Genomic DNA, 54,277 nt, shown 5'->3' with positions numbered 1-54,277 from the left:
ATGTAGTTCAGTCGGTTAGAATACCGGCCTGTCACGCCGGGGGTCGCGGGTTCGAGTCCCGTCCGCTGCGCCATATTCGGTAACCTGGAACACTGAACGCCAGGTCACCACAGAAAGCCCGCTCATTGAGCGGGCTTTTTGCTGTCCGGGGTTTGTAAAACCGAAAAAACGCCGCCGATCATTTCCGATGATCGGCGGCGTTTTTTATGGGGCGATCAGAAATCCCAACGGGTTGTCACCATCACGTTGCGCGGCTCGCCATACGCGGCGGAGTTATAGAAACCGATATTGGTGTAGTAGGACTTGTCGAAGATATTGTTGAGGTTCAGCGTCGCCGACAGGTTCTTGGTGACCTGGTAGCGGGTCATCAGGTCCACCAGCCAATAAGCGTCCTGGGAGAACTCTTCATAACCCTTGTGCGGGTTGTTGTAGATATCCTGCCAGCCCACGCTCTGCCAGCGCACGCCGCCGCCGACGGTGAGCTTGTCCAGGTTGCCCTTGAGTTTATAGGTGGTGTACAGCTTGACCTGGTCCTCGGGCTCGAAGGTGGAGATCTTCACGTCCTTGTCATCGCGCACGACCTTGTGGGTGTACCCTGCCTGCAACTGCCAGCCTGGCGCAATCTCGCCGGACACTTCCACTTCGTAGCCCTTGGTCACCGCCTTGCTGCCTTTATAAGCGTAGTTGGACGGTATCGGCGTCTGGTTGTTGTACTCGTCGTCGGAGAGCGCACGGTTGGATTCGTGGATTTCGAAGTAGGCGGCGCTGGCGTTCAGGCGGCCGTCGAGGAAGTCGGCTTTGAGGCCAAATTCCCAGTTCTGGCCCTCGTCCGGTTCAAGCAGCTTGTTCTCGCGGTCGCGGTTGTAGTTTTCCTGGGGCATGAAAATATCGGTGTAGCTGGCGTAGACCGAGTAGGTGTCGTTCAAGTCGTAAATGGCGCCCACATACGGCACGAACCGCCCGGACTCGCGGTAGCTCGGGTTATTGCCGGTGACCTGGTAGTTGACCACGCGCCCGCCCAGCAGCAGCTTGAGGTCGTCGGCGAGGTTCAAGCGCGTGGTGACATAGGCGCCGGTCTGGCGCACGGTGTCGTCGATCAGTGATTGCGCGCTGCCCCAATCCGGGATCGTGGCGTGGCCGCGCCAGTGGTTGAAGTCGACGGTATTGGTGGCCAGGTTCCAGTAACCCTTGCCTTTCCACTGCGATGCGCTGATGGAGCCGCCCAGTACCAACTCATGCTCGCGACCGCCGAGGCTGAACGGGCCGCTCACATACAGGTCGGCCGAGTCGCTGACGGTGTCACCGGTGTATTTGCCGGAGGTGAGGTTGGCGGTGCCGTCGGGCTGTGGCTGGTCGCCCTGGATCGAGCCCATCAGCGCGTGGTAGCCGTTGATCTTGTGATCGAGTTGCAGCTTGCCGACCCAGCCATTACCCAGGTCGTGTTCAAGCATGGCGAACACGGTGCGGGTGTATTGCTCCCAACTGCTCCAGTTGGCGGCGTTGTTGAACGAGCGCTTGACGCTGTTGCGTTCGCCCTGAGAGTTGATCAGCGGAAAGCTGCCGGACCACGACGAGGCGGTCGGCAACGTGTCCTGATAGTCGCCGCCCACGGTCAGCAAGGTGTCGGGTGACAGGTCGAACTCCATGATGCCGTAGTACGTCGGGCTCTTGCGCGAGTAGCGGTCCATGAACGAGCGCTTGTCTTGATAGGCCGCAACCGCTCGGCCGCGCACATTGCCGCTGTCGGTCATCGGGCCGCTCACGTCCAGTTCGCTGCGGTAGTTGTCCCACGAGCCGGCACCGAGGGTGGCATGGCCCTGGAAATCGGCGGTGGGCTTTTTGCGCACCAGGTTGATCGTCGCACCCAGTGAGCCGGCGCCGGTGAGCAGGCCGGTGGCGCCTTTGAGCACTTCTACGCGGTCGTAGATCGCCATGTCGCTGAGGGTGTTGCCCTCCGAGTAGGCGACGTTGCGCGCGGTCGAAGGAATGCCGTCGTACTGGAAGTTATTGATGGAAAAGCCGCGCGCGTAATAGTTGCTGCGCTCGGTGTCGAAGGCCGACACGGTGATGCCTGGAGTATGGCGCATCACGTCGTCGACGTTGTTCAGGCCGAAGTCATCCATGTGTTGGCGGGTGACCACGCTCACCGATTGCGGGGTCTGTTTGGGCGTCAGTATCAACCGCGTCGAGGTGGCGATCGTACCGGGCGTGTAGGAACCGGTGCCTTCGGTGACGTTACCCAGTTGGGTGGCAGTCACCTGGGTGGGGCCTAGCTCCATGGTGCCGCTGCTGGCCGTCGCAATGGCCTGCAGCGCGTACCCTTGGGAAACCTTAACGGCACGATAGCCACTGCCTTGCAGCAATCGGTCAAAGCCGTCCTGGGTGGCAAAGTTGCCCTTCAAGCCGGGGCTTTGCAGGCCTTCGAGTGCCTGGGGCTGGAACACAATCGCCACGGCGGCTTGCTGGGCAAAGCGGTTGAGCGAAGTGCCCAGCGGCCCGGCGGGAATGTCGTAGGCTTGGGCGGCGACGTTGACGGTGTCCGCCTGTGCCAGGTGAGTACTCAGGGTGGACGCGGCAAATATCGCCAGGGAAAGCGGCGCGCTTTTCAGCAGGCCAAAACGCCCGCGTGGGTCAGAAGGGGTGTGCATGGTCAGGGCAATCCTTTACGTGTCGAATTACCTTGCTTGACGGGCAACCGCGAAAAAACCGGAAGCAAATGCGAATAATTATTTATTGGGTGCTGTTTCAGGGCTTACGACCATCAGCCAGGGTGTGTAGTGGCGAACCTTGATCGGCAGGGTTTGCGCCAGCAATTGCAGGGCTTGATCGCTGTCATCCAGCGGAACGACCGCCGATACCCGCAGGTGTTGCAGGGCGGCGCGATCAAATTGCAGATAGCCGGCTCGATGGCGGGCGATTTCATTCAGTACTTCAGGCAACGGCCGGTTTTCCACCACCAACTGATGGCGACGCCAGGCTTCGTTGACGCTGGCCGGGTCGATACGGCCGCTCAGGCGCACTGCGTTCGAACTCATCAGCGCCTGCGAGCCGGCGTCCACTTCCACGGTCTCCTGGGCATTCGTGCTGTGCGCCGCCACGCGCGACTGCAACATACTCAGTACGGTCACGTCACCCTCACGCTTGACCACAAACCGCGTCCCCAGGGCACGCAAGGTGCCTTGCGGCGTCTGCACGATAAAGGGCCGTGCGCTGTCATGAGCCACTTCCACCAGGATCTCGCCTTGCAGCAGTTCAATCCGGCGCTGCTGCTGATCGAAATGCAGGTTCGCCGCGCTGATGCCGTTCAGGGTGAGTGTCGAGCCGTCCGCCAGTTGCAGGGTTTGCCACTGCCCGGGGCCGTTACGCACATCGGCCATCCACCGTTGTGGATAAGGGCTGACGAGCAGCGCCGCCGCAGGAATCGCCAGGCTGCACGCGAGCAGCAGGGCGCGTACCGCGTTTTTGCCGCGCCGCGGTTTTGGTTGAGCAAATGCTGCGTTGAGTGCCGCCCGCGCCGGTGATTTCTCCGCACGCAACGCCTGCATTCGGGTAATCACGGCCTCCATACGCGCAGCGGCTGCGGCGTATTGCGGGCCTTGTTGCTTCCAGCGCTCGAACGCCATGCGCTGGGCTTCGCTCAAGTCCCCTTCGTGCAGGCGCAGCAGCCATTGAGCGGCTTGTTCTTCGATCTGTTGGTGGGTGTCAGGCATGCGCGGGTCAGGTGTCCATGCTATGGCTGCAATGCACCAGTGCCTGGATCAGGTATTTGCGTACGGTGCGTTCCGACAGCTTGAGCTGGCGGGCGATTTGTTGTTGGGTCAGCTCTTCCAGGTAATACAGCACAAACGCCTGGCGCGAGTAGTCGTGCATGCCTTCCAGAATAAACGCGATGTGCTCAAGGGCTTCCAGGGTAGTGTGGATTTGCTCCGGCGACTGAAACCCTTCCAACGCGTCCACCGTGAGCGCCAACTCTTGCAGGTAAGCCTGCTCAATCTGCTTACGCCGCGCCTGATCGATCAGCAGGCGTCGAGCCGTTGTACTTAAATAAGCACGCGGTTCACGAATGCTTGCCACGGATTCGCGGGTATTGAGGATTCGCACAAACGTGTCCTGCGCCAGATCGGCTGCGTTCTGGCGGCAACCGAGTTTGCGCCGCAACCAACTGAGCAGCCAGCCGTGATGCTCACTGTAGAGCAGGGTTATTTCCCGTTGGAATGGCGGTTCACCCACAGACATTGGCGCGGCTCAGGGGTTATTGAGAATGGTTTTTAATTGTGCCGCCAAGCAGCGTATAAACGCAATAGACTCGCATTTGGGGGCTTGAGGCCCCGTTTTTCGGGGCGCGGAGGGCACCAAAGAAATTATTTTAAATAAATTGTATTTAAATCAAGACATTGCAGATTTTTGGTGTATTATGCCGCCCACACCGAAGCGAAGGGTGATTAGCTCAGCTGGGAGAGCGTCTGCCTTACAAGCAGAATGTCGGCGGTTCGATCCCGTCATCACCCACCATTCGTTTCAAGTGTTACGCGCAGCGGTAGTTCAGTCGGTTAGAATACCGGCCTGTCACGCCGGGGGTCGCGGGTTCGAGTCCCGTCCGCTGCGCCATATTTGGTCACCTGGAACACTGAATGCCAGGTCACCGCAAGAAGCCCGCTCATTGAGCGGGCTTTTTTTTGCCAAAAATTAAGTTAGCTCTCCAGCCTTCCTGATGGCTACGCTAGTGACACAGCATTATCTGCAGGTGTTCTACCGATTGTTATTTCTTTGTAATGATATCGCTCATTTGAACGCCATCCGCACGCACTTTGAAATCAGGCTCTGAAGGATCTGCGGGATTGTAGACGCTCCAGTACCTTACATAGGATGCTCCATCCGCTGCCTTTTGAATATCTAAGTGGGGGGTTCCGCCAGTAAATGTTCCATTGTAAAGTTTTTGGGAGAATTCACTGATATCTATTTTGTCCGTACCGCTTTTAAAGTGATGGAGGATATCGGTATCTCGGGGCGTAGAGTCCCATGAATTATTAAAAACAACCGTATTTTGGCCACTGCCCAAAATAATTGAATTGGTGACGGTGCTCGCAATAATCTTGTTGGTGCCCGAACCTGTTGCAACGTCTTCAATGTGCGTACCCCGGGTAATGGCGACGTTATTCGTGAACCCGCCAATGCTGGAGAAAGTGCCGTGATTCAAGTTGATGTGTTGATCGTGTGTATCTTTATCTGCCAGCAGCGTTTCGTGACCGTCCCCGCTGGCTATCGTAAATGTGACGGCCGTATCACTTTGAGTAATAAAGTTTGCATCGTATTCTGTATCCAGTGATTTGTCTCGGCTCTCACTATTAGCGCCGTACCTTAGTTGTAGTGCGGCCATATCATGCAGTTGGGCTCGCGTTACGTAATTGCCCTTAAAGTCGTGACCTGTTGCTGTTTCCGGCACAGAACTGAGAAGGCTGTAACCTTGAGAGTCTGTAGGGTTTGCAGGTTTATTGCTCTTATCGTCAGGATTAGGATGAGGCAAGCCCAGTGCATGCAGCAGAGCGTGAGCAAGCGCGTGGCCGCCGCGATTACGGCCGTTGGCCTTTAAATTGCGCGCATCGCCCCTGACATAGGCCTCAGCAGGTTCGTCCGGCCTATCTGGGTTATGTGGGGCGGAAGTGTTTTCCGGAAAGTTGACCTGAACCAGGTTTCTGCCGTTCGATGGGACCGGCGCGAAGTTACCAAAATTTATAGTGCCGTCAGGTTTTTCCAGTGTGCCTTTGTCATGGAATACCAAATTTGTTTCGAGGCTGATATCGATCATTTGATCAATAAGTTCCTGTTTCTGCTCGGCGCTCAGTTGTGAGTGGCCGGTGAGTCCCAGCTTTTTGAAGTAGCTGCCCGGGCCTGCAGAAAAGTCCACTTCGATATCTATTTTTCCGTTCCCGTCCTTGTCTATCCAGCGTGAAGATCGTGTGGCCAAATTATCGACACCGCTCCAGTAAGTATCAGCGGCAGGACGCGTGTCGGGGTCAATGTGCGGGCTTGGTAGATTTTCCGTCGGAGTAACGGTCGGGGGCATCATTGGAGCAGGAGGGGTAATGTTCATAATAATCACCTGGCAGCGAGCGGTATAGAATGGTTCGGTTGAACACAGCCAGTCTATGAAAAGGGTTTAGCGTTTTGGAAGATTCGAACCATTAGGAGATGTTTCTTTGCGGTAGCGCCTGTTAGTGCAGTAGGCCCTATAAGTGGGTTTGCTGATTTGGGAAAAATCCTATATCTAACGCGCGTGAGTTTAAGTTGGCCGGTCAAATAGAGCGTGTACTTTTGTCAGTGACTTTTAGTGATGCTTTGGATTGGGGCGGCGCTGAATATCCGTTCACTCCCATCAACCGATACCCCACCTGCAACTCGATAATAAAATGCTGCGGCTGCGCCGGGGCCGCCGCCAGTTTTTGCCTTAAGTGCGCCATGTGCACGCGCAAATAATGCGGGCGGTCGATGTAATCCAGCCCCCACACCTCCAGCAATAGCTGTGCGAATGAGGGCGTAGCCCAAGTAAGCGAACATCTCCCCGGCACAAATGACGGGAGATCCCCTGAAAGTCTGGGGTTCGGCTGATTTCGATGCTCAGCTTATTTGGCTTTCTTTTTCTTTTCGCTGCGGGTGGCGAGGTGTTCGAAACAAAACGCGGCGGTGCCGAAGAGCGCAATCATTGACAGGACGACCATGCCCAAAGTTGAACTTTCCACGATGACTTCCTACGGGTTTTGGAGGTAGGAAGTGACGGTAAGGTTTGAGGATTAGTTGTTCAATAGAGGCGACGTAATCGTTATGGGGAACTTCGAATTTATACGGATTTTTTATGGCCGGCTTGAAGTCGATCGTTCCCGCGCAGAGCGTGAGAACGATCATCACCTCACAAATTGCGGCTATGCCGATAATCGCTGACCGCCTCATACACCGCCTTGCGCAACCGGTTAATCCCGCCAATCGGCCGATGCGCCCCCAGCCCGAACCACGGGTTGAACGACTGATTATCACAGGCAAGATTCAACGCGGGCGTATCAAAATCCTGCGCAGGAATTCGTACTTTGGCCACGGTCTCATACGCCGCATCACTTTCTTTCCATTCGATACTGGTATCTTCGATCGGCATGAACTTCTGAGGGTTCTGCCGCTGAATCTGCAACACGAAACACGCGGGCACGCGGTCGGTGGACAGCTGCTGGTTCAGCGCACTGCGCAGAAAGTTCGGCAGGTCCTGATTCTGCTTGGGCAGCACATACTCAGGGCAACTCTGTGGGTCAGGCGCTACACGAAACTTGGCATTTGCCGCGCCAAATTTGTAGGGCGAAACTGAAAAATACGTCGTTTGCGTCGGGCTCGCCGGTGCGGGCGCCAGGGTGGCCAGGGCGATAAACAGGTGACGCACTTGCCAACTGCGCGGGTCGGCCTTGGGGAAGAACGCCAGCACCTTTTTGCCGTCAGCCTGAGCGCCGATGTTCTGCGCGTATTCGGCCACATCACTGACAAAAAAGTTCGGGTGGCTGAACATCACGAAGTCTTGTTCGGTGCGCGTTTGTTGGTCGGCCATCAACTGTTTGCCCGGCACATCCAGCAGTTTGATCGCCATGCCCCGCGCATCGCGGATGCTGTCGAACTGCGGGTAGGCGTTGCCGTTGGACAAGCGCATCTGCGCCTGCCAGGTCTTGCCAGGTTCAGCGAACACGCCTTGGCGCAGCGCCGGGTCGAGGTCCGCCAGCACACTGACTTCGGCCTTGACACAGCCGTGGGCCTTGGCATGCGCGTCACGCAGGTAGCGCGTGCCTTCGCGATGCTGATCGACGATGCGCACCGCGGTCTGGATGATGCCTTGGGTCATGGCTGCTTCACCGGGCGGGATCTGTTCATCCAGCGACACCGGGCCGCTGTGTTGCCAGGCGAACCAGGCCGTGGCGATCAGCCAGCCCAACAGCCCCAAACCCAGCAGCCACAGCAGGGTTTTACCGAGGAAGGCGCCCAGGCGCAGCCAGAGGCGTGCGAGCAGCGAACGTTGGTTGTATTGAGATCGGATAATCATGGCAGTGTTTGCTCCAGCGGGCCGCCCAGCACTTTTAGGTATTCCAGCAGCGCCCAGCGTTCCTGCGGCAGCAGGCCACGGCCGATCACGCCGTTGCCACGCTTGCCATCACGGAATTCGTGACCGCTGTTGTGGTTGCCGGTGATTTTTGTATCGAACAAAAATGCGTTGTTGAACGCAGCCGTTTCAAAGCCCAGATGACGCGGGTCGTAATTGAACGTGCCTTTGTAGAAGGTGGTGCTGCGTTCGTCCTGGGGCGAGAGCAATTGGTAGATCGTCGGCACCGAGCCGTTGTGCAGGAACGGTGGCGTTGCCCACACACCGGCCAGCGGCCGGGCCTTGTAGGCGCGTAATTCACGCACGCCGATGGGCAGGCCGAAACCGTCCAGGCCGGGGCGCTCGGCCGGGGTCACACCGGCGGCGCGGTAGGCGTGTGCTTCGACGAAGGCGGTGACGTAGGCCAGGCCCTGGGCCACGGAGAGGTTGTGCAGGTCCAGCGGTGCGGTGGGTGTTGGGTGCAGCTCGACATTGAGCCTGGCCAGTTCGGCCGGGTCCCACTGCAGGGCGCTGAGGTCATAGCGTTGCTCGGCGATGTTGTTGGCGGTGCCGGGGTCGGTGCCGATGTAATCCACGGGCAGCATTTTCAGTTGCTGCACCGGGCGGCCGTTTTCCTGGGTGACTGCAGGCACATGGCAGCCGGCGCAGTTCTCGGCGAACAGCGCACGGCCTTGGGCGGCGAGGGGCTTGTCGATGGCGCCGAACAAGTCTTGCGGCCAGGTCGGCGGCTTGAGGCGTTGCAGGGTTTCTTCGATCCGGTTGAGGTCGCGCACGCGCACGCTGGAAGGGTAGCGGGCATCGCCCTGAAGGGGTTGGCCGGCTGCGTCGAAAAAGTCCAGGGTCGCACCCACGCCCAAGGCCTCGCCGATGTTACGTGCCATGGGCTGCTGGGCCGAGCCGTTCCATTGCACCCAGTCGAAGGTCCAGATATCCCACAGATGCGGGTAGTCCACCGGCGCATTGGCGACCCGGTAGTTGGACGGCGAGATGGCGTCGCCAAAGCTGGCGTTGGCGATACGGCCAAACGCGTCAGTGCGGCCCGGACCTTCTTCGGTGGGGTAGAGGCCGCGGTGTGTGTCGTTCCAGGCGACTTTGAGGAACTGATTCAGCGACTGTTTGAAGTCCTGACGCAGTTGTTGCTTGCTGTGGTCGTCATAGTCGTGGCCGAGCACGTTGTGGGCGAAGCGATCGAACTTCCAGGGCAAGTAGTAGGTGGCGGCAAGGCTGGCCACCAAGGCCTGGCCAAAACTGCCACCGCGCAAGGTCGGTACGCTGGACGGCAGCACATGCTGGGCCGAGCCACCGTCGATGCGCAGCGCCTGGTTTTTGAAGTGCAGCTCGCCGGTGTGGCAGGCGGCGCAGGTGATGTCCAGGTATTGCACCTCGCTGTCTGCGTTCTGGTGCCGGGCGAAGCCTACGGGCAGGTTGCCGGGGTTTTGTGCGCTGGGCACTTGCTTGGGATCGACCAGAAAACCGAAGCGTGCGAGGTAGTCGGGCGTGGCAAAACGCTGGTCCGAAAACGGCAGTTCGAGGGCGGTGAACCAGTCGTAATGCAGGCCTTTTACTTGGGTGCCCTGGGGCGTGAAGTAGTAGGTCTGGCGATCGGCCTCGCTCCATTGTTCCTGATAGTGCACCTGCTCCACGGGCACGTAATCCGGCAGCTTGGGGTTGAGGGTGTAATAGAGCACCACGGCCAGCAGCAGGCCCAGGGCGAGCAGTATCAGGAGTAAAACACGGGAAAAAATGCGCAAGATGGCTATCCTTGTCTCGGCCTTGTCGAGTTGTAGGGTTCTTATGCCATTGCATCACGGGTGCGGCAAGTGGCCAGCAGCCTGGTTGCGAATGGTCCCGCGATCCTTCGCGGGCCCCTATAATGAATGAAAATGCTTTTAAACACGTGAACTTATCAGAAGTTTCCTGCTCAGATGCCGGTAGCCATTGGTCGTGGCCGCCTGATAAGCTCGCGACTTTACTCGAATGCCCTTTTGGCGCACGAACAAGGAAATAGCATGAAACAGCATCGGTTGGCGGCGGCGGTGGCCCTGGTTAGCCTGGTACTTGCGGGTTGTGATTCGCAGACCAGCGTAGAGCTGAAAACCCCGGCGCAGAAAGCTTCCTACGGCATCGGCCTGAACATGGGCAAAAGCCTTGCTCAAGAAGGCATGGATGACCTGGACTCCAAAGCGGTAGCCCAAGGCATCGAAGATGCCGTCGGCAAGAAAGAACAGAAGCTGAAGGACGACGAACTGGTTGAAGCGTTTGCCGCACTGCAAAAGCGTGCTGAAGAACGCATGACCAAAATGAGCGAAGAGTCGGCAGCCGCCGGCAAAAAATTCCTCGAAGACAACGCCAAGAAAGACGGCGTAGTCACCACCGCTTCCGGTCTGCAATACAAGATCGTGAAGAAGGCCGATGGCGCTCAGCCCAAGCCGACCGACGTAGTGACTGTTCACTACACCGGCAAGCTCACCAACGGCACCACCTTTGACAGCTCCGTTGATCGCGGCAGCCCGATTGACCTGCCGGTCAGCGGCGTGATCCCGGGTTGGGTCGAAGGCCTGCAACTGATGCACGTGGGCGAGAAGGTCGAGTTGTACATCCCGTCCGACCTGGCCTACGGCGCACAGAGCCCGAGCCCGGCGATTCCAGCCAACTCCGTGCTGGTTTTCGACCTGGAGCTGCTGGCGATCAAGGACCCAGCCAAGGCTGAAGCCCCTGACGCACCTGCGGCCCCAGCTGCCAAGAAGTAATCGGCACCTGAACACACAACGCCCCGTTTTTACGGGGCGTTGTTGTTTCTGGCGTTTGCTGATCTGCGCCTTTGCAAATCCAATCGAACATCCCCAACCTGTAACAGTCTGATATAAGACTCGAGCACGGGTAGCCGCACATCCATGCCAAGTCAATGAATTATTGGGTTTTTTTCATGTGCGCAAAAAACGCCCGATCTGACTGCAAGCCTTGTAGCCCGTGGCTTTCAGCCGATAAAACAGGCTCTGTTCACAAGGTTATCCACAATTTGTGTGGATAACCTTTTATGTCGCCTGGAACTGGAGTGACCGATGAAACCACCCTTCAACTTCACCCGCTTCCTGCCCATGGCCGCGCGCTTGCTCGGCCGTGGGCGCTTGCCGACCCTGCTGTTTGCCGTGGCCGCCAAAGGGTCAAGCCAGGGCAACCGGCTGGGTAAACTCAAGGATGATCTCAAATTGCTCCAGGCCCTGTGCCTGGCGTACTGGCGCGGTGAGTACCGAGCCATCAGCCCCAAGGCGCTGATCTCGGTAGTGGCGGGGCTGATGTACTTTCTCAGCCCGATTGACGCGATCCCGGACTTTATCCCGATGTTCGGCATGCTCGATGACATTGCCGTGTTGGCATGGGTCATGAAGACCCTGGACGGCGAACTGAGCGCGTTTCGCGCCTGGCGGGATGCCCAGCGCCCGGAAAAACTCGCCGTGGTTGAGCGGCTGCCTGCGACGCCTGCGCTGCTGGCCGAGGAAAGCCCGCAAAAAAACTGAACACGCTTATATCCCCCTGCGACCTTTGTGGCTGTTAGGATTACACTTCTAAGGAAAGTACTTACTTAGTAAGTGTTGTTATCCTACGGGGCAGTCATGGATATTCAGATAATTTCACGCGATGGCGCACCCGAGTATGCGGTGTTGCCATGGGACCAGTACCAGGCGCTACTAAAAGCTGCCGGTCAGCAACAGCCTGTAGCCACCCCTTCTTCTACTACTCAGGTCGCGCCCGATCAGGCTTTGCGCCCGCTCGCGGACCTGCGCGGCCTGCGTGAGGCCAAGGGTTTGGCCATTGAAAGCCTGGCCCGAACCGTGGGCATCAGCCCTTCGTACCTCGGATTGATTGAAAGTGGTGAACGCCAGCCGGATGCCGCCATACGCCGCAGCCTGGCCTGGGAATTGGGCGTTGCAGGTTGGAGGGATGAATCTTGAGTCTACGAATCAGTCGTCAACACTGGGATGGGTTACTCAACGAACTGGACCAGGCACGCCGGCAGCGCCATTTGCTCACCTACCGCGCGCTGCTGGAGCGCCTGCAATTTCCCACGCCGGCCATGCAAACCCTGGCCGCTGCCCTTGAGCACCTGGCGGCGCTGGACGCCAAGGCCGAGCAGCCTTTGCGCAGCTCGCTGGTGATCAGCCAGGGCGCCAGCCGCTTGCCGCGTACCGGTTTCTTTGAATGTGTGGAGCGCCTGGGGCGCTTCAGCGGGCCGTCCGACGGTGTGGCTGCTGCGTCCTGGCACGCTTCGGAAGTGGTGCGGGTGTTCGAGTACGAGTACCCGGAGTCCGCCGAGGCCTAAGCGTGCAGGCTGTCCATGCTGTCGATCACATGGATGCTGTAACCGGCAATGTCTTTTGCCTGGTGCTTGGCTTGCGAGGCCAGCTCCGCCAGCTGGCTGGCATCCAGGTGTGCACAAGCCTGTGGATATAAATGCACCACGCCGATCGACAACGACAGCAAGGCGAATTCCTGGCGCGCGCCCTGGCGGTTCAACGCCACGAAGCAACCAGCGTCCAAGTGCTCGGCGCGGTAGAAACGTCGGCATTGGGTGTGGAAGTCATCCAGTAACTGGTTGAGCCGCTTGCGCCAATCCTGCGGGCCCAGCACCAGCAAAAAATCATCGCCGCCAATATGCCCGACAAAGTCGCGGCTGGGGTCGACCCGATCGTTCAGGCACTGAGCCAGGCACAACAACACCTCATCCCCACGCCCGTAGCCGTAGATATCGTTGAACGGCTTGAAGCTGTCGATATCCACGTAGCAGATCACCGACTCGCGCTGTTGTTGCAGCAACCGCGTCAAGCACTGCTGAATCGGCACGTTGCCCGGCAGCAGCGTCAGCGGGTTGGCATACCGCGCCTGCTGGATCTTCAGCTCAGTGATCAACTTGAGCACATCGATCACCCGACCCAGGCCCAGGTAGTCACCGTTGAGGGTGATGATGAAGTCTTCCTCGATGCGTTGCCGCGCACGGCTGGTGAGCAGGCGGCTGACCTGTTGCAGGGATTGGCTCAACTCCACCGCCAGGAAGTCATCGCTCATCAAGCGACTGATGGGTTTGCGTGCGAACAGGTCGGTGGCGAACGGCTTGAGCAGCGCATCCGACAGCGAATGCCGGTGCACGATGCCGACCGGGTGACCGCGCCTATCCAGCACGGCCAGGGAGTTGAGGTTGGCCTGACGGCGGAAGGATTCGAGCACCTGGGCGGTGGCGGTGTCCTGATCCACCGCCGGTTGTTCGTTGAGCAAGGCGCTGAGGTCGCTGCCTTCTTCGCTGAGGGTGATATGGGTGTGGTCCTGCTTGGGCAGCATCAGGCGCGCTTCCTGGGGCGGTTGTTCCTGGGGGCGACAAAGCAGGTAGCCCTGGACCAGATCAACACCCATTTCGGTCAGCACCGCCAACTCCTCCGGCAACTCGATACCTTCGGCAATCACCTGGGCGCGGGATGCCTTGGCGATTTGCAGGATGGAGCCGACAAACTCGCGCTTGAGCGCATCCTGATGGATGCCGTCGATAAAGTGCCGGTCGATTTTCACGTAGTCCGGGCGCAGTTCCGACCACAAGCGCAGGCTCGAATACCCGGCGCCCAAGTCATCCAGGGCGATGGCAAACCCCATGTCGCGGTAATGGTGCAACGCGGTTTGCAACAGGTCGAAATCGTCGGTGGGTGTTTGCTCGGTGAGTTCGATCACCACCTGGCTTGGCGGGATGCCGAAGTCGCGCAACAACTGCAAGGTGCGGCCCGGTTGATGCGCCGTCTCCATCAAGGACTCCGGCGAGATATTCAGGAACAGCTTGCCCGGCAGCTTTTGCTCGCTGAAGCGTCGGCAGGCGCTTTCGCGGCAGGCCATTTCCAGCTCGCTGAGGCGCCCGGCATGGCTGGCCACGCTGAACAGGGCGACGGGGGAGTGCAAGGGGCTGTTTGACGGGCCACGGCTGAGCGCTTCGTAGCCGAGGATACGCCGTTCGGACAGGCAAATGATCGGTTGGAACAGGCTGTGTAAACTGCCTTGAGCCAGGATTGAGCCCAATGCATTCAGCTGTTCGGTCATGGTCATGGCGATCTCGATCGAAAAAAAAGGACCGCAGGCTTAACGCCTGCGGCCCCTTTATTTCACGACAGAATGATGTCTATATGATGACACTCTGGGGAGCGTTCACATTAAATCGCCATCATTTACTGCTTGGCCACTTGTTTGCTGATTTTCAGGTAGTCCAGCAGCACCCTGCCAGTCTCGGACAGGTAGGCGTCGTCTTCCGGCTTGGTTTTTTCCGGCTCGGCCGGCAGCGCATCTTCATCTTCTTTCTTCAGCTCTTTGAGCGGGTCTTCGCCTTTGGCCTTGCGGCGGGCGTTTTCCAGCACGAGCTGCTGATTTTCGATGCTGGTGTGCTGCGCACGGCGATCGACTTCGTTGAGGCTGACGGTTTTTTCTTCCATCAGCTTCTTGGCCAGGGCCAGCTTGTCGCGGATAAACACAAACTCGGCATCCTTGGCGGAGCGGGTCTCGTGGTCAGCCTTCAACTGCGTCAGGTACGGCTTGAACGGGTCCGAAGCCGGCTTGATCGCAGGGCGGATGGTGTCCCACTGCATTGCCTCAGGCAGCGCGCTTTCGCCGATTTCCTTGGTGTCGATGATCGACGGGAAATCCACATCCGGCAATACGCCCTGGTGCTGGGTGCTCTGCCCGGAAACCCGGTAAAACTTGGCAATGGTCAGCTTCAGTTCGCCATGGTTGAGCGGCTGAATGGTCTGCACGGTGCCTTTACCGAAGGTCTGGCCGCCGACGATCAACGCGCGGTGGTAGTCCTGCATGGCACCGGCGAAAATCTCCGAAGCCGAAGCCGAGAGGCGGTTGACCAGCAACGCCATCGGGCCTTTGTAGAACGCGCCCGGGTTCTCGTCTTCCAGCACGTCGACACGGCCGTCCGCGTTGCGAACCAGCACGGTCGGGCCTTTGTCGATAAACAGGCTGGTCAGCTCGGTGGCTTCCTGCAGGGAACCGCCGCCGTTGTTGCGCAGGTCGATGACCACGCCGTCGACTTTCTCTTTCTGCAGCTCAGTCAGGATTTTCTTCACGTCACGGGTGGTGGACTTGTAGTCCGGGTCACCGGCGCGGAACGCTTTGAAGTCCAGGTAGAACGCAGGAATCACCACGATGCCCAGTTTGTAGTCCTTGCCATCCTGCTTGAGGTTGAGGACTTGCTTCTGCACGGCCTGGTCTTCGAGCTTCACCGCTTCACGGGTGATGGACACGATCTTGCTGGTCTGGTCGTTCGGCGCATTGGTGTGCGGAATCACTTCCAGGCGCACCACGCTGCCTTTCGGCCCGCGGATCAGCTTGACCACTTCGTCCAGGCGCCAGCCGACCACGTCGACCATCTCTTTGTCGCCCTGGGCGACGCCGATGATCTTGTCGGCCGGAGCAACCTGCTTGGTCTTGTCGGCCGGACCTGCCGGCACCAGACGCACGATCTTGACCTGGTCATTGTCGCTTTGCAGGACGGCACCGATGCCTTCCAGCGACAGACTCATGTTGATATCAAAATTTTCGGCGTTATCTGGCGACAGATAATTGGTGTGCGGGTCGTAGGACATCGCGAAGGTGTTGATGTAGGCCTGGAAGATATCTTCGGCGCGGGTCTGATCCAGACGTGCCAGCTGATTCTTGTAGCGTTTGGTCAACAGCTCTTGAATGGCCTTGGGCTCTTTGCCGGCGATCTTCAGGCGCAGCACTTCGTCCTTGACGCGTTTGCGCCACAGGTCGTCGAGGGCGGCGGTGCTGGTCAGCCAGGGCGCGTCCTTGCGATCCACCAGAAGCGTTTCCTTCTGGGTGAAGTCGAGCTTGTCGACGCCTTTGTTCAGCTCACCCAAGGCGAAGTCCAGACGCGCTTTGACGCGATCCAGGTAGCGCTTGTAGAGGGTGAACGCAGGCTGCAGGTCGCCGCTCTTGAGGAAGTCGTCGAACTGGGTCTTCCACTTGTCGAACTCAGCGATATCGCTGGCCAGGAAGTAGCTGCGCGACGGGTCCAGCAGCTTGAGGTAGCTGTCGTAGATGATCACCGAGCGCGCGTCGTCCAGCGGCGGCTTGCTGTAGTGATGGCGCTTGAGCAACTCGACGACGTTAAGGCTGGCAATCACCTCATCGCGATCAGGCTGAAGTTTGTCCCAGCTGTTGGCTGCGAACGTATTGGTCGACATCGACGCAAAGCCGAGACCAATGAAAAAAGCGAGGGCGGTACTGGGGAACAAATGCTTCATGCTGATTCGACGCGGGGGCAATTGATAACGCATATTAGGCCGTCTTTGAGGGAGCCGGTTCCATATGATCCGGTCGCATAATGCAAAAAGCCCGGCGCTACAGCTACGGGCTCAGTCCAGACTCACTATGGAGGCACTGTGAAAGCATTGCAAGGCGTTGAAGGTCATGTGGAGTGGATGGAAGAACCCAGTCCTACCTGCGATGTAGGCCAAGTCCGCATTCGTGTGGCGGCTGCGGGCCTTAATCGCGCCGATTTATTACAACGTGCGGGGCTCTATCCGCCACCTCCTGGCGCCAGCCAAGTGTTGGGCCTGGAGTGTTCCGGGGTCATCAGCGAAGTGGGCGCGGGTTCTTCCTGGCACGTCGGCGACCGCGTTTGCGCGCTGCTGGCCGGGGGCGGCATGGCCGAAGAAGTGGTGGTGGATGCCCGTCATGTGCTGCCGGTGCCGGAAGGTTTGTCGTTGACCGAAGCGGCGGCGTTGCCCGAGGTGTACAGCACTGCGTGGCTGAATCTGTTCCAGTTGGCGGGCCTCAAGCCCGGTGAAAAAGTCTTGCTGCATGCCGGCGCCAGCGGCGTGGGCTCGGCGGCGATCCAGTTGTGCAAGGCGTTTGGCAGCCCGTGCTGGGTCAGCGTCGGCTCGGCAGAGCGCCTGGCTTACTGCGAAGCACTCGGTGCCCAGGGCGGCGTGGTGCGTACCGACGGCATTGAAGGGCTGCGCGATTTCGGACCGTTCGACGTGATCCTCGACCCGGTCGGCGGCAATTATGCGGCGATGGATCTGAAGCTGTTGGCCCTCGATGGGCGCTGGGTATTGATCGGCTTGATGGGCGGCCGTGATGCGCAACTGGACCTGGCACAGGTGCTGGGCAAGCGCATCCAGCTGCTGGGTTCGACCCTGCGCAGCCGCAGCGATCAGTTCAAGGCAGACCTGTTCAGCGACTTGAGCCAGCATGTGTGGCCGCTGTTTGTTGAGGGGCGCTTGAGCCCGCAACTGGCCAAAACCTTCCCGATCAAGGATGCCGAGGCGGCGTTTGCCGAGCTTGCGACCAACCGGATTTCCGGCAAGTTGGTGTTGGTGATAGACGAGACCCTGGCCTGATCTCAAGTAGAAATACAACCACTGTGGGAGCTGGCTTGCCTGCGATAGCGGTGTATCAATGAAGAATGTTTCATCTGATGCACCGCTATCGCAGGCAAGCCAGCTCCCACAGTGGATTGGGTTTTCAATTCAAACGGTCAAACCCAATGGTGAATCGGCCAGCCAGCCTTTTCAGCATGCTCGCGCAACACCGGATCCGGGTTCACCACCTGCGGATGATCGACCTTCAGCAACAACGGCAAGTCATTGCGCGAATCCGAGTAAAAATACGCGCCTTCAAGGCTTTCACCTTCCTGCTCGAGCCATGCCAGCAACCGTGTGATCTTGCCTTCACGGTAAGTCAGCACGCCCACGGTCTTGCCGCTGTAGACGCCATGGCTGACGTTCAGGTCAATGCCCAGCACTTCATCAATCCCGATACGTGCCGCAATCGGCGTGACCAGGTGCGTGCCCGAGGCCGAGATCACCAGGATCCGGTCACCCTTCGCGCGGTGGCGGGCGATGGTCTTGGTGGCGTCGCTGTAGATCAGCGGCTCGATAATGTCTTCCACCCACGGTTCGACCAGATGCTCGATCTCTTCCGGCGTGCGCCCGATCATGGGCTCCAGGCTGAAGTCCATGAAGTCTTCCATGGCCAGCTCGCCGCGGCTGTAGGCGGCCATCAGTTCGTCGTTGCGGCGCATGAACGACGGGGGGTCGACCCAGCCCAGGCGGCCCATCTGTTCGCTCCACAAGGTGGCGCAGTCGCCGTGGATCAAGGTGTCGTCCAGATCAAAAATTACCAATGCCATCGGTCACGCTCTCTCAAATCAATCGTTGCGTCAGGCTACTTCACACAAGGCACTGGGGTCGATGGAAAGTGCCAGGCGCTGGCCATCCGGGTGCAGGTCGTCGGCCGAGCGGTTGAGCACGTCCACCACCAATTCCACGCCACGCGCTTCGATGCGATAGCGGATCACGTTGCCCAACAAACTGTGGCTGCGTACCAGCGCGTCGAGCTCACCGCTGCGGCTCAGCTCGATGGCTTCCGGGCGAATCGCGATGCGCCCGCTGATAGGCCGTTGCAACAACTGGCTGGCCTTGTCGGCGTCGAGCAGGTTGTAGTTGCCGATAAAACCGGCGGCAAATACATCCACGGGCGCAGTGTAAAGGGTCTCGGCATCACCGCTTTGTACGATCTTGCCCTGGTTCATAAGGAAAATGCGGTCTGACATGGTCAGCGCTTCTTCCTGGTCATGGGTCACGAAAATCGTGGTCAGGCCCAGCTCACGCTGGATCTGGCGGATCTGCTCGCGCAGGTGCTTGCGAATCCGTGCATCCAGCGCCGACAGCGGTTCATCCAGCAGCAACAGGCGTGGGCGCGTCACCAACGAGCGGGCGAGTGCCACACGCTGGCACTGGCCGCCGGACATCTGGTGCGGGTAGCGGCCGGCGAGGTCTTTGAGTTCCACCAGTTGCAGCACTTCCTGCACGCGCTTGTGGCTGTCGTCGGCGTTGACCTTCTGCATGCGCAGGCCGAAGGCGACGTTCTGTTCCACGGTCATGTTGGGGAACAGCGCATAGCTCTGGAACACCATGCCGATGTGCCGTTTCTGCGGGCTGAAGGGCACGATGTCCTGGCCATCCAGCAGGATCTTGCCGCTGTCCACCGAGGTCAGCCCGGCGATGCAACGCAGCAGGGTCGACTTGCCGCAACCGGACGGGCCGAGCAGGGTGACGAATTCACCCTTGGCGATTTCGCAGTTGATATCACTGAATACCGGCGTGCCGGTGTAGGCTTTTTGCAGGTGTTGGACGCTGACGAAGCTCATTGGCTTTTGTCCTTGTTCAAGATATTGGCGGCCCAGGTCAGCACCAGCACAAAGAAGAAATAGGAGATGACGATGGCACTGGTGAAGTGGCCGCTCGTGTTGCGCATGTTGTTCAGGTACACCTGCAGGGTTTCGTAGCGGGTGCCCACCAGGATGTTGGCGAACACGAACTCACCGAACAGGAACGAGAACGACAGCAGCAGCGCCACCATCAGGCCTTTGCGCAGGTTTGGCAGCACGACAAAAATCGCCGCCTGCCAGGTGCTGGCACCCAGCAACTGCGAGGCGTCCATCAGGTCGCGCAGGTTGATCGCTTGCAGGTTGTTGGTGATCGCGCGGTACATGAACGGCAAGGCCACGGTGAAGTAGCAGCCGATCAGGATCCACGGCGTGCCCACCATCGCAAATGGCCCGGAGCCGTAGAGTTGCAACAAGCCCACCGATGACACCACCGGCGGCACCGCGAAGGGCAGCAGGATCAAGATGTTCATCAGCGCGTCGAGCTTGGGAAAGTGGTAATGCACCACGAACAGCAGCGGCAGAATCAGCACCACCGACAACACCAGCGCACCCACGCACACCAACAGCGACTGACCGAAGGCGGCCAGAAAGCGCGGGTCACTCCACAACTGCACGTACCACTTCAGGGTAAACCCGGCGGGCAGGATGGTGGCCGACCAACTGCTGGCAATGGAGTAGACAAAGGTGCCCACCAGCGGCAACACCAGGATCGCAAATAACAGGTACACCACTACCCGATGGTAGACGGAGGCCGAGCCGGCTTCAGCGCGAGACATGGTAGCTCCTCTTGAGCAGCAGTTGATGGACGACGGTGACCACCGTCATCAGTGCCACCAGCACCACGGCCAGGGCGCTGGCCATGTTCGGGTCCAGGGAGATGTCGCCGGAAACCATTGCCGCGATACGAATGGGCAGCACGTTGAAATTGCCGGTGGTCAATGCATACACCGTGGCATAGGCGCCGAGGGCGTTGGCCAGCAGGATTACGAACGTGCCCAGCAGGGCCGGAGTGAGCACCGGCAGGCCGATGTGCCGCCAGAACTGCCAACTGCTGGCACCGAGCAACGAGGCCGATTCGCGCCAGTCTTCGCGCAAGGCATCGAAGGCCGGGTAGAGCAGCAGCACGCCCAGTGGAATCTGGAAGTAGGTGTACAGAATGATCAGGCCTGTCTTGGAGTACAGGTTGAAGTCCTGAATGATCCCCGCCTGCTTGAGCATGATCGTAATGCTGCCGTTAAAGCCCAGCAAAATGATGAAGGCGAAGGCCAGGGGCACGCCGGCAAAGTTGCTGGTCATGTTGGCGAAGGCCGTCACGAAGTTACGCAGTGGGCCATCCACTCGGCGCAACGAGTAGCTGCCGAGCACCGAGATGATGATCCCGAACACGCTGGAGTAGAAACTGATCTCCAGGCTGTACTGGATGGCTTGCAGGTAGAACTTCGAACTGAAGATTTTGGTGAAGTTGGCCAGGCCCCAGCCGAACTCCTCCGACTGCAGGCTGTTGATCATCACCCACACCAGCGGGGCGATTTCAAACACGATAAAGAACAGCGCAAACGGCACCAGGCACAGGATCGCCAGCCATTTGCCACGGGTGATGGCGTTCACTTCAGCAGCTCCCGGCATACAGGTTTGTCGTGGGGCACGCCGAGCAGTTCGCAGACGGTGCCGCACAGGTCGGTTTGCTTCGGGATGGCGCCTGGGTCAAAGGTGAAGGCCGAGCCCAGTACGAACAACGGCACTTCGCGTTCTTCCGGCAGCACACCGTTATGGGAACGGTCGTTGTTCATGCCGTGGTCGGCGGTCACCAGCACCTGGTAGCCGGCGTTGAGCCAGCCTTGCAGGTAGTCGGCGAGGATGATGTCGGCCGAGCGCGCGCTGTTGCGGTATTGCGCGGTGTCCAGACCGTGCTTGTGGCCGGCGTCGTCGATGTTCATCGGGTGCACCACCAGCAAGTTCGGCGCGTGCTTGAGCCGCAGGCTTTCGGCGTCGGCGAACAGGTGGGAATCGGGGTAGTGGTCATTCCAGTAGAAATGCCCGTGCTGAATCGCCAGCGCTTTGTCGTCGGTGTGACGATCACGGGCGGCTTCAAAAGGCGTGCGGTTATACAACTCGCTGACCCAGTGGTAAGCCGCCGCCGCGGTGGTGAGACCCGCATCGGTGGCGTAATGGAAAACGCTGCGCTGGTTGGACAAGCGTGAGACTTGGTTGTGGACAATGCCGCTGTCGATCGGCGGCACGCCGGTGAGGATGCATTCATACAACGGCCGGGACAGGGCCGGCAGTTCACATTCCAGTTTGTAAAGCGCTGCGCGTCCTGCGCCGATATAGGCCTGGAGATGCCCCATGGCATGTCGGGCAACCTCGTAGTTCAGGCCGTCGAGCACCACAAGGATGACGTTGTGCTTCATAGGGGCTGGGGCTCCGCGACGAATTAGACTTGACTCGATTTTTCGGTTGGAAATGGATCAACTGTGGGAGCTGGCTTGTGTGGGAGCTGGCTTGCCTGCGATAGCATCACCTCGGTTCACAAGACAAACCGAGTCGTCTGCATCGCAGGCAAGCCAGCTCCCACACAAGCCCGCTCCCACATTGGATCTCCAGTGGACATCCAATGTGTCTAAAGCGTTACTGCATATTGATGATGACTTCTTCCTGCCACTTCTGCGGCAGTGCCTTGGAGGTTTTCTCCCACGCGTCGGCATCTTTGATCGGCGTGACTTTCTTGTACTGCTCGTTCGGCAGCAGCTTGGCCTGTACATCAGCCGGCAAGGTCAGGTGCTCGGCACGGATCGGACGTGCGTTGCCGCGTGCCAGGTTGGTCTGGCCGGCGTCACTGAAGATGTATTCGCGGGTCAGCTTGGCGGCGTTCGGGTGCTTGGCGTACTTGTTGATGATGGTGGTGTAGCCGGAAATCACCGAGCCGTCCGACGGGATCAGCACCACGTAGTCATCCGGGTTAGCCATCTTGGCTTTGTAGCTCAGGCCGTTGAAGTCCCAGACCACGCCCACTTCGACTTCGCCCTTTTCCATGGTGGCGATGGTCGGATTCGCCAGCGACAGGCGACCTTGCTTGGCGATCTCGGCAAACATCAGCAGCGCAGGCTGGATGTTTTTTTCGTCGCCACCGTTGGCCAGGGCGGCAGCCAGCACGCCATTGGCGGCTTGGGCGGCGGTGCTCACATCACCAATAGAGACTTTGTATTTACCGGTTTTCAGGTCAGCCCAGCTTTTTGGGGCTTCAGAGCCGTGCAGCAGTTTTTTGTTGACGATAAAGGCGATGGTGCCGGTGTAGGCCAGGGCCCAGTTGCCGTCTTTATCTTTGGCCCAATCCGGCACTTGTGCCCAAGTGGTGGGTTTGTACGGCTGTGCCACGCCCTGTTTCACCGCAATCGGGCCGAAGGCGGCGCCGACGTCACCGATATCGGCGCTGGCGTTGTCTTTTTCGGCGGCGAACTTGGCGATTTCCTGGGCCGAGCTCATGTCGGTGTCGATGTGCTTGAGGCCATAGGTCTTGGCCAGGTCGTCCCAGGTGCCTTTCCAGTTGGCCCAGTCATCGGGCATGCCGACGCTGTTGACGGCGCCTTCCGATTTCGCGGCGGCTTCGAGCGTTTTTAGATCGGTATCAGCAGCCATGGCGGCGGTGCACATGGCAATGGTCGAGCCTAACAGTGATGCCAGGAAAAGCTGTTTCATCCGAAGCTCCTTTGGGCGTTTTCAACGCTGCGTTTTTACGAACGATTGCGATGGTGTTGGTCTAGGTCAGCAATACCTGAGCCAATTTAGGCTCGGTGGATGACAGTTTCATGTCGATGTCGTTTTTAAAGCGTTTATGTCGCTGACTTCAGACTCAGCGTAGACCATGCCCAAGTGCCCGCAGCCCCTGGACTTGGCCGATGTATTGCAGGGTGTGGAGTAAAGCGGCAGCACGGACTGTCATCTGTCGGTCATCTGTAATGCCTAGGCTGGCGGGTAACGGCAGACGCCCGAATACAGCACGGTTTATGCACCTGAACGGTGCTGGTCTAGTCCAGATAGGTAACGTTGATGCGTGATGAGGCAATCAAGGCGGTGACATCCATCGGCCTGGCACTGCAAGAGCAGATCGTCCACGGGCTGTTGCCGCCTGCGAGTAAATTGCCTGCCGAGCGCAAACTCAGCGAGTTGTTTGGTACCACCCGCATTACGGTGCGGGAAGCCTTGTTACAACTCGAGGCCCAGGGCCAGATCTATCGCGAGGAGCGACGTGGCTGGTTCGTCTCGCCGCCGCGCCTGGCTTATAACCTGATGCAGCGCAGCCACTTTCACGCGATGGTCACTGAACAAGGGCGCGTAGCGTCGACCGAAGTGATTTCGGCGCGGCTGCAACCGGCGTCGGCGGCGGTATGTGCGTGGTTGCAGTTGCCGGCGTTGTCGAGCGTGATCCAGATATGCCGGGGCCGGCGGATCGATGGGCGCTTGGTGCTGTATGTGGAGCATTACCTGAACCCGCAGTATTTCCCGGGCATTCTGGCGTGCGACCTGAACCAGTCGATGACCGAGTTGTATGCCCGCAAGTACGACCTGCATTACGGCCGCGTGCGTTTCGAGATTGTGCCGACTTCACTGCCGGTGGAGGCCGCCGCCGCATTGCGTGTGTCGGTGGGCAGCCCCGGCTTGCGGATTGCCCGGGTCAACTATGACCAGCATGAGCGCCTGATCGACTGCGACCTGGAGTTCTGGCGTCATGATGCGATTCATGTGGGTGTGGATGTGGTTTGAGCGGCCGACATTCAACGGATGTACCACGAGCTAAATGAGGGAGCAGGCAAGCCAGCTCCCACACTTACGGCACCAGCGCCTTGATCACCTGATCCACATTGCCTTCCAGCTCCGCCACCGGGTCCGGCCCGTCGACATTCAACACCAACAGTTGCGCACCGCCTGCCGTCACCGCCGCTTTAACGGCCTCACTCGGTTGGCGGTGATGCAGCACCACGGCCACGTCGTTGCTCTTCAAGTCGGCAGTGAGTGTGTGCAAGGCCTCAGGCGTCCACTGCGCATCCGGCCGGGCATCGGTGCTGAGCACTTCCAGGTTCAGGCTGCTGACCAGATACGCAAAGTGATCACTCAAGCTGAGCACACTCAGGTTGTCCGCCTTGGCCAGTCTTGCTTCGCTGTCGGCGCTGAGTTTGAGCAGGCGTTGTTTGAGCGCCGCGAGGTTGGCGTCGATTTTGGGTTTGGCCGTGGGCGCCAGGCGGCTCAGGTCGGCCGCCATCACATCGGCCATGCGCCCCATGTTGTTGCTCGACTGCCATGGCTGGCTGTTCAGGCCGTCGGCGCTGCCCGGTTGCACGGCGATACCCGGCAAGCCGCCGTCCACCGGGCGCGCGGCGTCCACTTCGACGATTCGGATATTGCTGCGCCGCGCCACCGGGTAGAGCGGGTCATCCGCCCACAGCGAGCGCAGGCCGATAGCCGCGTCGGCGTCCTGGGCCAAACTGCCCAAGGCCGGCGCACCCCGGCCGGTGAAGTAGGACACCTGCCGCGAACCGGGCAGGTTGGCCGGTGCTGCGCGCTCAAGCTGTACATCGGTGCCTTTGAGCAGCACCTCGGCCAGGCCGTAGGTGATGGGCAGCGAGGCCAGCACTTTCACCGGTTTGGCGGCGTGCACCGGCGGTTTTGCAGCTTGAGCGGCCATCAACGGCGCAGTGAATAAACAGGCAATGGCCAAAGCCAGCGGATGAAAAACAGGGCGCATTATCCAAGATTCCCTTTGAGGCTGGGCACGGTGCCGCGCGCGATGGCGGCAAAGGCGAAGGCGATACCGGCCACCAGAATGATCGCGGCACCGGACGGGATGGGCAGGTCGAAGATGATCGGCAGCAGAATGCCGCACAGCGTGCTGAGCGTGGCGATCACCACCGAGACCCAGAAAAACCCCTTGAGCGACTGGCTCAACAGGCGCGCTGCCGCCGCCGGAATCACCAGCAGGGCGCCGACCAAAATAGCCCCGATCACCTTGACCGCCGCCACGGTGATCAAGGTCACCAGGATCACGAACAGGTAGTCCAGGGTTTTGACGGCCACGCCACGCACAGCGGCCAATTGCGGGTTGAAGCTGGCCAGCATGATGCGGTTGTACAGCGGCAGCGCCAGGGCCATCACCAGTGAGCCGACGACCGCCAACACCAGCAGGTCATTGCCGTTCACCGTCAGCACCGAGCCGAACAACACGTTTTCCAGAATGTGCACGTTGATCTTGCCCGCCAGAATCAACAGCAGGCTCGCGCCCAACGCCAGCGACACCGAGAGGAACACGCCGATCAGGGTGTCCGGCGCCAAACCGGTGCGGTTGCGCAGGTAATTGAGCAGGATGCCGAACAACAGGCAGTAGCCGAAGAGGCTGCCGTAAGGCCCGGTATAGGGTTCGCCGAGCAGGATGCCCACGGCCACGCCGGTCAACGCGGCATGCCCGACGGCTTCAGAGAAGAACGCAAAGCGCTTGACCACTACCAGCGTGCCCAGGCCGCCCAGCACCGGGCCGATCAGCAAGCCGGCGAGCAAGGCGTTGACCACAAACCCATAGGCCAGCGCTTCCGGCAGGTAGCCGGATGAAGCCCAGCCCTGGACCATCAAACGAAAGGCTTCATAACTCATCACGCCGGGCTCCGAGGGTGGGTGGAAAACAGGCTCAGCAGGCGGTCCGGGGTCAGCGCTTCTTTCGGCGTGGCGTCGAACAGCACGCGGCGGTTCAGGCCGGTAACGCGATCGGCCAGACGGCCCACGGCTTCCAGGTCATGCTCGATCCACAGCACGGTGATCCCGGCCAGGCGCCAGTCATTAAGCAGCCGCTCGAACACCTGGATACCGGCTTCATCGAGTGCCGACATCGGCTCATCCAGCACCAGCAGCTGTGGCGCCGGGATCAGGCCTTGGGCCAACAGCACGCGCTGACGCTCACCGCCGGACAACGCGCCCATGCGGCGCTTGCGTTTGTCCTGCATACCGACCCGTTCCAGCGCTTCGCCAATCGCGGCGGCGTAATGCCGGGACAGGCCCAGAAATGCCGGGCGCCGCTGGCACATGGCGGCCATGAAATCGTCGACGGTCATCGGCAGGCCCCGATCGAATTCCAGCGCCTGGGGCACATAGCCGACCGTGCCTGGCGTAGTCGGCCAGTGCAGGCGCAATTGGCCCTGGTGCGGGGTCTGCCCCAGCAAGGTCTTGATCAGCGAGCTTTTGCCGCCGCCGTTCGGGCCGACCAAGGCGTGGATGCTGCCCGGTTCGACCTGGAAGCTCACTGCGTCGAGAATCACCGTGCGGCCCAGCGTCAGCGAGACCTTGTCGAACTCAAGGGTCGGGCCAATGCTGGCCACCTTCAATGGCTGCGCTGCCGTCATGCCCCCGACTCCTGAATCGCCCGTACCACGGTGTTGAGGTTGCCGGTCATTTCCACTTCGTATTTCTCGGGCGTGTATTCGCCGTAGGAAATATGCGACAGCGGGTACAGCTTGACCCCGGATTCACGCTGGATGGTCTCGACGTAGGTGGACGGGAAATCCATCTCCGAGAAGATCACCTTCACATCCAGTGCGCGCAGTTCGTCGATGGTCTTTTTCAACTGGCTGGGGCTGGGCTCAATGCCATGGGCGGGCTCGACCACGGCGGTGACTTCCAGGCCGAATTCGCGCAGCAGGTAGTCGTAGGCCGCGTGTACGGTAGCGACGCGCAGGTCCGGGTTCGGCGCGCTGGTCAGCTTGGCGAGGGCATCGGCGCGCATCTGGCGCAGGCGCTTGCCGTAGGCGCGGGCGTTTTGGGTGTAGGTCTTGGCATTGTCCGGGTCGAGCTTGCCCAGTTCGCGGGCAATGTTGTTGACCTGGGCAATCGACGCACTGATCGACAGGAAGGTGTGCGGGTTGACCACCTTGCCCGCACCGCGCGCGGCGTTACCGGTGGCGGCCAGCAGCGGCACGTTGGCGTTGGCTTCGATCACCGGGATGTCCGGGCGCTCGCTGGTGGCGATCATGCGGTCGGCAAAATCATCATGGCCGACGCCGTTGAGCACGATGACGTCCAGGGTGCCGATGCGCTTGATGTCTTCGGCGCGCGGTTCGTAGGCGTGGGGGTTGAAACCGGCCGGAATCAGCGGCACCACCTCGGCCTTGTCGCCGACGATATTGGCCACGTAGCTGTAATACGGGTGCAGGGTGATGCCGATGCGCAGGCGCTTGGCCGCCTCGGCATTTGCGAGTGGGGTGAGCATCAGGCTGAACAGGCCAACCAGCAACAGGCGTAACAGGGGCGATGAAATAGACATGGGCACTCGGTCTTCTGGTTCAGTGACGGTGCTGGCGGGTCACGCCGGCATCGAATTGCGTGACCACCTGGCGCCAGCCGGCGGCGATCAGCGCTGCGTCGGTGAGGTCGGCCGGGGCGGCGAGGTCGGCCTGGCGGTTGAGCCACACATCCGGCTCGGCGCCTTGCACGCGCATCAGCACCGAGCCGCTGGTGCTCGGCGCCTGGCTCAAACCCAGGTAGGCCGCAGGCTCCAGCAGCTGCCAGCGATGGTCGCCACGGCTCACCGAACTGGCGTCCTGGGCGAACGGCGCGAAGCCTTCTTCGGCCAGTTGCTCGGGTGTCGGCAGGGCGCTTTGCTCCTGCTGCAACAGCTGGATTTCATCCAGGGTTACGCGCAGGTCGGCGTAGATGCCTTGCTCGGCAGCGCTCAGGTCGCGGCGCGCATCCAACTGGTGGCTGGGCACGGCGGCGACCTCCTGGGTTTCACCGTGCAGCGCCACCACGGTGCCAGCCACCGCGAGGATAATCAGGCACAGCAGCAACACGTAGAGGGTTTCATGGCCGGCCCCGGCGGGCCGTACAACCTGTGTGGTGCTCATTGGCGCTGGATATCCGCTTGGTCGATTTCCACCACGTGGCCGGGGCCTGCATCAAACAGCACATAGAACTCGGCCGAGGGCTTTTTGAAGGTCAGGGTCGAGTCCTGGCCAAGCTTGCCCGGCAGCAGGATGGTTTCGTCATAGCCGATCACGTCCAGGGTCACGCCCGGCGCGCCGCTGCCGTCGGAAAAACCGCCGGTGCACTGGATCTGCTCGCCGGGGATTTCCTTGCATTCGCACATCGGGTTATGGGCCAGGGCGACGCTGCTGACGCCGGCGCAGAGCAGTAAAACGGCGCGAGTCAGGCGTATTAAAGTCATGGTTTAACTCCTTGCTTGTTCAGCCAGGCAATGGTGGCAGGCGAGGCCTGGCTCAGCGGGATGGAACCCTGGTGCATGGAGCCGTCCCAGCCTTCCATGGTCACCCACACTTCGGCATCGACGGGTGTGCGTTCCGGCACTGGCAGCACCGCACCCATGCGGTACGGCGTGCCGAAGAAAATCACCCCGGCCGCGCGCAGGCTGCGCGGTTTGCCGATACGCAGGTAAGTGGCCTTGACCTGCTCGGCGCAGGTGCCGCACAGGGCGGCGTTGAAAAATTTCATCGGGCCGGCCGGGTCCGGGCGCGGGCCTTCGTTGCGAAACTCTGCCAGGGTCAGGCTCCACGGCCCCACCTGCACTTCGCCGGCCACCCGCTCGCCAATGCCGCTGTCACCGCGAAACAGTGCGGCGTCGGCAAAGTACTTGGGCATGAACCCCAGGGGCACCAGCAACAGCAGGACATTGATGTGGAAGCGCCACTTGAGCCAAAAGGCCCGCAGCGGCGAAGGCGGTGTGGTGGTCGCACGTTTGCTCATCAGTTGGCCTCCGAGGTTTCAGCCTGCCTGGCCGTGGCGACGGCCGGTGCGCGTTGGGTCTTGGCCTCGCGCTTGAAGGCGTTGAGCGTGGCCAGCGCGGTGCGTTTGGTCCAGATCAGCAGACCGCTCAACACCATCATGCTCATGATCAGGCCGAAGAACGCCCAGATCAGCTTGACCCACAGGCCGCCAAAGTCGCCGGTGTGCAGCGGGCGCATGGATTCGGTGACGAACTCCAGTGTCGAGCGGTCGGACAGCAGGTGCGACACGGCAATTTCACCGTCGTACGGGTTGAGCTGCGCCGTCTGGAACATCAACGGGTACCAGCCGCGCCCGCCGATCTGCAGGTGGCTGTAGGCGTTGCTGGGCAGGAACACAAAACTGGCCTCCAGCCCTGGGATGCGCTGCGTGGCGATTTCGATGGCCCGATCGATCGGGATCATCGGTGCCGGTACGCCCGGTGCCGATACAGGCACTTTCTCCCGGGCAATCACCGGCACGATGGGCTCACTGGAGATGGAGATCTGGTTGTCGCCCAGAATGGCCCGGATCAGGAACCAGATGCCGGTGATGGAAATCACCGCGATAAACCAGATCGACCAGATACCGCTCAAACGGTGGAAGTCGCCCCAGAAGATCCGCGCGCCATGGCGGATGCGCAGGGTCGGGCGCAGAAACCCCTTCCAGAACCGCTTGTACACCACCAGCCCGGTCACCAGTGATGCCAGCAGCGGTATGCCAAGTGCCGACACCAGGTACCAGCCCCAGCTGTAGCCATTGGTGAACGGCACCAGCCACCAGCCGTGCAACGCACGGGTAAATTGCTGGAAGTTGAACGCCGGGCTGATGCCCTGGATCACACCGGTATACGGGTTGACGTAGACCTCCACCGAGCGCCCGTCGGGGTAACTGAGGTCGACACTCAGCGCGAAGTGCGACTCGTCCGGGCGGGTGATCGACTGCACGATCGCCTGGGGCTCGTTGCGCTTGATGGCGCCGATGACCTGGTCGTAACTCAGCCGTTCGGCATCGTCCGACGGCTTGCTGGCGCGGATGTCCGGGTTGGCCAGCCAGACGATTTCCTGGCTGACCACCGCCAGGGTGCCGGTGACGCAGACGATCAGTACGAAAAACCAGATGGGCAACGCCAGCCAGCTATGAACCAGAAACCAGAGTTTTGAGCGTGACTTCTTCGACATGTGGATGCGGGTCTTGATCGGAGGAGGGCGAAGGAGGCCCGGAAAAGGCCGGTCGTAGCTTTTGCTGACGCGACGGGCTGTATCTAAGTTAAGACGGATGAGAATGAGAAATCCCTAAGCGGGATATGAAAGAAAATGTTTCAGCGTTGCCGGATTGAACACGAAACATGTTCCAAGCCATCACCCAGGTGCCATTGATGGGGCCGGGGGGCTGCGTAGGATGGGGGCATACCGTTGAGCGAGCGCTTATAACAGTGAGTCCACAAAAATGACTGCCAGAACCCTCTACGACAAACACATCGACTCCCACACGGTGTGCGCCCTGGATGACCAAGGCCATGTGCTGCTTTATATAGACCGCCAGGTGATCAACGAATACACCAGCCCCCAGGCGTTCAGCGGCCTGCGCGAGGCCAGGCGTGGCGTATGGCGCCCCGGCACCGCGCTGGCGGTGGTCGACCACGTAAACCCCACCACGCCCACGCGCACTGCCGCAATGCCCGACGCAGGCGGCGCGCGGCAAGTCTCGTACCTGGCAGAAAATTGCCAGGATTTCGGCATTGAGCTGCTGGACATCCTCGACAAACGCCAAGGCATCGAACATGTGATTGCCCCGGAGCAGGGCTTTATCCTGCCGGGCATGGTGATCGCCGCCGGCGATAGCCACACCACCACCTACGGTGCCCTCGGCGCCTTCGGCTTTGGCATCGGCACCTCGGAAATCGAGCACCTGCTGGCCTCGCAGACCCTGGTGTACAAACGTCTGAAAAGCATGCGCGTGACGGTAGACGGCACCTTGGGCAACGGCCTGACTTCCAAGGACGTGATCATGGCGCTGATCGGCAAGATCGGCGCGTCCGGCGCCACCGGTTACGCCATCGAGTTTCGCGGCGCCACCATCGATGCGCTGAGCGTCGAAGCGCGCATGACCATCTGCAACATGGCGGTGGAAGCCGGCGCACGTGGCGCGTTTATGGCGCCCGACGAAAAAGTCTTCGCCTACCTCAAAGGCAAGCCGCGTGCGCCCAAGGGCGAGTTGTGGGAACAAGCCCTGGTGCAATGGCGCACGTTGCACACCGACGCCGATGCGGTGTTCGACCAGGAAGTGCAGCTGGACGCCAGCAGCCTGGAACCCATGGTCACCTGGGGCACCAGCCCCGACCAGGCCGCGCCCATCGGCGCCCGCGTGCCGGACCCGCAAGACGTCAGCGACCTGATCCTGCGCCAGGACATGCGCCGCGCCCTCAACTACATGGGCCTGGAAGCCGGCATGCCGCTCAGTGAAATCGTGATCAGCCACGCGTTTATCGGCTCGTGCACCAACGCGCGCATCGAAGACCTGCGCGACGCCGCCAGTGTGGTGCGCGGCAAACACGTGGCCGAGCATGTGCGGGCGATGATCGTGCCGGGCTCCACCGAAGTGCGCGACCAGGCCGAAGCCGAAGGGCTGGCGGCGATCTTTATCGACGCCGGGTTCGAATGGCGCCAGTCGGGCTGCTCGATGTGCCTGGCGATGAACGATGACGTGCTGGCCCCCGGCGACCGCTGCGCGTCCAGCACCAACCGCAACTTTGAAGGCCGCCAGGGCGCCGGGGCGCGCACCCACTTGATGAGCCCGGCGATGGTCGCCGCTGCGGCCATCACCGGCCGTCTCACCGATATTCGTCATTTTGGAGACCGCCCATGAGCCTGCAACCGTTCACCCAGGTCACCGGCCAGGCCGCGCCGATGCTGGCGGCAAATATCGACACTGACGTGATCATGCCCAAGCAATTTCTTAAAGGCATCGACCGTGCCGGCCTCGACCGTGGGCTGTTCTTCGACCTGCGCTTTTTGCCCAATGGCGCGCCCAACCCCGAGTTCGTGCTGAACCAGCCGGCCTGGCAGGGCGCGAGTTTTATGGTGGTGGGGCCCAACTTCGGCTGTGGCTCGAGCCGTGAACACGCGGTGTGGGGCTTGAAGCAGATGGGCATTCGCGCGCTGATCGGCAGCAGCTTTGCCGGGATTTTCTATGACAACTGCCAGCGCAACGGGGTGTTGTTGATTACCTTGGACGAGGCGGTGTTGCACGCACTCGGGCAGACGGTCAGCCAGCCTGCGCAGGCGCAGATCAGCGTGGACCTTGAGGCGCAGCAGATTCGCTTGGCCAATGGCCAGGTGATCCCGTTCCAGATCGATACGTTGCGCAAGACCGCGCTGTTACTCGGCCTGGATGCAATTGGCAGCACGTTGCAACGCAGTGAGCAGATCAAAACGTTCGAGCGCCGGCATCTGGCGGCCAATCCCTGGCTGGGTTAAACGCCTCAATGGTTTAACTACGTAGTCATATAAGTAGAGAACAACGCCCTCGCGTTACTGGAGGGCGTTTTTCTTGGACTATTTACTTTTCAAATAACGCGCGTTACACCGCATAACCTCAGTGATTTCAAAGGCGTCGTTGAGGTGCCAGGTTAAACCCTGAAAAAATACATGGGCAGGTTGTTGACACCTTGTAGGCCATCGGCTTAAGTGAGTGCTGACTTGGAAAGTCGCACATTATAAGAAAAGGAAGTTGAAGCCATGACCGATGAATCAGTTAGCTTTCATACCTCTCTGGTGGCGGTAATCAAGTTTGTAACTTGATCGAGTTCTGCCACCTGTCAATCAGTTGTCATTGTTGCGGTTGCCACTGTTTTTTCCACTGTGAAAAGACGCGTAAGCCTATGCCTTAACATCCGTTCAGAACACAGAGAGTTCAAACTCATGTCGATTTTTGATCAAGCGATCCATCGTTCGGTACAGTGGCAGGATTGGCGTTGGCAGCAGAAGAATGCCATCCGCGACGAACCGGCACTGCGTGCCGCCTGCGGTGGCTGGAATGAGGAAACCAGCGCGCATATCGAGCACAACTTGCGAGACCGCAAGTTGCAGATAACGCCTTATTACATTGACCTGATCAAGCGTTCCCTCACCGAGGGCCAGGTGATGGACCATCCGCTGTGGCGCCAAGTGGTGCCCTACTGGAGCGAGCAGGTCGCTGGCGATTACGACGGCACCTCGGAGAACTGGGAACTCGGCCACGAGATGAAAACGCCGATCTGCCAGCACAAGTACGACAACCGCGTGATCCTGCGCATGACCAACACCTGCAACGCCTATTGCCAGTTCTGCTTCGAAGCGCTGCGCACCTTGCAAGTCGGCACCGAGAAGGCCAATGCCAGCGCCGACTCGTTCAAGGACTCGCTTGAGTACATCCGCAACAACCCGGCCATCGAAGAGGTGATTCTCAGCGGCGGTGACCCGTTGATGCTCGCCGACCGCAAGCTCGAAGAGAACCTCGCCGCCCTGCGTGGCATCCGCGATGACTTGCTGATTCGCCTGCACACACGGGCCTTGAGCTTTAACCCGTTTCGCGTGACCGATGAGTTACTGGCGATGCTGGAGAAGTACAAGGTTAATGCGTTTGGCGTGCATGTGTGCCACCCGCTGGAACTGAGTGAAGACTTTGCCGTGGCGGTTAAACGTATCCAAAGTGTGGTGCCGATTGTGTTCTCCAACATGCCGCTGTTGCGGGGCGTGAACGACAATGAGGCCACCTTGCATAAACTGTTTATTGATCTGTATCGGTTGGGCGTAAAGCCGTATTACCTGTATCACTTCATGCCGTTTTCACCGGGGGCGTCGGAATATAAAGCATCGATAAGCCACGCCATCGCTATTATGGATCGCCTCAAGCGACGCGTGTCCAATATAGCCATGCCGGAATATGTACTGCCCCACGCACAGGGCAAGTTTACCGTGCCGCTGCTGGACTTTGAAAAACCACAAGACTTGCCGCACTTTGAAGTGCGCGATGGGCAACGTCATTACCGTTTCCGTAATTGGGAAGGGCAGTGGTGCAGTTGGCAGGATGCCTGAAGTTATTGACGCATGAGGCGGTATGAATAATGAAACAAGATGCCATTCTTTTTATTGATGTCGATGACAGTGCTTCCATTCGCTATAGCTACCGAGAGCCGCACTTTGTTGCGGCCCGGGCCAAAGGCCTGGTGTGTTTGACTGCGGGTCTGGTGGGGCGCAAGCACCTGCAACGGCTGCAGGACGACAGTGATGAAGTGTTCCTGCTCGATACACTCAGCGAACCGGCCATTCTCGACTTGGTGGGCGAGTTGGATGGGCGCTATCAGATCCGCGCGATTTTCTGCCAGGCCGGCCATTCGTCTGCGCTGGGGCAAGTCGGTTGCATCGTAGCGCAGGCCAGTCAGCGCCTGGGCCTGGTGTACAGCTGCCCGCAAGCCATTGCCGCGTGTAACAACAAGTTCCTCATGCGCCGGGCGCTCAGCCGGCATGGCGTGCGCTCCGTGCCCTTCGCGCTGTGCAATGACGAACAACAACTGCAGCAAAGCGCCGAGCGCATGGGCTATCCGCTGATCGCCAAACCGCCGTTTGGTGGCGCCTCGGCGTTTATCAAGAAGTGCTTCAATTGGCCAGAGTTAAGCCGGCACTATGCGCAATTTCGCAGTGGTCACGCCAATGCGGCCTACGCCGATTTCTACGGTTGTGAGCACATCCTGGCTGACGAAGAAGGGCAGCAACGCCGTTACATTCCAGGGCACAGCCTATTGTTGGAGGGGTTTATCCAAGGCGTTGAAGGCAGCGTGGAGTGTGTAATCGTCGGTGGTCAGGTTCATGCGCTGTTGATCAACGAAAAACTGATGTTGACCGAGCGCAGTGGCACGGTGCTGGAGAACCTGCTGATTTCCCCGCCCACGTCTTTTACCGACACCCAGTGCGAGCAAATTCGTCAGTATGCCGGGGATTGCCTGCGTGCTGTGGGGCTGACCAACGCGCTGGTGCATTTCGAATTTCGTATGACGGAGGCGGGGCCGGTGGTGATTGAGATCAACCCGCGCGTCGGCGGGCTGTACGTCAATGCGGCGTTCCGTGACCTGGCCGGTATTGACCCGTACGACCTTTATCTGTCCCTGCTGTTGGGCGAGCCGGACCTGAATGCCCGGTTGCAAGCCTGTGCGCATAACATCGCGAGCGCCTCCCAGCATTACTCGATGCTGGCGCTCTACCCGGAGCACAGTGGTCGGTTCAAGGGCATTGAGGGGACGCAGTTCCTCGATGAGCACCCAGCGGTGCTGGAGTATTTCCAGCAGGAACCCGGCAACTGCATCGATGCAGATATCGAGGAGCACTATTTGCTCAAGTGCTGGGCCAAGGTCGACGATGCTGCCGACGCCCACGCCGTGCATGATGCAATCCGGCACAACCTGCGCGTGATCATCGACAGTAAGGTTTAGCGATATGGACATCCCACAGATTGGCGCGCATTTGCGCGAGCACCACTATTGTCACCGTCGGGACTTTGGCCAGTTGCTCAAGGTTGAGCCCGGCGAGGAGCAAAGCTTTCGCGCCTACTGGGCGAACCTGGTGCGCGACGAGGCGTTCAAGGCATACACCCATCGCGAACGGCGGATCCTGCGCTATCGTTTATCCCCGTCGCGGCAGTTGCAGATCGACCGCACGACCGCGTTCAAGTCGCCGGTCACCTATGCGGTCAACTATCGCCAGGGCGTGAACCACTTGAGCTACAGCGAGGAGGGCTTTATCGAGCACCCACTGATGCAGAAATTGCTCGCCACCGACCTGGCGGTGATCGAACCGCACCTGGGCCCGCATGCCTACACCATTGATATCCACCAGTTCCGCGTGCGTGCTGAGGGGCCATCGGCCAGCCCGACCACCTCGGGGATTCACCAGGACGGCCTGGATTGGGTGTTCATGCACTTCATTGGCCAGAGCAATACCGTGCCGGTGGTGTCCGAGGTGTTTACCGCTGAGGCCGAGCACAGCCGCGTGCTGAACCTGGCGATGGAGCAGTTTCTGGAAACCATTGTGATTAACGACCGTGGGCTGTATCACCGCGCCGGCGCTGTCCGGCCGCAGGCCGATTCGGCACCGGCCTGGCGTGATGTGCTGCTGGTCAGCCTGCGCGGCGTGGCTGCTGATGTTCAGCTGGAAGACGAGGTGCAACCTGCATGAGCGACGTTCAGCCATTGGGCTTGTCGACCCGCAACGCCCGCTTGATCATCTTTGCGCGGGGCGTGTCGGACTTCGGCGCATTCCTCAACATGGTGGCGCTCTCGACCTATGTTTACTGGCTCAGCCAAAGCGTGGTGTTTGTCAGTGTGTTCCTGGCGTGCCGGGTCACGGGCGGGATTGTCGCCAGCCTGTTCGGCATCCCGTTTTTCCGGCGCTTCCCGGGGCGCAGTACCCTGGCCGGGCTGGACCTGGCCCGCGCGTTGTTACTGGTGCCGCTGCTGGTGTTGATACCGGCGCATCAACTCAACGTGCTGCCGTTTATCGCGTTCGGCATCGGCCTGTGCAACTCGCTGTTTGCCATTGGCCTCAATAGCCAGTTGCCGACCTGGGTGGCGCTCGAGCAGCGGGTGAGCACCAATGCCTGGATCACCTCGGCGGCGGCTACCGGTGCGGTATTTGGCAGCTTGCTCTCCGGCTTGCTGATCGCCACGGGCGGATTCGAGGCGGTGTTTGCCGTCAACATCGGCACTTACGTGGCGGCGGCCTGCCTGATCCTGCCGTTGCGCGCCCTGTATTCAGTCGTCGTGGCCGCGCATCGCGGGCTTGCCGCCGAATGGCATGAGCTGACCAAAGGCCTGCGCGGTGCGCCGGTGTTGGCGGCGATGTTGTTGATCAGCATGCTCGACACCCTCGGCAGTGCTGCACATAACGTCGGCTGGCCGGTGTTGTCGCAATACATTTCGCCGGACACCGCGAAAACCGTCATGGGCTACCTGCTGGCGGTGTGGGCCTGCGGCAAGTTCATCGGCGCGCGCGTGGCCAGTGCGCTACTCAAGAGCCGTGGTACCCAAGGCATGGAACGCTGGTTCATGGCGGGTGTGGCGCTGATGTCCAGCGGCTTTATCCTGACCTTCCAGCAAACCGAACTGTGGCTGGCGCTGTTGCTGGTGGTGTGGGCCGGGCTGGGCGATGGTATCTCCGAAGTGGCGCTGGTTTCCCGCGCACAAAGTGAACCCGATAGCTTGCGCCTGCCGCTGTTCAGCCTGTTGACGCTGATCCAGATGGCCGGCTTTGGCGTGGGCATGCTGGTGGTGGGGCCGTTCTACCTGACGTGGACGCCGGCCCAGGTGATCGTGCTGTTCCACGGGCTGCCGTTGACGGCCCTGGTGATCATGACGGTATGGCTGGGTGTCAACGCCACGCGGGGCGTCAGATCGACAACCCCTTGAAGTGCTCCTGTAAAAACTCCACGCAGGCGCGCAATTTGCCGGAGTAGGCCAAACGTGTCGGGTACACCGCCCACACGTTGGCGCTTTGGGTGTAGGTGTGCAGCACCTGCACCAGCCTGCCCTGTTCCAGCAGCGGTTTTACGTCCCACATCGAGCGCAGTAACACGCCGCGCCCGTCCAAAGCCCACTGCAACACGATCTCGCCGTTGTTCGATGACAGCGGCCCGCGTACACGCACGCTTTCGGGCGCGCCGTCACGCTCCAGGTTCCAGATACCGAAGGCGTTGTCACGCTCCTTGAGCACCAGGCAGTCGTGCTGCTCCAGGTCGCTCAACTGTTGCGGCGTGCCTTTGCGTTGCAGGTACGCCGGCGCTGCGCACAGCACGCGGCGATTGCTCACCAGCCGCCTGCCGATGTGCTGGCCGGGGATGTCATCGCCGACGCGAATTTCCAGGTCGAACCCTTCACTGACGATATCCACCACGCGGTCGAACAGGTCCAGGCGGATTTCCAGGTCCGGGTACTGCTCGGCCAGCAGCGACAGGGCCGGCGCCACATGATTGCGGCCGAAGCCGAAGCTGCTGCACAGGTGCAGATGCCCGCGCGGGCTGTCGTGGGCATCGCTGAGTTCATCGGACAGTTGCTGGAAATCTTCGAGGATGCGCACGGCCCAGCGTTGCACCCGCTCGCCGTCTTCAGTCAGGGCGATGCGGCGGCTGGTGCGGTGCAGCAGGCGCGTGGCCAGGGTGGTTTCGAGGATCTGAATGCGCTTGCTCACATACGCAGGCGACAGCCCCAGTTCATCAGCGGCGGCAGCGAAGCCGGCCTTGCGGATCACGGTGAGGAACACCCGCAGGTCTTCGGGTAGGGGCACGGTATCTTTCTTATGAGTCATCAGAAACAGACGTGGCGGCATGAGCCGCCAGAATAGCACCGGATCGGCATGCCTTCCGGCCTGCCGATCCGTTACTGCTTACTCGGCGGCGACCTTCGCCTGCGCGGCAGCCCGCGCATGGCGGCCATGCTTGAGGGCGATAGGGGCCATTTTTTCGCGATCCAGCTCACCTTCCCAGGCGGCTACCACCAATGCCGCGACGGCATTGCCGATGATATTGGTCAGCGAGCGGCACTCGGCCATGAAGCGGTCGACACCCAGGATCAGCACCATCGCCGCCACCGGTACGGTGGGCACCACCGCCAGGCTCGCGGCCAGCGCCACAAAACCTGCACCCACCACCGCACCGGCGCCCTTGGAGGTGAGCATGGCCACCGCCAGCAAGGTCAATTGTTGCTCCAGCGGCAGGTGAATATTGGTGGCTTGCGCCAGGAACAACACCGCCAGGGTCATGTAGATGTTGGTGCCGTCGAGGTTGAAGGTGTAGCCGGTCGGCACCACGATGCCCACCACGCCTTTGGACGCGCCCAGGCTTTCGAGTTTCTGGATCAGTTGCGGCAGCGCCGACTCCGACGAGCTGGTGCCCAGCACAATCAACAGCTCCGACTTGATATAGCCCATCAACTTGAAAATGCTGAAGCCGGCGTAGCGCGCGATGCTGCCCAGCACCACGGCGACAAAGAAAAACGCGGTGAGGTAGAACGTACCCACCAGCTTCAGCAACGGCAGCAACGAGCCCACGCCGTATTTGCCGATGGTGAAGGCAATCGCCCCAAACGCACCGATAGGCGCGACGCGGCTGATGATGCCGACGATGCGGAAGAACACTTCGCTGGCCTGGTTGACCACGCCCACCAATGGCCGGCCTTTTTCCCCGACCATCACCAGGCCGACGCCGAACAGCACCGAGACAAACAGTACCGGCAGGATTTCACCTTTGGAGAAGGCATCAAAAAACGTGGTGGGGATCACGTGCAGCAGGAACCCGGTGATGCCTTCGCCGTGTTCGGCCTGGCCGACAAAACCGGCGATGGCCGAGCTGTCGAGGCTCTTCACATCAATGTTGAAACCCACGCCCGGTTGCAGCAGGTGCGCGGCGAGGAGGCCGATCAGCAGGGCGATGGTGGAGACGATCTCGAAGTACAGCAGCGCCTTGCCGCCGACGCGGCCCACCTGCTTCACGTCGTGCATGCTGGTGATGCCGGAGACCACGGTGCAGAAGATGATCGGGCCTATGATCATCTTGATAAGCTTGATAAACCCGTCGCCCAGGGGCTTGAGGTCGATACCGATTTGCGGCCGGACATGGCCGATCAACACACCCAGCGCGATGGCGATGAGCACCTGGACATACAGGGTTCCCAGCAGTTTTCGGATTGTCATTGTTATTATCTCGGGATGTTTTTTGGGCAAAGCGAATCCGTCGCAGGCCATTGGCAGCCTGCGAGGCGGGTGTTTCAGATCAGGGTGTCAGTGCATTCAGCGCAGGAAGGCCAGGACTTCGCCCAGCAACAACTCAGGCGCCTCTTCGGCAATGTAGTGCCCGGCCGGCAGGGCTTTGCCACGCACGTCTGTGGCGACGTTCTGCCATTCCTTGAGCGGCTCGAAGCAGCGCCCGACCGTACCTTCGGCGCCCCACATCACCAGCAACGGCTGGTTCAGGTGATTGCCGGCGTCGATGTCGGCCTGGTCGTGCTCAAGATCGATGCCGGCGGCAGCGCGGTAGTCCTCGCAGATGCCGCGAGCGGTGCCGGGCAGTTGCAGGCAGCGCAGGTATTCGGCGAAGGCTTCATCGGTGAACGGCTTGAGCCCGGCGCTGCGGCTGCCCATGACGCTGCGCAGGTACAGCTCGGGGTTGCTCTCGATCAGCGCTTCGGGCAACGGCGCCGGGCGGATCAGGAAGAACCAGTGCCAGTAGGCGCGGGCGAAGGCTTCGTCGGTCTGGGCGTACATCGACAAGGTGGGCGCGATGTCCAGCAGCACCATGCGCTGCACGGCGGCGGGGTGGTCCAGGGCCAGGCGATGGGCGACGCGGGCGCCACGGTCGTGGGCCAGTACCGAGAAATTGTCGAAGCCCAGGGCTTGCATCAGCTCGACGGCGTCGCGGGCCATTTCGCGTTTGGAATAATGGGTGTGCTGGTCGTTGGCCGGTGGCTTGCTGCTGTCGCCATAACCGCGCAGGTCGGCGGCAACCACGGTGAAGTGTTCGGCCAACTGTTCGGCGACTTTGTGCCAGATGACATGGGTTTGCGGGTGCCCGTGCAACAGGAGCAGACCGGGACCTGTACCGCCTTTGCGGTAGCTGATGTCCACGCCGTTGACGTGGCACTGGTCTTTTTGGAATCCGGCGAACATGGAATGACTCCTCTTTGTAAGTGCTTGCATCGTGGAATCACGCGGGGTTTGGGGCAAGGGGGAAAGCGTGGAGGGGTTGTTCATGAAGTGTGTTGCGGGGTGGGTTGCTGTGGCGGTTTTTTGGTGTACATATCCGTTGCTGCGGTAACGGCTACTTAGGGTTCCGCCCTTACGGCGGGTCACTTTTGGCAAACGCCCGGAATGCCGGCCCAGCCAAAAGTAACCAAAAGGTCTTCGCCCCACCACTCGGTGCCTCGCCTTCGTTCGGCCATCGTGGTTGACGGGGCGCCTCAGATCAAAAGCAGATCAAGATCAAAAGCAGAGCACGGCGGCCTGAAAGCCGACCTGAGTGGTTGAATCAAAAGCCAGATCAAGTGCAAGTCAAAAGCCTCTCTACCTGAAGCAATTCGGTCCAAATGTGGGAGCTGGCTTGCCTGCGATGCAGGCACCTCGGTGTGTCAGGTAAACCGAGTTGATGCCATCGCAGGCAAGCCTGCTCCCACATTGGATGTGCAGGGTTATTGAAATTTCAGCCTTGCTTGAACATTTCCATGGCCCGCTCGCGGATCTGCGCTTCAGTCAGATCCTCTTTGCGCGTAGCCAAAAACCACAGGTGACCGAAGGGGTCCTTCACGCTCGCCGAGCGGTCGCCGTAAAACTGGTCTTTGGGCTCGGACACCGAAGTAGCGCCCGCCACAATGGCCTGTTTGTACTGCGCATCCACATCGTTCACATACAGGTGCAAACCGACGCTGGTGTGCTCATCCGGATTGCGCAGGGCCATGTCGGCACAGGGCGAGCCGAGCATGATCGCCGAGTCACCGATGCGCAGCTCGGCGTGGCCGACCTTGCCATCGGGCATGTCCAGGCGCATGACCTGGGTAGCGCCAAAGGCTTTCTTGTAGAACTCGATGGCCTCGGCGGCGTTATCGATGCCCATATACGGCGTGACGCTGTGATAACCCTCGGGGATTGGCTTAACGCTCATATCGTTCTCCTTAGGTGGTGGTTGTGGAGGTCCGGTATTTTCACTATAGGCCACGCCCGCCGTAGCCTGCAGGTAACCGACGAGGTGTTGGCAAGCCAGCTCCCACATTGATCGCATGGCCAATTCAGGAGCATGCGGTGGGCTCCAGTAACTGGGCGCCTGGGCCATGCTCACCTAACTGATCATCCTGATTACGCAACGGACACGCCTCCAGCGATAAACACCCGCAACCAATACAACCACTGAGTTTGTCGCGCAGCAGCATCAGCTTGTTGATGCGCTGATCCAGATCCTCACGCCACAGTGCCGACAAGCGTTCCCAGTCCTGTGCAGTGGGCGTGCGCCCGTTCGGCAAGGTCTGTAACGCTTCGCCAATCGTCGCCAGTGGAATCCCCAGGCGTTGTGCGATCTTGATCACCACCACGCGCCGCAACACATCCCGTGGGTAGCGCCGCTGGTTACCGGCGTTGCGGTTGCTCTTGATCAACCCCTTGGACTCATAAAAGTGCAGCGCCGTAACCGCCACGCCGCTTCGTGCGGCGAGTTGGCCGACGGTGAGTTCCTTGGTAAGCATAAAAACTCCAGATAAGCGCTTGACCTTGACTTAACTAGAGGTTTTACCCTGCGTGGCATCGAATCGCAAGATTCTGCCTACAGAGAGAGGGGAGTGTTCATGCAGGTATCAGAGAAAAATCGCAGCTTCACTCAGTTGATCGAGTTTCAGATCGAACCTCAGCAGCAATTTGCCCTGGTGGCGGCCTTGTCCACCCAGAGCGAACGCCTGGCCCAGGGCCATGGCGGCTTTATCAATGCCAGTGTGCAAGTCAGCGACGACGGGCGGCGGGTGCTCAATTACCTGCAATGGCGCTCGCGTGAGGACGGCGAGGCGGCGTTCAAGTGTTTTGAGCACGGCGAAGAAGACTTCTGGACGCTGATTCGCGCCCACCAGGCCACGGCGGTGACCTTCGGTTCATTCCAGGTGCTGCGCAGTTTCGAGCGCAGCCATGACAACGCGTTGCACTGCCGCCTAAATGGATAAGTGCAGCATGCGTTCGCCCTGCACGTTTTCGCCGGGGCGGCGTTTGTTCACCGCCAGTTCGCCGATTTTGATCAAGCGCGTGCGCGTGACGTTGCGGCTCAGGCCCAGCAGGTTGGCGGTGTGCACCTGGTTGTAATGGCTGAAACGGTAGGCGGCGCGCAACAGCGCGTCTTCGACCTTTTCATGCAGGGCGCCGGCCTGTTCTTCGAAGAGCTTTTGAAAGGCGCGGGCCAGCAAGGCGTCGGCGCTGTTGTCGGTGCCGTGCTGGCTGTCGTCCTGGCGCTCGATGCGCATGTTCGACAGGCGCAGATCATCGCGCTCAATCAGGCCATTACGGCAGATCAGCAACGTGTGGTGAATCACGTTTTCCAGCTCGCGGATATTGCCCGGCCAGCTGTAGCTTTTGAGCTTGTGCTCGGCCTCGCGGCTGATGGTGATGGGGCCGTAGCCCAGGCGCCGGCTATAGGCTTCGATAAAATGCCGGGTCAGCGGCAGGATATCGCCGGGGCGCTCGCGCAGTGGGCTGAGTTCGAGGCTGACCACATCCAGGCGGTAGTAGAGGTCTTCGCGAAAGTGCCCCGCGTTGATGGCTTTTTCCAGTTGCACGTTGGTGGCCGCCAGTACGCGCACATCAATCGCAATGCTCTTGCGCGAACCCAGGCGCACCACTTCACGTTCCTGTAGAACACGTAGCAACTTGACCTGGATCGCCATCGGCAAATCGCCGATCTCATCGAGGAACAAGGTGCCGCCGTCGGCCTCTTCGAACCAGCCGGCCTTGGCGCTGAGGGCGCCGGTAAACGCACCTTTTTCGTGCCCGAACAACTCGGCTTCCACCAGGGATTCGGAAAACGCGCCGCAGTTCACCGCCACAAAGGGCCGGTTGCGCCGCGCACTGAGGTTATGAATATGGCGCGCCACCAGCTCTTTGCCGGTGCCGGTCTCGCCGATGATCAACACGCTGGCTTCGCTGGGCGCCACTTGCTGGATATGGTCGAGCAACGCCTGGGATTTGGGGTCTTCGAAGACCTGGGCCGTGGCGCGAATCGAGGTCGCGAGGGCGGGCGAGGGCGGTAAGGTCAACAGCTGCATGGGCACCTCTCTCAGGAGTAGAACGTCGGGATCGGCAGGGACTGGTTCAACGCCCAGTCCCCCAGTTCGTGGAGTTTGTAATCCACCGGGTCGTGCAGGGTTTGCGTGCGCAAGTTGCGCCAATGGCGGTCTAGGCGCAGCGAGGCATGGGTCGAGCGCGCGCCGGTGACTTCAAACAGGCGGCTGCACAGGTCCAGGCCCTGGCGCGTGGCGGCGACTTTGGCGGTGGCGATGGCAATGGCCAGTTCGCCCCGTTGCTGTTCGCTCAAGCTGGCACCTTTGGCCCAGGCCTGGTCGAGCAATTCGCCAGCGCGTTCGACCAGCAGGCGCACGCCTTGCAGGGCCACCCAGAATTCGCCGTAGTGGTGCAGCACGTAAGGGTCTTGGCGCACATCGCCAGCCGAAGATTTGTGCCACGCACGGGTTTCGGTGAGGGTGTAATTGCGCGCTTCTTGAAAGGCGCCTTCGGCAATCCCGAGAAACATATACGTGAACGTTAACTGCGCGATCAGCGGGCGCAGGCAGGCGAAGGGCGTACTCAACGGGCCGGGATCCAGCAGCAATTCCGACTCTTCGACACGCACCCGTTCAAAGCTGGCGCTGCCGCTGTCGGTCTGGCGCTGGCCGATGTTGTTCCAGTCGTTGTGCAAGGTAATGCCGCTGCGCCCGCTGGGAATCGCAGCGATCAGCAGCTTGCCGCCGGCGCTTTCGTCCACGGCCGAGGCGATGAGCATTTCCGAATCGCTGGCGCCGGAGCAGAAGCTTTTCTTGCCGGAAAATTCGCGCCAGCCGCCGAAATCCTTGACCAGCGTGCGCGTGTCCAGCGGGTTGAGGGCATTGCCCCAGAACCAGTTTTTGCGCGCGGTCTGTTCGAACCACGGCTGCCATTGGTCCGGGCGCGCAAACAGGCGCACGGTGGCGAGCATCAGGTGGTGAAAGCCGAAGACATGGGCGATGGAGCTGTCGACCTTGGCGAACTCGCGCACGATGCCCAGGGTTTCACTCCACCGCGCGCCGAGGCCGCCGTATTGCGTGGGGATACTCAGAGCCAGCAGGCCGCTTTGGCGCAGCGCGTCCCGTTCGGCCTTGGGCGTGCCGCCGCGCTCATCGCGTTCAACGGCGGTGAGGGCGAACTCGGCGGCCAGCAGTTTGGCGGTCTGCAAAGGTGAAGGCAGGACGCTGTGGGGTTTGGCTGTCACACGGGGTTCCTCAATGTCGGTCTGGCAATCACGTTCAAATGGGGGAGCTGGCTTGCCGGCGATAGCATCACTGTGGTGCAACTGAAACACCGTGTCGTTTGCATCGCGGGCAAGCCCGGCTCCCACAGGAAAGCAGTGCCCACACGAAGTGGGTTTCAGTGCGCTCAGGCTTTAGTGTTCGGCAGCACATCATTGGCAATCATTTCGCCAAACGGCCCCGTGAGGTTGGTGATGCCGCGCCCGGCGAGGCTGGCGTAAGGTTCCGGCAACAGCGGGAACACCAGCTCGGCAAAGCGATAGGCTTCTTCCAGGTGCGGGTAGCCGGAGAAGATGAAGCTCTCGATGCCGAGGTCGGCGTATTCCTTGATGCGCTCGGCCACTTGCTGCGAGTTGCCCACCAACGCGGTGCCGGCACCGCCGCGTACCAGGCCGACACCGGCCCACAGGTTGGGGGCGATTTGCAGGTTGTCGCGGCGCCCGTCGTGCAACGCCGCCATGCGCCGCTGGCCTTCGGAATCAAAGCGCGAGAAGGATTTTTGCGCGGCAGCGATGGTTTCATCGCTGATGTGCTCGATCAGTTTGTCGGCGGCTTTCCAGGCGTCTTCTTCGGTTTCGCGCACGATGACATGCAGGCGAATGCCGAACTTGACGGTGCGCCCATGGCGCGCTGCGCGTTCACGCACGTCGGCAAGTTTTTGCGCAACGGCGGCGGGCGGCTCGCCCCAGGTCAGGTACACGTCGACCTGCTCGGCGGCCAGGTCGTGGGCAGCCTCCGACGAACCGCCGAAGTACAGCGGCGGATACGGCTTCTGCACCGGTGGGTAAAGCGCTTTGGCGTTCTGCACACGCAGGTGCTTGCCTTCAAAGTCCACCGACTCGCCCTGCAACACACGGCGCCAGATCTGCAGGAATTCGTCGGAGACCTCGTAGCGTTCACTGTGGTCGAGGAAACTGCCGTCGCCACGGTTTTCGTCGGGGTCGCCACCGGTGACCACGTTGATCAGCAATCGGCCGTTGGACAAGCGGTCCAGGGTCGCGGCCATGCGCGCCGACACCGTGGGCGAAATAATCCCCGGGCGAATCGCTACCAGGTAACGCAGGCGTTCGGTCAGTGGCACCAGCGCCGAGGCGATTACCCAGGAATCTTCACACGAGCGCCCGGTAGGAATCAGCACGCCGAAGTAACCGAGGCTGTCAGCCGCTTGCGCCACCTGCTTCAGATAATTGAGGGTGACCGGGCGCGCACCTTGGGTGGTGCCGAGGAAATGGCCGTCGCCATGTGTGGGCAGAAACCAGAAAACATCCATGACAAATCCTTAAGCGATTTTCAGCAGAGATGGGGAGTGCGCGGCAAACAACGGCGCTGCGCGTTCTGCAGCCAGTTGAATGCGGGCTTTTAATAACTCGCTGGTTATTTGGTAGTCGGTGAAGTCAGCTTCGGTGGCGTACACACCGATCGGCAGGGTCAAGGCCTGGAAGAAGCTGAACAGCGGGCGCAATTGGTGATCGAGCACCAGCGCATGGCGCTCGCTGCCGCCGGTGGCCGCGAGCAATACCGGAGTGTCGATCAAGGCGTTGAGGCCAACCAGGTCAAACAGGTGCTTGAGCAGGCCAGGATAAGAGCCGCGATACACCGGCGCGGCGACAATCAGCAGGTCGGCCTGTTCGATGGCCAACAGTTGCGCTTCGACCTCGGCCGGCAGTTCATCACGTGAGAGTGCGCCGCCCAAGGGCCGGGCAATGTCACCCAACTCGATCAGGGTGGTCTGGATCGGCAGCAACGTCGCCAGTTCGGCCAGCACGGCTTGGGTCAGCACCAAGGTGCGCGACGGGCGCCAGGTTCCGCCGGAGAGGGCAACGACATTCAGAGGACGGGACATGGACAGTTCCTTTTTCAACAGGGGTGGGTAGCAGGTGAGATGGAACGTGTTGAGCAAGAGCTGTACCAATGGCTGCGAGCCTTGATTGACGAGGGCTGCAGGCGTCCTGTTGAAAAAAGAAGCTGTTGCCTGTCAGCGGTTTTGTTGAATGGCTGTTGCCTGGGCAACAGTTGCGTGGCGAACAGTGTTGATTGCGCGCAGAGCCATTTATAGAAGGTTACGTTTATTCCGTAAACGAACGTATTTCCATATTTATAGATCGTAAATGAATATGAGCGGCCCGCTATCAAGCATGCCGGAACGGTTGATAGCGACTATCACGGCGGATGATTTTTCACTGCGCAAGGGCGGGAGTAGCCTGTGTTCATTGACTAAAAACCTCCTTCGCAGGGCCTTAACCATGAACCACTTCCTGGCTGTTTCCTTAATAGTTGTCAGCGCTGTCCTTGCCGGATGTGCGACCCATCCATCGCCTGAATCGCGTCCTTACACCGCCGAAGAAACCAGGCAGTTGGCCCTTGAAGCCTTGAGCCGTCGCGGCCTGTCGTTTGATGAATATCAACAGCAGCGCGCCGCGTTGACCGGTCAGCCACACAAGCCGTTCGGTTTCGACCACCAGGGCGAAATGAACGCCGAGCGCAGCGTGGTGATGCACGGTCGCCCCAGTTGAGCCGGCGCCAGGCGGCAAAAAGCCCGAGGATTCCCTTAAGGAAACTCGGGCTTTTTGTTTGCCATTGGGATACTTCAGCCTGTTAAGCTGAATTTCAGGAGCGTTCCTACGCACATTTACATAAAGTGGTCCTTCTTTTATGGCATCCGACGGGTTAAACCTGACGACCTCTGTTCCGGTCGATGCCCTCCCTGGGCGCTGTTCTGGGGAATACGCTCTGCGAGTCTTAACGTCATGAATAAACGTCCGTTGTATTTCGACTATGCCGCCACCACGCCGGTGGATGAGCGGGTCATTCAAGTGATGGTCGAGTGTCTGGGCTTCAATGCCAACTTCGGCAACCCTGCGTCCAGTTCCCATGCGTTCGGCCAGGCGGCCCGGTACACGGTCGAGCAGGCGCGGCGCCAAGTGGCCGAGCTGGTCGGTGCCCAGCCTGAGCAAATCGTCTGGACCTCCGGTGCCACAGAATCCAACAACCTGGCCATCAAAGGCGTGGCCCAGGCGCGAGGTGTGGCAGGTGGGCATATCATCACCAGCCAGATCGAACACAAGGCTACGCTGGACACGGCGCGGCAGTTGCAGGAAGCCGGCGTGGCCGTCACTTACCTGGTGCCGGACGCTGAAGGCTTGATCAGCGCCGAGGCAGTCAGTGAAGCCCTGCGCGACGACACCTTCCTGGTGTCGCTGATGCTGGTGAACAACGAGTTGGGCACCCTCAATGATATTCCTGCCATTGGTGCACGCGTACGTGAGCACGGCGCGCTGCTGCATGTGGATGCGGCGCAGGGCGCGGGCAAGGTCGCGATCAACCTGGCTGAATGGCCGGTGGACCTGATGTCGTTTTCGGCGCACAAGCTGTACGGCCCCAAAGGCATTGGCGCGCTGTATGTCGGCCCGCGTGCGCAGCAGAAGGTGCTGGCGCAGATTCACGGCGGCGGCCACGAAGGCGGGTTGCGCTCCGGTACCCTGGCGACCCATCAGATTGCCGGCATGGGCACTGCATTCGCCCTGGCGGCGCAGTCCTTTGCTGAAGAAAAAGCCGCTATCGTCGCGTTGCGTCAGCGCCTGCTCGATCAGATGGAAACGATTGCCGGCGTGCGCCTCAATGGCAGCGCCACCCAGCGCATTCCCCATACACTGAGCCTCACGTTCTCCGAGGGTGAATTTAATTCCCAGGCCCTGAGCGCAGGTATCGCGTTTTCGGCCACCTCGGCGTGCAATTCGGCGAGTAATGCGCCGTCCCACGTGCTTCTGGCTTTGGGCCATGACGCACGCAGCGCCGGCAGGACCATTCGCTTGAGCCTGGGCCGGTTTACCACCGAGCAGGATATCGATGCCGCCGTGCAGTTGATCAAAGCCGCGTTGGCCAGTGCGCCGGCGTTCTGGGCGGTCTGATTTTTCAGTCACAACACATAACAATTATGAGTGCTTAGCAGGAGACATGATGAGTACGCAGCCTTTGACCCATGGAACGGTTCCCCAGCGCCTGGCGCATACCCGCGAACTGATGCGCGGCGAGGGGATCCATGCCCTGCTGGTGCCGTCGGCCGACCCGCATTTGTCCGAGTACTTGCCGGGTTACTGGCAGGGGCGGCAATGGCTGTCGGGTTTTTATGGCTCGGTAGGCACGTTGATTGTCACCGCGGATTTTGCCGGTGTGTGGGCCGACAGCCGCTACTGGGAGCAGGCGACCAAGGAACTCAAGGGCAGCGGCATCGAATTGGTGAAGCTGCAACCTGGCCAACCCGGCCCGCTGGAATGGCTGGCCGAGCAAACCCCGGAAGGCGGCGTGGTGGCAGTGGACGGCGCAGTAATGGCCGTGGCCTCGGCACGTACCTTGGGCGCCAAGCTGGCCGAGCGCGGCGCTCGCCTGCGTACCGATATCGACCTGTTGAATGAAGTCTGGCAAGACCGTCCGGCCTTGCCGAACCAGCCGATCTACCCACACCTGCCGCCGCAGGCGACCGTCAGCCGTGGCGACAAACTCGCGGCACTGCGTGCCAGTTTGAAAGAGAAGGGCGCCGATTGGCACTTCATCGCGACCCTGGATGACATCGCCTGGCTGTTCAACCTGCGCGGCGGTGATGTGTCGTTTAACCCGGTGTTTGTGTCCTTTGCCTTGATCAATCAACAGCAGGCCACGTTGTTTGTGGCGCTGAGCAAGGTCGATGCCGAACTGCGCGCGGTACTGGAGCGGGACGGCGTGACCCTGCGCGACTACAGCGAAGTCGCAGATGCGCTGCGTGCAGTTCCGGCGGGTGTGAGCCTGCAAGTTGATCCGGCACGCGTGACCACCGGTTTGCTGGAAAACCTCGATGCCGGTGTCAAGCTGGTCGAGGGCTTGAACCCGACCACGCTGGCCAAGTCGCGCAAAAGCCTGGCGGACGCCGAACATATCCGCCAAGCCATGGAGCAGGACGGCGCAGCGCTGTGCGAATTCTTCGCGTGGCTGGACAGTGCGTTGGGCCGCGAGCGCATCACCGAACTGACCATCGATGAGCACTTGACCGCCGCGCGTACCCGTCGCCCCGATTATGTGTCGCTGAGCTTCAACACCATCGCGGCGTTCAACGCCAACGGTGCGATGCCCCATTACCACGCCACCGAAGAAGAGCATGCGTTGATCGAAGGCGATGGCCTGTTGCTGATCGACTCCGGCGGCCAGTATCTGGGCGGCACCACGGACATTACGCGGATGGTGCCGATCGGCACGCCGAGTGATGAGCAGAAGCGCGACTGCACGCGCGTGCTCAAGGGCGTGATTGCCTTGTCGCGTGCGCATTTCCCCAAGGGCATTCTCTCGCCATTGCTGGATGCCATCGCCCGTGCGCCGATCTGGGCCGAAGGCGTGGACTACGGCCACGGTACAGGTCATGGCGTAGGCTATTTCCTGAATGTGCATGAAGGCCCGCAGGTGATCGCCTACCAGGCCGCGGCTGCACCGCAGACTGCAATGCAGCCGGGGATGATTACTTCGATTGAGCCGGGCACTTATCGTCCAGGTCGCTGGGGCGTACGCATCGAGAACCTGGTGTTGAACCGCGAAGCGGGCAAGACCGAGTTTGGTGAGTTCCTCAAGTTTGAAACCTTGACCCTTTGCCCGATCGACACCCGTTGCCTGGAGCCGTCGTTGCTGACGGCGGATGAGCGCGAGTGGTTTAACGCTTACCACGTCGAGGTGCGTGAACGCCTGAGCCCGCTGCTTAGCGGAGCAGCCCTGCAATGGCTGCAGGTGCGTACCGCCGCGATCTGATCGGTCGCAGCTCAGGAGCCTCGGCCAGGGCGTCGGCGAGATAGTTGTCGAACGCCTTGACCCTGGCTGACTGGCGTCGATTGGGTGTCGACACCGCGTAATTCGCCGATACGCAACGTGACATGGACCCACACCGTTTCGACCGGCAACGGTAAGCGACGCTTACGATTTGCTTGCAAGCGGCGCTCAAGGGCGCTTGGCGATCCAGTTTTAGCGGAGCGCTTCGCGCACAAACTCCAGACGGTCCTGACCGAAGAACAGGTCATTGCCTACAAACATACTGGGTGCACCAAATACCCCGCGCTGAACAGCCTGTTCGGTTTTGTCCTTGAGGGCGGCCTTGACCTTTTCATCGTTGGCCAGGTTCAGGACTTCCTCTGGGTCGAAACCCGCCTCACTCAACACAGCGGCCACGACGGCGGGGTCGCCCAGGTGGCGACCTTCGACCCAAAGGGCGCGAAACAGGCAATCGACGAAGGCCTGGAAGCGCTCGGGCTGGCGCATCTGGATACCCATGACGGCACGCATCAGCACCAGGGTATTGATCGGGAAGTGCGGGTTGAACTTGAGCGCCACGTTGTAGCGCTTGGCGTATCGCGCCAGGTCATTAAACATGTAACGCCCTTTGGCGGGCACAGTGATGGGGGAGGCGTTACCGGTAGCTTTGAACACGCCACCCAGCAGCATGGGCTGATACACCAGTTGCGCACCGGTCTCGGCACATAGCGCAGGCAATTGCGTATAGGCCAGGTAAGTGGCGGGGCTGCCGAGGTCGAAAAAAAATTCCAGGGTTTTACTCATGGTCGATTCTCGCTAGTTATTGTTGTTCTTGATCAGGGGCGGTGCGTTTACCAGGGTTCATTCCAGGGGCGCAGGTCCAGTTCGAAGGTCCAGGCGTCGCGTGGTTGGGTATGCAGGTACCAATAGTTGTCGGCGATGTGTTCTGGGTTGAGGATGCCGTCCTGGTCTTTTTGCGCATATTTGTGCGGGAAATTGTCGCGAATAAAGTCGGTGTCGATGGCGCCATCGACCACCACGTGGGCCACATGGATGTTCCGCGGGCCCAATTCCCGCGCCATGCTTTGCGCGAGCGCGCGGATGCCGTGTTTGGCGCCGGCGAACGCAGCAAACCCTGCACCGCCACGCAGCCCGGCAGTGGCACCGGTGAACAGGATAGTGCCGCGTTCGCGCGTGACCATGCGTTTGGCGACTTCGCGGGCGTTCAGGAATCCGGAGAAGCAGGCCATCTCCCAAATTTTGAAATATTTGCGCGCGGTTTCTTCGAGGATGCTGCACGGCACGTTGGCGCCGATATTGAAAACGAAGGCTTCGATGGGCCCCAATTGGGTTTCTATCTGTTCAACCAGCGCGATCACGTCGTCTTCTTTACGCGCATCACAGGCAAAACCGTGGGCTTCGCCGCCGGCGGCCTGGATGCTGTCGACCAGGGGCTGCAGCTTATCGGCACTGCGACGGGTGACGCAGGCTACATAGCCTTCGCGGGCAAAGCGCCGGGCAATGGCGCCACCGGTTGCATCACCGGCACCAACCACCAATACGACTTTCTTGTTGGGTGTCATGGGAACTCCGTTGCTCGAATGTCGAGCAGGAGTGTAGCCGCAGCAGGGCGTAGGGCATGTAAAGAGGAGGGAGCAGCCGGAAGAGGACTGCTCGGGCGGTCATTTACAGATGACGATCATGCTGCGGCTGGTATAGCCGGCAGGGTTGATACCGAAAGGATAGTCCCCTGGCTCTTCGGAGTTGTCACCGGATTTGGCGACAACCCGGTAGCCCTTGGCGCCGCAGGAGTTGGCTGCGCTGGTGTAGCACTGGTCCCAGGAGGAGGACAGGCCGGAACAATTGATGTGCATGCCTTTTTTGCCCCGTTTTACTTCTGTCTTGGTGGTCGCAGCACAGCCAGCAATACCCACGACCAGTAACAGTATCAAAATTCGTTTCATTACTATCCTTATAGCCGCGTCGCAAAAGGGCTCGATGCAGGCTTCACTCGCTCTCGATTGTAGCGTTCAGCAGTCCCTGTCGAAATTCTCCATGAAAGACATTCGTTTACGGGCTAAACATGGCCTAAATGAGCGGCAAATACCAGAGCTACCTGCGATGCGCATCAATCGGCGGGCACCAATGGTTTGGATTCATTGCGCATCGTCAGTGTGGCTCCGACGGAGGCGAAGATAATGCAGGTGATTGCCAGCCATTGCGCGAGGGACAAGTGCTCCTGCAGGAAGAACAGGCCGGAGAGCGCACCGAATGCCGGCTCAATGCTCATCAAGGTGCCGAAGGTGCGAGCGGGCAGGCGAGTGAGCGCGACCATTTCCAGGGTATAAGGCAAGGCGGTGGAGAGGATGGCCACACCGATGGCAACGGGAATCAGCGAGGGCGTCAGCAGGGCGGCGCCGGCATGGACGATGCCGATCGGCGCCACGAACAAAGCGGCGATCATCACGCCCAGGGCGGCAGTTTGCACGCCGTTGTCGTTGCCGGCTTTTTGGCCAAACAGGATATAGAGCGCCCAGCAAACGCCGGCACCCAGTGCATAAGTGGCGCCAATCAAGTCGATACCACTGCTGGTGTCGCCGGTGGGGATCAATAACAGCAGGCCCGCGATCGCGAGGCCGATCCATACAAAGTCAACCGCCCGGCGCGAGGCATAGATAGCCACGGCGAGCGGGCCGGTGAATTCCAGCGCTACTGCGATGCCCAGGGGCACTGTGCGCAAAGACATATAAAAGAGAAAGTTCATGCCGCCCAACGCCATGCCGTAGACGACGACAGTACGCAGGGACTTGGCCGTGAGTTTGGCGCGCCATGGGCGTAAAAGGAGCAGCATGATCACACTGGCGAAAATCAGCCGCAGAGTAGTAGTGCCCTGGGCGCCGACGATGGGGAACATGCTCTTGGCCAGCGAGGCGCCGGACTGGATGGAGGCCATGGCGATCAACAGCAGGCCGACCGGGAACAATGCCGAGGCCAGGCTGCGAGGTGGTGTGGTCATTGGGGCGGGTGTCCGAAGTCATGGTAAAGAAGCAGAGCGCCTATGATGCTTAACTGTCTGGCTTTGAGCAATATATTGCTCAGTTTGGCTTGCTGTGCTCTTTATATGGAAGGAGATAGGGCATTTTGGGCTGTTTGATAGAAAACCTAAATTAAGTGTTGACGGTGTTTTATATCTGTCTATAATTCGCCCCACTTCCGGCGCAGTCGAAATGGAAAATTCCTTGGTAAACAAAGAGTTAAGAAGTTTTCGGCAACAAGTTGCTTCAGTTCATCGAAGCCAGAAGGGAGTTGAAAAAGAGGTGTTGACAGCAGCGTGTAACGCTGTAGAATTCGCCTCCCGCTAACGAGAGATCGTAAG

At 60.2% G+C, this 54,277-nt stretch carries 51 protein-coding genes, 2 tRNA genes and 1 pseudogene; 18 read left to right on the top strand and 36 right to left on the bottom strand.

The features are described 5' to 3' along the window. Positions 1 to 215: 215 nt before the first annotated feature. From AOA59_RS20580 to AOA59_RS20570, 3 genes are all read right to left on the bottom strand, one after another. On the bottom strand, positions 216 to 2,648 hold the full coding sequence (locus AOA59_RS20580; protein WP_099485575.1) for a TonB-dependent siderophore receptor: 2,433 nt from the start codon (positions 2,646 to 2,648) through the stop codon (positions 216 to 218). Positions 2,649 to 2,726: 78 nt separating this feature from the next. After that, positions 2,727 to 3,710 carry a FecR family protein gene (locus AOA59_RS20575; RefSeq protein ID WP_099485573.1) on the bottom strand — a complete coding sequence of 328 codons (984 nt, stop codon included), beginning with the start codon at positions 3,708 to 3,710 and terminating at the stop codon, positions 2,727 to 2,729. A gap of 7 nt (positions 3,711 to 3,717) precedes the next feature. Next, positions 3,718 to 4,236: a sigma-70 family RNA polymerase sigma factor gene (locus AOA59_RS20570; protein WP_099485572.1), complete on the bottom strand. Its 519-nt coding sequence runs from the start codon at positions 4,234 to 4,236 to the stop codon at positions 3,718 to 3,720. Positions 4,237 to 4,436: 200 nt separating this feature from the next. Between AOA59_RS20570 and AOA59_RS20565 the strand changes: the two genes are divergently transcribed. Together AOA59_RS20565 and AOA59_RS20560 are read left to right on the top strand one after the other, a co-directional pair. Beyond that, positions 4,437 to 4,512: transfer RNA gene (locus AOA59_RS20565), tRNA-Val, on the top strand. 19 nt (positions 4,513 to 4,531) lie between these two features. Then, positions 4,532 to 4,608 (top strand) — tRNA-Asp (locus AOA59_RS20560). Positions 4,609 to 4,759: 151 nt separating this feature from the next. On the opposite strand, the gene AOA59_RS20555 is transcribed toward AOA59_RS20560, so the two are convergent. From AOA59_RS20555 to AOA59_RS20540, 4 genes and pseudogenes are all read right to left on the bottom strand, one after another. Next, on the bottom strand, positions 4,760 to 6,091 hold the full coding sequence (locus AOA59_RS20555) for a M10 family metallopeptidase C-terminal domain-containing protein (RefSeq protein WP_099488896.1): 1,332 nt from the start codon (positions 6,089 to 6,091) through the stop codon (positions 4,760 to 4,762). A 274-nt stretch (positions 6,092 to 6,365) separates the two neighbouring features. Beyond that, positions 6,366 to 6,521 (bottom strand): annotated as a pseudogene (locus AOA59_RS33550) (winged helix-turn-helix domain-containing protein); the annotation flags it as partial. A gap of 383 nt (positions 6,522 to 6,904) precedes the next feature. After that, a complete protein-coding gene (locus AOA59_RS20545; protein ID WP_099488895.1) occupies positions 6,905 to 8,068 on the bottom strand; it encodes a catalase family protein in 1,164 nt (387 codons plus the stop codon). Beyond that, the gene (locus AOA59_RS20540; RefSeq protein ID WP_099488894.1) at positions 8,065 to 9,876 is read right to left on the bottom strand and encodes a di-heme-cytochrome C peroxidase; all 1,812 of its coding nucleotides are present in this window, start codon (positions 9,874 to 9,876) and stop codon (positions 8,065 to 8,067) included. Before AOA59_RS20540 ends, AOA59_RS20545 begins: the two co-directional genes overlap by 4 nt. A 258-nt stretch (positions 9,877 to 10,134) precedes the next feature. Here AOA59_RS20540 and AOA59_RS20535 point away from each other — a divergent pair, with 258 nt between their 5' ends. From AOA59_RS20535 to AOA59_RS20520, 4 genes are all read left to right on the top strand, one after another. Next, positions 10,135 to 10,875 (top strand): FKBP-type peptidyl-prolyl cis-trans isomerase, encoded by a 741-nt coding sequence (locus AOA59_RS20535; protein ID WP_017136377.1) that lies wholly within the window; start codon positions 10,135 to 10,137, stop codon positions 10,873 to 10,875. A 312-nt stretch (positions 10,876 to 11,187) separates the two neighbouring features. Continuing rightward, a complete protein-coding gene (locus AOA59_RS20530) occupies positions 11,188 to 11,643 on the top strand; it encodes a YkvA family protein (protein ID WP_099488893.1) in 456 nt (151 codons plus the stop codon). 96 nt (positions 11,644 to 11,739) lie between these two features. Continuing rightward, positions 11,740 to 12,078, top strand: a complete 339-nt coding sequence (locus tag AOA59_RS20525) for a helix-turn-helix transcriptional regulator (protein ID WP_065931760.1) — start codon at positions 11,740 to 11,742, stop codon at positions 12,076 to 12,078. Continuing rightward, on the top strand, positions 12,075 to 12,446 hold the full coding sequence (locus AOA59_RS20520; protein WP_005786715.1) for a hypothetical protein: 372 nt from the start codon (positions 12,075 to 12,077) through the stop codon (positions 12,444 to 12,446). Before AOA59_RS20525 ends, AOA59_RS20520 begins: the two co-directional genes overlap by 4 nt. Here AOA59_RS20520 and AOA59_RS20515 read toward each other — a convergent pair. Continuing rightward, positions 12,443 to 14,206, bottom strand: a complete 1,764-nt coding sequence (locus tag AOA59_RS20515; RefSeq protein WP_099488892.1) for a bifunctional diguanylate cyclase/phosphodiesterase — start codon at positions 14,204 to 14,206, stop codon at positions 12,443 to 12,445. The two genes, AOA59_RS20520 and AOA59_RS20515, sit on opposite strands and share 4 nt — an antisense overlap. 119 nt (positions 14,207 to 14,325) lie before the next feature. After that, positions 14,326 to 16,440 carry a carboxy terminal-processing peptidase gene (locus tag AOA59_RS20510; protein ID WP_099488891.1) on the bottom strand — a complete coding sequence of 705 codons (2,115 nt, stop codon included), beginning with the start codon at positions 16,438 to 16,440 and terminating at the stop codon, positions 14,326 to 14,328. Between the two features lie 105 nt (positions 16,441 to 16,545). Here AOA59_RS20510 and AOA59_RS20505 point away from each other — a divergent pair, with 105 nt between their 5' ends. Then, positions 16,546 to 17,508 carry a zinc-binding dehydrogenase gene (locus AOA59_RS20505; RefSeq protein WP_099488890.1) on the top strand — a complete coding sequence of 321 codons (963 nt, stop codon included), beginning with the start codon at positions 16,546 to 16,548 and terminating at the stop codon, positions 17,506 to 17,508. 137 nt (positions 17,509 to 17,645) lie between these two features. Here AOA59_RS20505 and AOA59_RS20500 read toward each other — a convergent pair whose 3' ends face one another. The 6 genes from AOA59_RS20500 to AOA59_RS20475 all read right to left on the bottom strand — a co-directional run bounded on the left by AOA59_RS20500 (position 17,646) and on the right by AOA59_RS20475 (position 23,036). Then, positions 17,646 to 18,299, bottom strand: a complete 654-nt coding sequence (locus AOA59_RS20500; protein ID WP_099488889.1) for an HAD family phosphatase — start codon at positions 18,297 to 18,299, stop codon at positions 17,646 to 17,648. Between the two features lie 30 nt (positions 18,300 to 18,329). Further along, positions 18,330 to 19,319: an ABC transporter ATP-binding protein gene (locus AOA59_RS20495; RefSeq protein ID WP_099488888.1), complete on the bottom strand. Its 990-nt coding sequence runs from the start codon at positions 19,317 to 19,319 to the stop codon at positions 18,330 to 18,332. After that, positions 19,316 to 20,116, bottom strand: coding sequence for an ABC transporter permease (locus AOA59_RS20490; protein WP_056859665.1), 801 nt, complete (start codon positions 20,114 to 20,116; stop codon positions 19,316 to 19,318). The genes AOA59_RS20495 and AOA59_RS20490 overlap by 4 nt, the downstream gene beginning before the upstream one ends. Next, positions 20,103 to 20,966 (bottom strand): ABC transporter permease subunit, encoded by an 864-nt coding sequence (locus AOA59_RS20485; RefSeq protein ID WP_218177958.1) that lies wholly within the window; start codon positions 20,964 to 20,966, stop codon positions 20,103 to 20,105. Before AOA59_RS20485 ends, AOA59_RS20490 begins: the two co-directional genes overlap by 14 nt. Continuing rightward, complete coding sequence (locus tag AOA59_RS20480; RefSeq protein WP_099488887.1) at positions 20,945 to 21,751, bottom strand: alkaline phosphatase family protein; 807 nt, start codon at positions 21,749 to 21,751, stop codon at positions 20,945 to 20,947. Before AOA59_RS20480 ends, AOA59_RS20485 begins: the two co-directional genes overlap by 22 nt. A 217-nt stretch (positions 21,752 to 21,968) precedes the next feature. Then, entirely contained in the window at positions 21,969 to 23,036 is a 1,068-nt protein-coding gene (locus AOA59_RS20475; RefSeq protein ID WP_056859668.1) for an ABC transporter substrate-binding protein, read from the bottom strand. Positions 23,037 to 23,387: 351 nt separating this feature from the next. Between AOA59_RS20475 and AOA59_RS20470 the strand changes: the two genes are divergently transcribed. Then, on the top strand, positions 23,388 to 24,101 hold the full coding sequence (locus AOA59_RS20470) for a UTRA domain-containing protein (protein ID WP_065931730.1): 714 nt from the start codon (positions 23,388 to 23,390) through the stop codon (positions 24,099 to 24,101). A 64-nt stretch (positions 24,102 to 24,165) separates the two neighbouring features. On the opposite strand, the gene AOA59_RS20465 is transcribed toward AOA59_RS20470, so the two are convergent. From AOA59_RS20465 to AOA59_RS20430, 8 genes are read right to left on the bottom strand one after another with little or no spacing between them, the layout of a single operon-like run. After that, a complete protein-coding gene (locus AOA59_RS20465; protein WP_065931731.1) occupies positions 24,166 to 25,080 on the bottom strand; it encodes a metal ABC transporter solute-binding protein, Zn/Mn family in 915 nt (304 codons plus the stop codon). Beyond that, the gene (locus tag AOA59_RS20460; RefSeq protein WP_056859671.1) at positions 25,080 to 25,979 is read right to left on the bottom strand and encodes a metal ABC transporter permease; all 900 of its coding nucleotides are present in this window, start codon (positions 25,977 to 25,979) and stop codon (positions 25,080 to 25,082) included. The genes AOA59_RS20465 and AOA59_RS20460 overlap by 1 nt, the downstream gene beginning before the upstream one ends. Further along, positions 25,979 to 26,722 carry a metal ABC transporter ATP-binding protein gene (locus tag AOA59_RS20455; RefSeq protein ID WP_065931732.1) on the bottom strand — a complete coding sequence of 248 codons (744 nt, stop codon included), beginning with the start codon at positions 26,720 to 26,722 and terminating at the stop codon, positions 25,979 to 25,981. Before AOA59_RS20455 ends, AOA59_RS20460 begins: the two co-directional genes overlap by 1 nt. Continuing rightward, positions 26,719 to 27,639: a metal ABC transporter substrate-binding protein gene (locus tag AOA59_RS20450; RefSeq protein ID WP_069786315.1), complete on the bottom strand. Its 921-nt coding sequence runs from the start codon at positions 27,637 to 27,639 to the stop codon at positions 26,719 to 26,721. The genes AOA59_RS20455 and AOA59_RS20450 overlap by 4 nt, the downstream gene beginning before the upstream one ends. 19 nt (positions 27,640 to 27,658) lie before the next feature. Continuing rightward, positions 27,659 to 28,219 (bottom strand): DUF6162 family protein, encoded by a 561-nt coding sequence (locus AOA59_RS20445; RefSeq protein ID WP_099488886.1) that lies wholly within the window; start codon positions 28,217 to 28,219, stop codon positions 27,659 to 27,661. Then, the gene (locus AOA59_RS20440) at positions 28,216 to 28,539 is read right to left on the bottom strand and encodes a hypothetical protein (RefSeq protein ID WP_099488885.1); all 324 of its coding nucleotides are present in this window, start codon (positions 28,537 to 28,539) and stop codon (positions 28,216 to 28,218) included. Before AOA59_RS20440 ends, AOA59_RS20445 begins: the two co-directional genes overlap by 4 nt. Beyond that, positions 28,536 to 29,075, bottom strand: coding sequence for a thiamine pyrophosphate-binding protein (locus AOA59_RS20435; RefSeq protein ID WP_099488884.1), 540 nt, complete (start codon positions 29,073 to 29,075; stop codon positions 28,536 to 28,538). Before AOA59_RS20435 ends, AOA59_RS20440 begins: the two co-directional genes overlap by 4 nt. Next, positions 29,075 to 30,274 (bottom strand): PepSY domain-containing protein, encoded by a 1,200-nt coding sequence (locus AOA59_RS20430; RefSeq protein ID WP_069786312.1) that lies wholly within the window; start codon positions 30,272 to 30,274, stop codon positions 29,075 to 29,077. Before AOA59_RS20430 ends, AOA59_RS20435 begins: the two co-directional genes overlap by 1 nt. A gap of 268 nt (positions 30,275 to 30,542) precedes the next feature. Between AOA59_RS20430 and leuC the strand changes: the two genes are divergently transcribed. The 6 genes from leuC (at position 30,543) to AOA59_RS20400 (ending at position 37,533) form a co-directional block, all read left to right on the top strand. Then, the gene (gene leuC / locus AOA59_RS20425; protein WP_099488883.1) at positions 30,543 to 31,961 is read left to right on the top strand and encodes a 3-isopropylmalate dehydratase large subunit; all 1,419 of its coding nucleotides are present in this window, start codon (positions 30,543 to 30,545) and stop codon (positions 31,959 to 31,961) included. Then, positions 31,958 to 32,572: a 3-isopropylmalate dehydratase small subunit gene (gene leuD / locus AOA59_RS20420; protein WP_099488882.1), complete on the top strand. Its 615-nt coding sequence runs from the start codon at positions 31,958 to 31,960 to the stop codon at positions 32,570 to 32,572. The genes leuC and leuD overlap by 4 nt, the downstream gene beginning before the upstream one ends. A gap of 444 nt (positions 32,573 to 33,016) precedes the next feature. Continuing rightward, positions 33,017 to 34,171 (top strand): KamA family radical SAM protein, encoded by a 1,155-nt coding sequence (locus AOA59_RS20415; protein ID WP_065931740.1) that lies wholly within the window; start codon positions 33,017 to 33,019, stop codon positions 34,169 to 34,171. Between the two features lie 29 nt (positions 34,172 to 34,200). Further along, positions 34,201 to 35,562, top strand: a complete 1,362-nt coding sequence (locus AOA59_RS20410; protein ID WP_099488881.1) for an acetyl-CoA carboxylase biotin carboxylase subunit family protein — start codon at positions 34,201 to 34,203, stop codon at positions 35,560 to 35,562. A gap of 4 nt (positions 35,563 to 35,566) precedes the next feature. Continuing rightward, positions 35,567 to 36,304, top strand: coding sequence for a 2OG-Fe dioxygenase family protein (locus AOA59_RS20405; protein WP_065931742.1), 738 nt, complete (start codon positions 35,567 to 35,569; stop codon positions 36,302 to 36,304). After that, on the top strand, positions 36,301 to 37,533 hold the full coding sequence (locus AOA59_RS20400) for an MFS transporter (RefSeq protein ID WP_065931743.1): 1,233 nt from the start codon (positions 36,301 to 36,303) through the stop codon (positions 37,531 to 37,533). Before AOA59_RS20405 ends, AOA59_RS20400 begins: the two co-directional genes overlap by 4 nt. On the opposite strand, the gene AOA59_RS20395 is transcribed toward AOA59_RS20400, so the two are convergent. The 5 genes from AOA59_RS20395 to soxR all read right to left on the bottom strand — a co-directional run bounded on the left by AOA59_RS20395 (position 37,514) and on the right by soxR (position 42,345). Beyond that, complete coding sequence (locus tag AOA59_RS20395; RefSeq protein ID WP_167365900.1) at positions 37,514 to 38,428, bottom strand: LysR substrate-binding domain-containing protein; 915 nt, start codon at positions 38,426 to 38,428, stop codon at positions 37,514 to 37,516. The genes AOA59_RS20400 and AOA59_RS20395 overlap by 20 nt on opposite strands. Before the next feature lie 78 nt (positions 38,429 to 38,506). Then, positions 38,507 to 39,811, bottom strand: coding sequence for a dicarboxylate/amino acid:cation symporter (locus tag AOA59_RS20390; RefSeq protein ID WP_069786306.1), 1,305 nt, complete (start codon positions 39,809 to 39,811; stop codon positions 38,507 to 38,509). A gap of 96 nt (positions 39,812 to 39,907) precedes the next feature. After that, positions 39,908 to 40,783, bottom strand: a complete 876-nt coding sequence (locus tag AOA59_RS20385) for an alpha/beta fold hydrolase (RefSeq protein WP_099488880.1) — start codon at positions 40,781 to 40,783, stop codon at positions 39,908 to 39,910. Positions 40,784 to 41,312: 529 nt separating this feature from the next. Further along, the gene (locus AOA59_RS20380; RefSeq protein WP_065931746.1) at positions 41,313 to 41,771 is read right to left on the bottom strand and encodes a VOC family protein; all 459 of its coding nucleotides are present in this window, start codon (positions 41,769 to 41,771) and stop codon (positions 41,313 to 41,315) included. 124 nt (positions 41,772 to 41,895) lie between these two features. Next, positions 41,896 to 42,345, bottom strand: a complete 450-nt coding sequence (soxR, locus tag AOA59_RS20375) for a redox-sensitive transcriptional activator SoxR (protein WP_099488879.1) — start codon at positions 42,343 to 42,345, stop codon at positions 41,896 to 41,898. A 99-nt stretch (positions 42,346 to 42,444) separates the two neighbouring features. On the opposite strand from soxR, the gene AOA59_RS20370 reads away from it, so the two are divergent. Then, the gene (locus tag AOA59_RS20370; protein WP_056859702.1) at positions 42,445 to 42,810 is read left to right on the top strand and encodes an antibiotic biosynthesis monooxygenase; all 366 of its coding nucleotides are present in this window, start codon (positions 42,445 to 42,447) and stop codon (positions 42,808 to 42,810) included. Here AOA59_RS20370 and AOA59_RS20365 read toward each other — a convergent pair. The 4 genes from AOA59_RS20365 to msuE all read right to left on the bottom strand — a co-directional run bounded on the left by AOA59_RS20365 (position 42,799) and on the right by msuE (position 46,981). Beyond that, complete coding sequence (locus AOA59_RS20365) at positions 42,799 to 43,902, bottom strand: sigma-54-dependent Fis family transcriptional regulator (protein WP_069786304.1); 1,104 nt, start codon at positions 43,900 to 43,902, stop codon at positions 42,799 to 42,801. The genes AOA59_RS20370 and AOA59_RS20365 overlap by 12 nt on opposite strands. Positions 43,903 to 43,913: 11 nt before the next feature. Next, positions 43,914 to 45,101: an acyl-CoA dehydrogenase family protein gene (locus AOA59_RS20360; protein WP_099488878.1), complete on the bottom strand. Its 1,188-nt coding sequence runs from the start codon at positions 45,099 to 45,101 to the stop codon at positions 43,914 to 43,916. Between the two features lie 164 nt (positions 45,102 to 45,265). Then, a complete protein-coding gene (gene ssuD, locus AOA59_RS20355; protein WP_099488877.1) occupies positions 45,266 to 46,408 on the bottom strand; it encodes an FMNH2-dependent alkanesulfonate monooxygenase in 1,143 nt (380 codons plus the stop codon). Positions 46,409 to 46,417: 9 nt separating this feature from the next. After that, on the bottom strand, positions 46,418 to 46,981 hold the full coding sequence (gene msuE / locus AOA59_RS20350) for an FMN reductase (protein ID WP_065931748.1): 564 nt from the start codon (positions 46,979 to 46,981) through the stop codon (positions 46,418 to 46,420). A 400-nt stretch (positions 46,982 to 47,381) separates the two neighbouring features. On the opposite strand from msuE, the gene AOA59_RS20345 reads away from it, so the two are divergent. From AOA59_RS20345 to AOA59_RS20335, 3 genes are all read left to right on the top strand, one after another. Continuing rightward, positions 47,382 to 47,651 carry a hypothetical protein gene (locus tag AOA59_RS20345; protein WP_056859693.1) on the top strand — a complete coding sequence of 90 codons (270 nt, stop codon included), beginning with the start codon at positions 47,382 to 47,384 and terminating at the stop codon, positions 47,649 to 47,651. Between the two features lie 234 nt (positions 47,652 to 47,885). Beyond that, positions 47,886 to 49,046, top strand: coding sequence for a cysteine desulfurase family protein (locus tag AOA59_RS20340; protein ID WP_099488876.1), 1,161 nt, complete (start codon positions 47,886 to 47,888; stop codon positions 49,044 to 49,046). A 49-nt stretch (positions 49,047 to 49,095) separates the two neighbouring features. Further along, complete coding sequence (locus AOA59_RS20335) at positions 49,096 to 50,904, top strand: aminopeptidase P family protein (protein WP_099488875.1); 1,809 nt, start codon at positions 49,096 to 49,098, stop codon at positions 50,902 to 50,904. Positions 50,905 to 51,114: 210 nt separating this feature from the next. Here the strand turns inward: AOA59_RS20335 and AOA59_RS20330 are convergent, their stop codons facing one another. From AOA59_RS20330 to rhtA, 4 genes are all read right to left on the bottom strand, one after another. After that, positions 51,115 to 51,705, bottom strand: coding sequence for a 2-hydroxychromene-2-carboxylate isomerase (locus AOA59_RS20330; protein WP_099488874.1), 591 nt, complete (start codon positions 51,703 to 51,705; stop codon positions 51,115 to 51,117). A gap of 47 nt (positions 51,706 to 51,752) precedes the next feature. Continuing rightward, entirely contained in the window at positions 51,753 to 52,484 is a 732-nt protein-coding gene (locus tag AOA59_RS20325) for an SDR family oxidoreductase (protein WP_099488873.1), read from the bottom strand. 99 nt (positions 52,485 to 52,583) lie between these two features. Continuing rightward, positions 52,584 to 52,865 carry a hypothetical protein gene (locus AOA59_RS20320; RefSeq protein ID WP_056859698.1) on the bottom strand — a complete coding sequence of 94 codons (282 nt, stop codon included), beginning with the start codon at positions 52,863 to 52,865 and terminating at the stop codon, positions 52,584 to 52,586. Positions 52,866 to 53,029: 164 nt separating this feature from the next. Next, entirely contained in the window at positions 53,030 to 53,917 is an 888-nt protein-coding gene (gene rhtA / locus AOA59_RS20315; protein WP_099488872.1) for a threonine/homoserine exporter RhtA, read from the bottom strand. Between the last annotated feature and the right edge of the window lie 360 nt (positions 53,918 to 54,277).

Source organism: Pseudomonas sp. 2822-15, from assembly GCF_002742515.1.
In the GTDB taxonomy this organism is placed as follows: Bacteria; Pseudomonadota; Gammaproteobacteria; order Pseudomonadales; family Pseudomonadaceae; genus Aquipseudomonas; species Aquipseudomonas salomonii.
The sequence above is the reverse complement of the archived record's forward strand: the minus strand, read 5'-3'. Positions and strand labels throughout refer to the sequence as shown.

Excerpts from the sequence above, each read along its gene's own strand:
- AOA59_RS20390 (WP_069786306.1), bottom strand. The coding sequence starts at position 39,811 with ATGACAATCCGAAAACTGCTGGGAACCCTGTATGTCCAGGTGCTCATC.
- AOA59_RS20545 (WP_099488895.1), bottom strand. The coding sequence starts at position 8,068 with ATGATTATCCGATCTCAATACAACCAACGTTCGCTGCTCGCACGCCTC.
- AOA59_RS20340 (WP_099488876.1), top strand. The coding sequence starts at position 47,886 with ATGAATAAACGTCCGTTGTATTTCGACTATGCCGCCACCACGCCGGTG.
- AOA59_RS20440 (WP_099488885.1), bottom strand. The coding sequence starts at position 28,539 with ATGACTTTAATACGCCTGACTCGCGCCGTTTTACTGCTCTGCGCCGGC.
- AOA59_RS20530 (WP_099488893.1), top strand. The coding sequence starts at position 11,188 with ATGAAACCACCCTTCAACTTCACCCGCTTCCTGCCCATGGCCGCGCGC.
- AOA59_RS20400 (WP_065931743.1), top strand. The coding sequence starts at position 36,301 with ATGAGCGACGTTCAGCCATTGGGCTTGTCGACCCGCAACGCCCGCTTG.
- AOA59_RS20460 (WP_056859671.1), bottom strand. The coding sequence starts at position 25,979 with ATGAGTTATGAAGCCTTTCGTTTGATGGTCCAGGGCTGGGCTTCATCC.
- AOA59_RS20555 (WP_099488896.1), bottom strand. The coding sequence starts at position 6,091 with ATGAACATTACCCCTCCTGCTCCAATGATGCCCCCGACCGTTACTCCG.
- AOA59_RS20330 (WP_099488874.1), bottom strand. The coding sequence starts at position 51,705 with ATGAGTAAAACCCTGGAATTTTTTTTCGACCTCGGCAGCCCCGCCACT.
- AOA59_RS20485 (WP_218177958.1), bottom strand. The coding sequence starts at position 20,966 with ATGCCGGGAGCTGCTGAAGTGAACGCCATCACCCGTGGCAAATGGCTG.
- AOA59_RS20580 (WP_099485575.1), bottom strand. The coding sequence starts at position 2,648 with ATGCACACCCCTTCTGACCCACGCGGGCGTTTTGGCCTGCTGAAAAGC.
- AOA59_RS20470 (WP_065931730.1), top strand. The coding sequence starts at position 23,388 with ATGCGTGATGAGGCAATCAAGGCGGTGACATCCATCGGCCTGGCACTG.
- AOA59_RS20385 (WP_099488880.1), bottom strand. The coding sequence starts at position 40,783 with ATGTTCGCCGGATTCCAAAAAGACCAGTGCCACGTCAACGGCGTGGAC.
- AOA59_RS20525 (WP_065931760.1), top strand. The coding sequence starts at position 11,740 with ATGGATATTCAGATAATTTCACGCGATGGCGCACCCGAGTATGCGGTG.
- AOA59_RS20575 (WP_099485573.1), bottom strand. The coding sequence starts at position 3,710 with ATGCCTGACACCCACCAACAGATCGAAGAACAAGCCGCTCAATGGCTG.
- AOA59_RS20410 (WP_099488881.1), top strand. The coding sequence starts at position 34,201 with ATGAAACAAGATGCCATTCTTTTTATTGATGTCGATGACAGTGCTTCC.
- rhtA (WP_099488872.1), bottom strand. The coding sequence starts at position 53,917 with ATGACCACACCACCTCGCAGCCTGGCCTCGGCATTGTTCCCGGTCGGC.
- AOA59_RS20490 (WP_056859665.1), bottom strand. The coding sequence starts at position 20,116 with ATGTCTCGCGCTGAAGCCGGCTCGGCCTCCGTCTACCATCGGGTAGTG.
- AOA59_RS20435 (WP_099488884.1), bottom strand. The coding sequence starts at position 29,075 with ATGAGCAAACGTGCGACCACCACACCGCCTTCGCCGCTGCGGGCCTTT.
- AOA59_RS20445 (WP_099488886.1), bottom strand. The coding sequence starts at position 28,219 with ATGAGCACCACACAGGTTGTACGGCCCGCCGGGGCCGGCCATGAAACC.
- AOA59_RS20515 (WP_099488892.1), bottom strand. The coding sequence starts at position 14,206 with ATGACCATGACCGAACAGCTGAATGCATTGGGCTCAATCCTGGCTCAA.
- AOA59_RS20495 (WP_099488888.1), bottom strand. The coding sequence starts at position 19,319 with ATGAGCTTCGTCAGCGTCCAACACCTGCAAAAAGCCTACACCGGCACG.
- leuD (WP_099488882.1), top strand. The coding sequence starts at position 31,958 with ATGAGCCTGCAACCGTTCACCCAGGTCACCGGCCAGGCCGCGCCGATG.
- AOA59_RS20380 (WP_065931746.1), bottom strand. The coding sequence starts at position 41,771 with ATGAGCGTTAAGCCAATCCCCGAGGGTTATCACAGCGTCACGCCGTAT.
- AOA59_RS20405 (WP_065931742.1), top strand. The coding sequence starts at position 35,567 with ATGGACATCCCACAGATTGGCGCGCATTTGCGCGAGCACCACTATTGT.
- AOA59_RS20345 (WP_056859693.1), top strand. The coding sequence starts at position 47,382 with ATGAACCACTTCCTGGCTGTTTCCTTAATAGTTGTCAGCGCTGTCCTT.
- AOA59_RS20415 (WP_065931740.1), top strand. The coding sequence starts at position 33,017 with ATGTCGATTTTTGATCAAGCGATCCATCGTTCGGTACAGTGGCAGGAT.
- AOA59_RS20465 (WP_065931731.1), bottom strand. The coding sequence starts at position 25,080 with ATGCGCCCTGTTTTTCATCCGCTGGCTTTGGCCATTGCCTGTTTATTC.
- AOA59_RS20450 (WP_069786315.1), bottom strand. The coding sequence starts at position 27,639 with ATGTCTATTTCATCGCCCCTGTTACGCCTGTTGCTGGTTGGCCTGTTC.
- AOA59_RS20475 (WP_056859668.1), bottom strand. The coding sequence starts at position 23,036 with ATGAAACAGCTTTTCCTGGCATCACTGTTAGGCTCGACCATTGCCATG.
- AOA59_RS20325 (WP_099488873.1), bottom strand. The coding sequence starts at position 52,484 with ATGACACCCAACAAGAAAGTCGTATTGGTGGTTGGTGCCGGTGATGCA.
- AOA59_RS20395 (WP_167365900.1), bottom strand. The coding sequence starts at position 38,428 with ATGACTCATAAGAAAGATACCGTGCCCCTACCCGAAGACCTGCGGGTG.
- AOA59_RS20320 (WP_056859698.1), bottom strand. The coding sequence starts at position 52,865 with ATGAAACGAATTTTGATACTGTTACTGGTCGTGGGTATTGCTGGCTGT.
- AOA59_RS20510 (WP_099488891.1), bottom strand. The coding sequence starts at position 16,440 with ATGCGTTATCAATTGCCCCCGCGTCGAATCAGCATGAAGCATTTGTTC.
- AOA59_RS20365 (WP_069786304.1), bottom strand. The coding sequence starts at position 43,902 with ATGCAGCTGTTGACCTTACCGCCCTCGCCCGCCCTCGCGACCTCGATT.
- AOA59_RS20500 (WP_099488889.1), bottom strand. The coding sequence starts at position 18,299 with ATGGCATTGGTAATTTTTGATCTGGACGACACCTTGATCCACGGCGAC.
- AOA59_RS20570 (WP_099485572.1), bottom strand. The coding sequence starts at position 4,236 with ATGTCTGTGGGTGAACCGCCATTCCAACGGGAAATAACCCTGCTCTAC.
- AOA59_RS20455 (WP_065931732.1), bottom strand. The coding sequence starts at position 26,722 with ATGACGGCAGCGCAGCCATTGAAGGTGGCCAGCATTGGCCCGACCCTT.
- AOA59_RS20480 (WP_099488887.1), bottom strand. The coding sequence starts at position 21,751 with ATGAAGCACAACGTCATCCTTGTGGTGCTCGACGGCCTGAACTACGAG.
- AOA59_RS20335 (WP_099488875.1), top strand. The coding sequence starts at position 49,096 with ATGAGTACGCAGCCTTTGACCCATGGAACGGTTCCCCAGCGCCTGGCG.
- AOA59_RS20370 (WP_056859702.1), top strand. The coding sequence starts at position 42,445 with ATGCAGGTATCAGAGAAAAATCGCAGCTTCACTCAGTTGATCGAGTTT.
- soxR (WP_099488879.1), bottom strand. The coding sequence starts at position 42,345 with ATGCTTACCAAGGAACTCACCGTCGGCCAACTCGCCGCACGAAGCGGC.
- leuC (WP_099488883.1), top strand. The coding sequence starts at position 30,543 with ATGACTGCCAGAACCCTCTACGACAAACACATCGACTCCCACACGGTG.
- msuE (WP_065931748.1), bottom strand. The coding sequence starts at position 46,981 with ATGTCCCGTCCTCTGAATGTCGTTGCCCTCTCCGGCGGAACCTGGCGC.
- ssuD (WP_099488877.1), bottom strand. The coding sequence starts at position 46,408 with ATGGATGTTTTCTGGTTTCTGCCCACACATGGCGACGGCCATTTCCTC.
- AOA59_RS20535 (WP_017136377.1), top strand. The coding sequence starts at position 10,135 with ATGAAACAGCATCGGTTGGCGGCGGCGGTGGCCCTGGTTAGCCTGGTA.
- AOA59_RS20430 (WP_069786312.1), bottom strand. The coding sequence starts at position 30,274 with ATGTCGAAGAAGTCACGCTCAAAACTCTGGTTTCTGGTTCATAGCTGG.